This window comes from Pseudomonas sp. S3E17 (genome assembly GCF_024168685.1).
Lineage (GTDB): Bacteria > Pseudomonadota > Gammaproteobacteria > Pseudomonadales > Pseudomonadaceae > Aquipseudomonas > Aquipseudomonas marginalis.
The window spans coordinates 3,432,610-3,488,823 of sequence record NZ_JALJWE010000001.1; the positions used below are offsets into that span (position 1 = coordinate 3,432,610).

The window sequence follows — 56,214 nt, forward strand, 5'->3', positions numbered from 1 at the left end:
CTTTGGCCACATGGGCCGAGTAGGACAACTCACCCGTGCGCCACACCGCACCAATCCCCTGGGCGTAGGCCGCCAGCAGAATGCCGTGGGCCGCGCAGGCGGCAGCCAACAGTTGTTCAGACTTGGGCACCTTGAAGTGCTCCTGCAGGCGGGCAATCACCACCACCACCAGCGGCGCGCGCAAGGGGCCGTTCTGGGCCTTGTCGATGGCAGCTTGCGGGGCATCGGTGTCTTGCAGGCGAGCGGCTTCGGCCAACAGCGTGCCCATCTGCTCACGGGCAGCACCTTCCACGGTGAGGAAACGCCAAGGGCGCAGTTGGCCGTGGTCGGGCGCACGCATGGCTGCGGCGAACAGCACATCGCGCTGCTCCTGGGTCGGTGCCGGTTCCAGCAAACGCGGCACGGAAACACGGTTGAGCAAAGCGTCGAGAGCCTGCATTGGCCACCTCCAGAAAAAAATGTGCGGTCATTCTAGCGGGAATGAATCGGGATGCCACCAAACGATAATTGCTCTTATTCAATCCGCCCCGCCCTGTTAGACTTTGCGACCTTATTTTCAGCCTTGGTCCGGGAAACTCGATGTTTCGTTCGCTTTTTCGCCTGTGCGCAGCGTTGATGGCCTTGAGCCTGGCCGCCTGCGACGACGCCCCACGCTTCACCAAGGCCGAGCCGGGTGAAGCGCGAGCGGGCGGCGCGACGACGGTGAACAAGCGCGACCAGAATGCGTTTTCCCTGCCCTCGGCCAACCTGTCGCCCACGCGCCGCCTGGATTTCAGCGTGGGCAACAGCTTCTTTCGCAGCCCCTGGGTGATCGCGCCGTCCACCACCACCGCCCGCGATGGCCTGGGCCCGCTGTTCAATACCAACGCCTGCCAGAACTGCCATATCAAGGACGGCCGCGGCCACCCGCCGCTGCCCGACGCGGCCAATGCGGTGTCGATGCTGGTGCGCCTGTCGATTCCCCTGTCTATCCAGGACCAGCCGCCCTACGCCAAGCTCATCGAGCAAGTCGGGGTGGTACCCGAGCCCGTCTACGGCGGGCAACTGCAAGACATGGCGGTGCCCGGCGTGCCGCCGGAAGGCAAGGTGCGCGTCGACTACACGCCGGTCAACGTCACCTTCAAGGACGGCACCGTCGTCGAGCTGCGCAAGCCCGACCTGCAAATCACCCAGCTCGGCTATGGCCCGATGCACCCGGATACACGGTTTTCCGCGCGCATCGCCCCGCCGATGATCGGCCTGGGCCTGCTCGAAGCTATCAGCGACGCGGACATCCTGCGCAATACCGACCCGCAGACCGCCGACAAGGAAGCCCTCGTCGGCCGCGCGAATCGGGTCTGGGATGACGCCGAGCAAAAAACCGTACTCGGGCGTTTTGGCTGGAAAGCCGGGCAACCCAACCTCAATCAACAAAATGTTCACGCGTTCTCTGGTGATATGGGCCTCACCACCTCCCTGAGACCCTTCGATGACTGCACCGACGCCCAAGTCGCCTGCAAACAGGCACCCAACGGCAATGGCCCCGATGGCGAGCCGGAAGTCAGCGATAACATCCTGCGCCTGGTGCTGTTCTATACGCGCAACCTGGCAGTGCCCGTGCGCCGCGACGTCGACACGCCGCAGGTGCTGGCCGGGAAAAACCTGTTCTACCAGGCCGGTTGCCAGGGTTGCCATAAACCGACGTTCACCACCGCTGCAAATGCCGCCGAACCCGAGTTGGCCAACCAAGTGATTCGCCCCTACAGCGACCTGCTGTTGCACGACATGGGCCCAGGCCTGGCCGACAACCGCACGGAATTCAAGGCCGGTGGCCGCGACTGGCGCACGCCGCCGTTGTGGGGCATCGGCCTGACGCAGACCGTCAGTGGCCATACCCAGTTCCTGCATGACGGCCGCGCCCGCAACCTGCTCGAAGCCGTGCTGTGGCACGGCGGCGAAGCACAAGCGGCGCAGCAGCATGTGTTGTCCTTCAATGCCGAGCAGCGTGCTGCGTTGCTGGCGTTCCTGAATTCTTTATAAGCTTCGCCCCAATTACAGAAGGGAGCTCGACATGTTCCGTCCCAAGTTGTTGTTCACCAGCCTGGCCGCCCTCGCCCTGGGCGCCTGCTCGCCACAAGACCCGCAAGCCGTGACCTCGGCGGCGATCGCCAAGCAGGTGATCCTGCCGACCTACAGCCGCTGGGTCGAAGCCGACCGCCAGTTGGCCGTCAGCGCCCTGGCCTACTGCCAGGGCAAGGAAAGCCTGGACACTGCCCGCGCCGACTTCCTCCACGCGCAAAAAGCCTGGGCCGAGTTGCAACCGCTGCTGATCGGCCCGCTGGCCGAGGGCAACCGCTCGTGGCAGGTGCAGTTCTGGCCGGACAAGAAGAACCTGGTGGGCCGCCAGGTCGAGCAACTGGTCGCCGCCCAGCCGCAGATCGACGGCACCGCACTGGCCAAGTCCAGCGTGGTGGTGCAGGGCCTGTCGGCCTACGAATACATCCTCTACGACGCCAAGACCGACATCGCCGACGAGGCGCAGAAAGCCCGTTACTGCCCGCTGCTGGTGGCCATCGGTGAGCGCCAGAAAGCCCTGGCCGAAGAGATCCTGGCCAGCTGGAACAGCACCGACGGCATGCTCGCGCAGATGAGCAAGTTCCCGAACCAGCGCTACGCTGACTCCCACGAAGCCATCGCCGATCTGCTGCGCGTACAAGTGACCGCACTGGACACCCTGAAGAAAAAACTCGGCACGCCCATGGGCCGCCAGACCAAGGGTATCCCGCAGCCGTTCCAGGCCGATGCATGGCGCAGCCAGTCGTCCCTGCAAAGCCTGGAAGCCAGCCTCGCCGCCGCCCAGACCGTGTGGGTCGGCGTGGACAACAAGGGCCTGCGTGGTTTGCTGCCGGCGGACCAGAAGCCGCTGGCCGACAAGATCGACGCAGCCTATGCCGCCGCGCTGAAACTGTTCGCCAGCAACCAGCGCACCCTCAACGAACTGTTGAACGATGACGCCGGGCGCCAGCAGCTCAACGACATCTACGACAGCCTCAACGTCGTCCACCGCCTGCACGAAGGCGAGCTGGCCAAGGCGCTGGGGATCCAATTGGGCTTCAATGCCAACGACGGTGACTGATGATGCTCAGGCGACAGGCTTTGGCGATCGGCAGCGTGCTGCTCAGCGCACTCACGTTGGGTGGCTGGACGCTGTTCAAAGGGAAGGACAAGCGCCCGCTGCTGCTGTCGGCGCGCGATGATGCAGACGGCAAGCACTATGCCGTGGGCTTTCAGCTGGACGGCAAGCAGGTGTTCGCCACCCAGGTTGGCCAGCGCTGCCACGACATCATCAACCACCCGACGCTGCCGATTGCGCTGTTTGTTGCCCGCCGCCCGGGCACTGAGAGTTACCTGATCGACCTGCGTAATGGCGCACTGTTGCAAACCATCACCTCGAACGCCAACCGCCACTTCTATGGCCATGCGGTCATCCACAAGAGCGGCGATTGGCTGTACGCCACCGAGAACGATACGTCCGACCCCGGCCGTGGCCTGCTCGGTGTGTACAAGTTCGAAGGCGAGCGCCTGGTGCACAGCGGCGAGATCTCCACCCATGGCATCGGCCCACACCAGGTGTCGTGGATGCCCGACGGCGAAACCCTGGCGGTGGCCAACGGCGGCATTCGCACCGAAGCCGAAAGCCGCGTGGAGATGAACCTCAACGCCATGGAACCGAGCCTGGTGCTGATGCACCGTGACGGCACGCTGATCAGCAAGGAAACCCTCGGCCAGCAGATGAACAGCGTGCGCCATATGGGCATCGCCAGCGATGGCACCCTTCTCACCGGCCAGCAGTTCATGGGGCCGTCCCAGGAGCGCTCCGAGTTGCTGGCGATCAAGCGCCCGGGCCAGCCGTTCGTGGCGTTCCCTGTGGCCGATGAGCAGTTGCAGGCCATGGGGCATTACACCGCCAGCGTCGCCGTACACAGCGAATTGCGCCTGGTGGCGTTGACCGCACCCCGTGGCAACCGCTTCTTTATCTGGGACATGGACACTGCCGAGCTGCGCCTGGATGGACCGCTGCCCGACTGCGCAGGCGTCGGCGCAGTGGCGGACGGGTTTGTCGTCACCTCGGGCCAAGGCCGTTGCCGCTACTACGATTGCCGCCAGAAACAGTTGGTCGCCAAACCGTTGGAATTACCCGCAGGGCTCTGGGATAACCACCTGCATCTGATCTGAGCTGCGTAGATACCGTCTAGCCAACATCGCGCCCCCGTAGCAGACGCCTTGCGGATAAGGTTTGAAAGGCAAAAAAAAGGGCCTCGCATCGCAAGGCCCTTCTTCGGGGGTTTGAATCGTTTCAACTTTGCGGCCTCATCCCTTGAGACATCCCAAACATGAACAACAGCAACTCATGATCAGGCTTGACCGCCGCACTCGCCTTGGCGACGCGGGGCAACAGGCATTGCCCGCCGCCTTGCACCGCACTGAGTACCTGTGTGCGAGGTTGCTCCCATGCGGCCAGGGCCAGGGCCGCAATGCCCATCGCCCCGACCAGGAACAGACCTCGTGCTATTTCTAGCTTCATCTGGTTAAACCCTTGATAGCGCTGCCAAACGCCGCTTCATAAAAGTAGCTGAGTTTTTCCCAGTCGGTGCTGTTCCACGACGAATGGCGACGCAGCTGCAACATGTCATGGGAGGCTGCCCGATAAGCGGTCAAGCGCTGGCGGCATTTCTCGAAGTCCAGCAGCGCCACTTCCACCTGGGCCGAGTCGCCCTCGCCCGTCACCCGCACGAAAATATGCTTGATGTACAGGCAACCGTGCTGCCAGCGTCCCTTGTGCATGCGGGCCAGGGTAGCGGCCAACTCCTTGAGCAAGCGCTCGTGCACCTGCTCGCCATACTGTTCGCGACCACCGGCGGCGTACCAGTTTTCAATTTCGTCGAAGCCATCGAGCGCGGCGGTCACCAGCAGTGCCTTCCAGCGGTGCTCGGGGTCACGACGCGCCTCACAAAAGACCATTTCGGGCACGCGAACATCCAGCAGTCGCAGGCCCTTGAGGGCATCGCGCTCGCGCAATACGGTTGGGCGTCCAAACGGATGCAGCCAACTGCGGTAGATATGGCCCGTCTGACGCTTGCTGTAGAGCAAACGGCCATTGGCGCTGAGTACACGCTGTACACCACTTTCACCGCCACGCCGGCGATTGGGCTCTTCGACCCACTCGCCTTGCTGACGCCAGAAATAATCGAAGCGTTCTTCGGGAGCTACGTGACTGCCTGCTACGCACTCAACTGCCATCCTGTTACCTCTTGCGCAATACATACACCCGCCACATGGCGTAGAGCGGTATGAAGTCCAGGGAGTCCTGAACACGAAAACCGGCTTGCTCGAACTCTGATTCAACAGTAGCAGCCGGTAACACAAATCTGTTTTGGTAACCTTCCTGCTCACCTGTCTTGCGACGCTTTCCTTCCAGACGCTTGCGTTTCCAGGCTTTGAAATTGCCATCGACCCACAACGAAATGATCACGCTGTCGCGGGTAACCCGCTGAAACTCCCGCAGAATTGCCTGACGGTGCGCCGGGTCACCAATGTGGTGGAGCAGGCGCATACAGAAAATGCTGTCGACCGAGTTATCCGGCAAATCGATATCGAAGGCAGATGTCTGCAAGGGCCGTACCCGTTTCACCACTTCTGCGGGCTGGGCGGCCGTCGCTACCTTCAACATGGAGGCCGAGTTGTCGGCGCCGATGATCACACGGTTGGGTTTTTCCGCCAGCAGCGGCCAGAAACGCCCGGCGCCACACGGCAGGTCCAGCACCAGGCCTGGCTCGCCGGCCATCGCCAACGCGCCACGGGCCAGTTGCTCGTCGCGTTTGTGTGACAACCGGCGCGCCAGATTGTCCTGATGCTTGAGCAAATATTCGTGGGCGTGCTGGTCGTCGTACTTTTCGGAAAATTCGAGCTTGATCGGGGTAGGCATCAACGGATCTCCAGTTGCTGATGCCTACAACCTTAAGCAGCGTCCTGTGATCAACAGGTCAACCCCTTGTGAAAAACTTGTCCTGTCCAATCCCATACATTTCAAGACTTTACAGACACAAGCAATATCATGGGGCCATCTTCGCCGATTTACGGGGATCTCTGGCAGGATAACGGCAGAGGGACCGGTCAGGCGTTGACCTGACTCAACTGAACATGAAAGCGACAGCCATTGGGCTCCACGGTGCTGAGGGTAACGCTCCAGCCCTGGTTCTCGCAGATGCGCTGGACCAGTGACAACCCCAACCCCAGGCCCTCACCGCGCTTCTCACTGCCGCGGACGAACGGCTCGAACATCGCTTCGCGCTTGTCTTCGGGAATGCCGACGCCGCTGTCTTCCACCACAAACCCGGTCGGCTCCAGGGTCAGCCGGATGAAGCCGCTTTCGGTGTAATGCAGGGCATTGCGCAACAGGTTGCCCATCACGGCATGCAGGAAGGTCGCGTTGTAGCGCGTATCCAACGGGTTGCCCGGCTGGTAGATCAACTCCAGACCCTTGTGCTCGATGGGCTCGCGCCAGATGCCGAGCAGATCATCCGCCACCTGGGACAGATTGACCTTGGGTGACATGCTGCCGTCATCATGCTGAGCCCGGGCCAGCATCAGGAAGGTTTGCACCAGTTCGCGCATTTCTTCGCAGGCCCGGGCGATTCGCTCGACCTGGTTACGCCCACGCTGATCGATAGCCGGGTTTTCCAGCAACAATTCGCAGGAGCTGGCCAGCACCATCAAAGGCGTGCGCAGTTCGTGGCTGACATCGCTGGTGAACAACTGCTCGCGGGACAATGCCTGGCGCAGGCGCCCCAGCGTGGCGTCGAAGGCCACCGCCAGCTCACCCACTTCGTCGGCCGCGTAGTCCGGGGCCAGGGGCGGCGCCAGGCCCAGCAACTGGTCGCGATGCCGCACCTGGCGGGCCAGGCGCACCACCGGCGCCATCACTTTACGGGCCAGCACCCAGCCGAGGAATACCGCCAGCGCCAGGCTGAGCACGAAGCCCACCAGCACCACGGCAAACAGCACGCGCTCGCGCTCTTCGAAATCGCTTTGATCCTGCAGCAGCACATAGCGCCGACCGTCGACCACTTCGACCATGGCGTGGTACGACAGGGCCTCGCGAAACACCTCATGAAACCCTGGTTCCAGATGCCGCAGGTCCTTGGGCAATTCAAAATCCCCGGGGCCACCGCTGAAGTAAAACAGCTGGTCGGGCTCGGGGCGGTGCCGCCAGTCCTCGACGGTGTCCATCAGCAGCAGGCGCTGCAGGTCACCGCCCAAGCCTGCCGAGATCAATTTCTCTTCCACCAGGTGCACGGTGGCGACGATGCCCATGGCGAAGGCCCCCGCCACCAACGCACTCATCAAGGCAAAGGCGATGATGATGCGCTGGGCAAGGCTTTGCTTAAACTCCATCACGGCCCTCGGCCAGGCGGTAACCCACACCATGCACGGTTTGCAGCAACGGCTTGGCGAACGGCTTATCGATCACCTGGCGCAATTGGTGCACGTGGCTGCGCAGGCTGTCGCTGTCCGGGCAGTCATCGCCCCACAGCGCCTCTTCCAGCACTTCCCGACGCAGTACGTGGGGACTTTTCTGCATCAAGACCGCGAGCAGCTTGAGACCGACCGGGTTGAGCTTGAGCAGGCGCCCTTCGCGGGTCACTTCCAGGGTATCGAGGTCGTAATTCAGATCGGCCACTTGCAGGGCGCGGCGACCGCCACCTTGGGCACGGCGCAGCACCGCTTCGATGCGCGCGGCCAGTTCCGACAGGGCAAACGGTTTGAGCAAGTAATCGTCGGCACCGGACTTGAAGCCCTGCAGCCGGTCATCCAACTGGTCGCGGGCGGTGAGCATGATCACCGGCGTGTCGCGGCGGGCGTCTTCACGCAGGCGCTTGCACAAGGTGTAGCCATCGATGCCAGGCAGCATGATGTCGAGCACGATCAAGTCGTAATGCTCGGTGGCGGCCAGGTGCAGGCCCGACAAACCGTCCTGCGCACAGTCCACGGTGTAGCCTTTTAGCCCCAGGTAGTCGGCCAGGTTGGCCAGAATATCGCGGTTGTCTTCAACCAATAGAATTCGCATGGGCAGTGTCTCCGTACGCGGTAACGGCCGTGTTGGCTCGCGCAGCTTAAGGCCAAGTGTGGCTCAGGGATAGAGCGGAAAGGCGTGCCAATAAAGGTTTTCAACCGATTCGGCCTACCAACGAGTTTTTCACTATAGCTTCACAAACTGACTACAGTGTCAGGCAGAAGATCGCCCCCCATTGATATAAGGAACATGGACATGGGGTTGCTCAAGACGGCGCCAATGCGCTATTTGCTGTTGGTAACCGGTGCCTGGCTGGTTATTTTCCTGCTCACCCGCAGCGTGCTGCTCATCACCCATTTGGATGAAGTCGGCGGCAACCTGCTGCCGGTGTTTGGCGTGGGCCTGCTATACGACCTGGGCTTCCTGGCCTACGCGGCACTGCCGCTGGGCCTGTATTTGCTGCTGTGCCCGCCCGCGCTGTGGCGCCGGCGCGGTCACCGCTGGTTCCTGCAGGCCGTGCTCACCGTCAGCCTGTTTGCCATGCTGTTTACCTCGGTGGCCGAGTGGCTGTTCTGGGATGAGTTCGGCGTGCGCTTCAACTTCATTGCCGTCGATTACCTGGTGTACTCCGACGAGGTGTTGAACAACCTGCTCGAGTCCTACCCGATCGGCAAACTGCTGAGCCTGCTCGCCATGCTGGCGATTGTCTTGAGCCTGGCCTTGCGCAAACCGTTCAATGCAGCGATGAGCGCCCCACTGCCGCCGATGCGCGGTCGCCTGGTGAATGCCCTGGCCCTGTTGGTGATTGCTGGCCTCAGCCTGCAGCTGATCAGCCAGGACAGCCCGCGAGCCCAGGGTGGTAACGCCTACAAGAACGAACTGGCCAGCAATGGTCCGTATCAGTTTTTCGCCGCATTCCGTAACAACGAACTGGATTACCCACAGTTCTACAAAACCCTGCCGACTGAGGTTATCGCCACGCAACTGCGTGCAGAGCTGAGCGACCCCAACGCCCGCTTTATCGGCCAGGACCCGCTGGATATCCGCCGCGCCATCACCAACCCGGGCACGCCGCGCAAACCCAATATCGTACTGGTGACCATCGAAAGTTTCAGCGCCAAGTACATGGGCAGCAACGGCGACGAGCGCAACCTCACGCCTAACCTGGATGCGCTGCGTAAACAAAGCCTGTATTTCAATAATTTCTATGCCACCGGCACCCGCACCGACCGTGGCCTGGAGGCGATCACCCTGGCGATTCCACCCACGCCCGGGCGCTCGATCGTCAAGCGCATCGGTCGTGAAAGCGGCTTCGCCAGCCTGGGGCAACAGCTCACGGCCGTCGGTTACGACAGCGTGTTTGTGTACGGCGGGCGCGGGTACTTCGATAACATGAACGCGTTTTTCAGCGGCAATGGTTATCGCGTCGTGGACCAGAGCAGCGTGCCCGAGTCAGAAATCTCGTTCAAGAACGCCTGGGGCATGGCTGACGAGGACCTGTACAACCAAACCCTGAAACTGGCCGACACCGACTACGCCAAGCAGCAACCCTTTTTGCTGCAACTCATGACCACCTCCAACCACCGCCCCTACACCTACCCGGATGGGCGTATCGACATCAAATCCGGGAATGGCCGCGACGGCGCGGTGAAATACACCGACCACGCCATCGGCCAATTCCTGGAAGCCGCCCGCCAAAAACCCTGGTTCGATAACACGATCTTCATCTTCGTCGCCGACCACACCGCCGGCAGCGCAGGCAAGGAAGACCTGCCCATCACCAACTACCAGATTCCGCTGTTCATCTATGCACCCAAGCTGATCGACGCACGGGAAAGCGCACAACTGGCCAGCCAGATCGACCTGGCGCCCACGCTGCTGGGCCTGCTCAACCTGAGCTACGAATCCACCTTCTTTGGTCGCAACCTGCTGCAGGGCAACCCACTGCCACCTCGGGTCGTGATCGGCAACTACCAGCACCTGGGCCTGTTCGACGGCAAGGACCTGGCCATTCTCAGCCCACGCCTGGGCCTGCGCCGCCACGACCAGGCCCTGGGTGAGAGCCAGGAGTTGCGGGTCGGCAGCGATGACCCGTTGATCCAGCGGGCGATCACCTACTACCAGGCCGCCAGCTATGACTTCAAACAACAGTTACTGAGCTGGAGAGCGCCCAAGGAAGAGGCCCCGGCACTGAGCACGCGCTAACCAAAACGTCCCGTACAGGTCAGTACGGGACGTTTTTCACCAGGGTCCACCATGGGAACCACCCCCGCCGTCCCCGTCTCCAAACCTCTCAACCTAAGGCTCTGCCTGGGCATCCCCGGCGGCGCTGCGCTCCTATTGCTGTTGCTGGAACTGACCTCGCTGGACATGGACCTCGCCAAGCTGTTCTACAACGGCGCGGAGGGCGGTTTCATCGGGCGTTACAGTTTCTTCCTCGAAGACATCCTGCATGACCGTGCCAAACAGTTGGTCATCCTATTCTCGGTCCTGGCGATGCTGGGGTTTGCCGGCACGTTTATCCTCCGACGGCTCAAACCCTACCGTCGTGAACTGGGCTGCCTGGTGCTGTCACTCGGGCTGGCGACCGCGTTTGTCGCTCCGCTGAAAACCATCACCGGCGTCCAGTGCCCGTGGAGCGTCCAGGAATTCGGAGGTCAGGAAACCTACAGCAAACTGCTGAGCCCTCGCCCGCCCACCGATAAACCCGGGCGCTGCTGGCCCGGCGGTCATGCCGCCACCGGGTTCGCCTTGTTCGCCTTGTTTTTTGCACTGCGTGACCGGCAGCCGCGCATGTCGCGCTACGCATTCATCTTCGCCGTCGGCTTGGGCAGCGTGTTTTCCATCAGCCGTATGATGCAAGGCGCACACTTCTTTTCCCATAACGTGTGGACGGCAATTTTCTGCTGGCTGATCTGCCTGGGGCTGTATTGCCTGTTGCTGTACCGGCCCTCCACGCGCGCAACGCCCACCTGAAGCCAAGGCAGCGCCCACAAAAAAGCCCCGCCTGCATCACTGCAGGCGGGGCTTTTTCAGTACAGGGGTAAGGCTGGCTTACATCATGCCGCCCATGCCACCCATGCCGCCCATGTCTGGCATACCGCCGCCAGTCGAGCCTTCAGCCTTCGGCTTGTCAGCGATTGCAGCTTCGGTGGTCAGGATCAGACCACCGATGGAAGCTGCGGCCTGCAGCGCGGAACGAGTCACCTTGGTAGGGTCCAGGATGCCCATTTCGATCATGTCGCCGTAGACGCCAGTCGCAGCGTTGTAACCGTAGTTACCTTTGCCGTTCTTGACTTCGTTGACCACAACACTTGGCTCGTCGCCGGAGTTGGCAGCGATCTGACGCAGCGGTGCTTCAACCGCACGACGCAGCACAGCGATACCGACGTTCTGATCAGCGTTGTCGCCGGTCAGGTTGGTCAGGGCTTCCAGGGCACGGATCAGCGCAACGCCACCGCCAGGTACCACGCCTTCTTCGACGGCTGCGCGGGTTGCGTGCAGGGCGTCTTCAACGCGGGCTTTCTTCTCTTTCATTTCAACTTCGGAACCCGCGCCAACCTTGATCACTGCAACGCCGCCGGACAGCTTGGCCAGGCGCTCTTGCAGTTTTTCACGGTCGTAGTCCGAGGACGTCTCGGCAACCTGGGCACGGATCTGAGTGATGCGCGATTGGATGTCGCCGTCAACGCCAGCACCGTCAACGATGATGGTGTTTTCCTTGGAGATGGTCACGCGCTTGGCGCTACCCAGGTTTTCCAGGGTGGCGCTTTCCAGGCTCAGGCCGATCTCTTCGGAGATAACGGTACCGCCGGTCAGGACGGCGATGTCCTGCAGCATGGCCTTGCGACGGTCGCCGAAGCCTGGAGCCTTGACGGCTGCGACTTTAACGATGCCACGCATGTTGTTCACAACCAGGGTCGCCAGGGCTTCGCCTTCAACGTCTTCGGAAACGATCAGCAGTGGGCGGCCGGCTTTGGCAACGGCTTCCAGCACTGGCAGCATTTCGCGGATGTTGGAGATCTTCTTGTCGACCAGCAGGATCAGCGGGCTGTCCAGCTCGGCAACCATGGTTTCCGGCTTGTTGACGAAGTACGGGGACAGGTAGCCACGGTCGAACTGCATGCCTTCGACAACCGACAGTTCGTTTTCCAGGCCAGTGCCTTCTTCAACGGTGATCACGCCTTCTTTACCGACTTTTTCCATGGCTTCGGCAATGATGTCGCCGATGGAGCTGTCGGAGTTGGCGGAGATGGTGCCTACCTGGGCGATAGCCTTGGTGTCGGCGCAAGGCTTGGACAGGTTTTTCAGCTCAGCGACGATGGCGATGGTGGCCTTGTCGATGCCGCGCTTGAGGTCCATCGGGTTCATGCCGGCAGCAACGGCCTTGTAGCCTTCGTTGACGATGGCCTGAGCCAGAACGGTGGCGGTGGTAGTACCGTCGCCTGCGTCATCGTTGGCACGGGAGGCAACGTCTTTGACCAGCTGCGCGCCCATGTTTTCGAAACGGTCTTCCAGTTCGATTTCTTTGGCGACGGAAACGCCGTCCTTGGTGATGGTCGGAGCGCCGAAGCTCTTCTCGATGATCACGTTACGGCCTTTCGGGCCCAGGGTCGCTTTTACTGCGTCAGCCAGGATGTTGACACCGGTGAGCATTTTCTTACGGGCGGAATCGCCGAATTTAACTTCTTTAGCAGCCATGATCGATATTCCTTAAATACTTTGTAGTAACGGGAAAATGAGCGGGGAAATCAGTCTTCCAGAACGGCGAGAATCTCGTTCTCAGCCATAACCAGCAGGTCTTCGCCGTCGACTTTCACAGTGTTGCTGCCGGAGTAAGGGCCAAATACAACCTTGTCACCGACTTTAACGGCCAGCGCACGTACGTCACCGTTTTCCAGAGTCTTGCCTGGGCCTGCAGCGACGATCACACCGTGGTTGGCTTTTTCAGCAGCCGAACCTGGCAGAACGATACCGCCAGCGGTTTTCTTTTCTTCTTCGCTGCGACGGATTACGACGCGGTCGTGCAGAGGACGAAGCTTGCTCATTGTCGATCTCTCCTAATTGTGTTTTTCATCGGCCGGTATCGATACCGGCGGGTTGTATTCCGGCAGTGCCGGTCGCGGTTCGCTGGGCGAAACACGGAAGTCTGTCCGGTGTCGCCACCAGAAACCTTGCGGTGACCGTTACATAAGGGCGCATAAGCTTATTACAAGGGGCCGGCGATGATTTTTTTTGCGTCTGCCAGCCTATAAAAGCAACACGGCACCCGAAGGTGCCGTGCCAGTGAAGCGGTTATTTGCTGTCGCGGTGTTCGAACTCGCCTTCGATCACGTCGCCTTCTCGCCCCAACGGTTGGCGCGGAGCCGGGCCGCCACGGGGTTGCAGGTCGTCGGCGAACGCACGTTGGCGAATCGCGGCCTCTTCGGCGCGCTGGCGCATCTTGCCCGCGAGCAATTTGCGGGTGAACGGCAGCAGCATCACCAGTCCCACTACGTCGCTGATAAAGCCCGGCAGGATCAACAGGCCGCCCGCCAACGCCATCATCAGGCCTTCGAGCATGGTCTGGGCCGGCAGTTCGCCGCGGTTCAGGCTCTCACGGGCACGCAGCGCCGTAGCCAGGCCGGCGACGCGCAGCACCAGGACGCCGAGCATCGAGCCGAGAATGATCAGCAACAGGGCCGGGAAAAACCCGATCGCACCGCTGACTTGAACGAATACGAACAGCTCCAACACCGGGAACAGCAGAAAGAGCAATAAAAAAGGGCGCATCAAAAGGTTCCTCAACGCAAGAATGCCTTGCCAGTCCACCTTAGATGACGTCGCCATTTCGTGAATTCAAGCTTCAGCGGCGGCTTTTTTCGGCCAGACCTCGGCGTGGGCCAATGAAACCAGGGCTTCGCGTACTTGTGTCGGCGTGTTGCAAGACGCCGCAAACGGCAGCCAGTGCAAAGCCTGGCCGATGCGCAGATGCAGGCCTTCGCTGTCGATGCCGGCCAATTGCGCAGGTTCGAAAGCAGGCAAGCCGGCCAACTCGACGTAATGGGCAATGGCCTTGGTGTGGTCACTGTTCATGTGCTCGACCATGCTGCGCTCGGCCTTGCCCGCGAAGGGGTTGGCCAGGGTCAATTGGTCGATCCAGTGAATCGCGCCAAACCCGCCGATATAACGGTGGCGCACCGGCTTGAGCACCCAGAAATCGAAATCGTGGGCCTGGTGGTAGTTGGCCGAATCGGGGAAGTAACGGTAATAGCGCTCGGCCGCCGCTTCGATGGCGGCAGGGTCGTCGAGTTTCTCGGCTTCGGCCAGGTAGGTCAGGCGCCCCACGGCCTGCACGTCATCCGCTTCGCGCTCGCCGACCAGCAGCGAGCACTTGGGATCTTTTTGCAGGTTATGGGTGTGCTGGGCGATACGGCTGATCAGGATCAGCGGGCGGCCCTGCTCGTCGAGGCAATACGGCACGACCGAGCCGAACGGAAAGCCGGGCATGGCCTTGGACAGTGTGGAGAGAGCCCCACGGTATTCCTTGAGCAACAGCTCTCGGGCGTTCTTGGCAACCTGCGCGCTCAACGTATGACTCCTCGGGTATTCAGCCGCCCATAGCGTATGGGAATGGATCTCAACACAAGGTAATCAATCTACGCGCCGGTTGCCAGGGCTCGATTACCAGGCGACGCCGAAGCCTGCGGTATAGCGGGTCTTGCTCAGGCTGCTTTCCGAATCGCCGCTGATCACGTCGCGCTCGGCCTTGAGGTTGAGCGATGCCCACTCGGTCACCTTGTAGCGCAGGCCCATTTCCGCATCCAGGGAGTACTCGGCGGGGCCGTCGATAGGCTTGCCTACCTCGCCATTGGTGAAGAACTCAACGGTCTTGCCCACCAGGTAGCGGTTGTAGTTCCACTTCATGGCCAGGGAATAGAAGTTGTCCTTGCCGCCATCGGCGTACTCGTAATCGGTGCGGTTGACCAGCGAGCCGAGGGAGAACGCCCCCAGCTCGTCGTCCCAGAACTGGTAGCCCGGGCCGGTACCGACGGTACGTTGACGCGCCAGGTCTTCAACCTTGTCGCGCTTGTAGGTCAGGCGCCCCTGCCAGAACCAGTGCTCGGTGATGAAGCGGTCCAGGTCATACTCCAGCGCCCAGTTGTCGGTGGTGGTGACGTCGTCCTGGAACTCGCGGTTGTATTCGCCCTGCCCGGTATGGCGCCATTGGCCATGGCGCGCGGTGGTCTTGAAGTCGATGTCGTAGTCGTTGGTGTCTTTTTCGGCGCGCTTGTAGTCCAGCGCCATGTCGACATTGCCCTTCCACACCAGGTCTTCGATCACCGGCTTGGGCTTGATGATCTGCTGGATACTTGCCAGCTCGACAGTCTTGGGCGCCTCGCCATTGGCCAGCACCACCTTGCCATCGTCCGCCGCCTGCAGGGACTTGGCCTTCTCGCCGGTGTAGGCGTCCTGCTTGACCAGCAGTTCCTGGTCGCTCTCCAGGGTTTTCACCTGTTTCCAGTCCACCGGAATGGCGCCGGCGTAGTCGGTCTGGATCAGCAGCTTGCCACCGTCGAAGACCTTGATCTTGCCAGTCAGGCGGTCACCGTTTTTTAACCAGACGGTATCGGCCAGCAGGGGCGTGGAGGCACTGAAGACAGCGAGGCACAGCAGGGTTCTGGACAACATAAGCGGATAGGGAGCTCAAGGTTGGCGAAAAGGGGCGATTATCGTGTTAGATAGCTAGGACTGACTCAAGGATTTGTGTTGAGTTCAATTCTCAACAGCATACTTACAGACGTTTCTTACAAAAGACCGACAATCCCAACGGATATGCCCACAGTGAATCAGCCTGCCGATGCCCCACAACCCCCCGCCGAAAGGCGCCGCACCGCGCTGTACCTGACCCTGGCGCAAGTCCCCGCCGGTTGCGTGGTGAGTTACGGCGAGCTGGCGCAACTGGCCGGGCTGGGACGCGCCGCGCGCTGGGTGGGTCGCACCTTGAGCCAACTTCCCGAGGGCACCACATTGCCCTGGCATCGCGTGCTGGGTGCCGGTGGTCGGATAAGTCTGCCGGTGGGCAGCGCCTCGGGCGACGAGCAACGGGCCCGCTTGCGCGATGAGGGCGTCACGGTGCGCAACAATCGCGTGGATATTCAGCGCCATGGCTGGCGCCCGGTAGAGCACAGCGGTTAGAGTGCGCGCTTTGTTTCCGTGAATCTGAGGCAGACTCCAGCCCATGCCCCGTAAAACCTGGCGCGCCGCGCTCGCCGCCTATGCCAGCCCCTCGACGTTAGTGCTGTTGTTGCTCGGCTTTGCCGCCGGCTTGCCTTACATGTTGGTGTTCTCGACGCTTTCGGTGTGGCTGCGTGAGGCCGGTGTGGCCCGCGAGACCATCGGCTATGCGAGCCTGATCGGTTTGGCGTATGCCTTCAAATGGGTCTGGTCGCCGCTGCTCGACCAATGGCGCCTGCCACTGCTCGGTAAACTCGGACGTCGTCGCTCCTGGCTGGTGCTTGCACAGTCGCTGGTGATCCTCGGATTGATCGGCATGGGGTTCTGCGACCCGCAGAAACACCTGTCCTGGCTGATCGCCATTGCCGTCGTGGTGGCCTTTGCTTCCGCCACCCAGGACATCGCGGTCGACGCCTATCGCCTGGAAATCGCCGACGACAGCCGCCAGGCCGCCCTGGCCGCCAGCTATATGTCCGGCTACCGCATCGCCGCCCTGCTGGCCACGGCCGGTGCGCTGTTCTTTGCCGAAGGCTTCGGCTCCACCGGCTTCAACTATAAGCACTCGGCCTGGACCGGTACCTATGTGCTGTTCGGCGTGCTGATGATCCCGGCGCTGCTGACCACGCTGTTCATGCGCGAACCGAATGTACCGCTGCGCACCCAGTTGCAGGCCGGGCGCTACAGCTTCGTGCATCAACTGGTGTCGGTGTTTGTGCTGATCGTGTTGCTGGTGTCCGTACCGGCGATGTTCACCCAGCTGTTCAACACCGACTTCGCCAGCGTGCTGTTCCAGGGCGTCAGCCTGTGGGACTTGTTGATGGACGACCGTGCGTTCCTGCGCGCCATTCTCTATATCATTCTCACCACACTGTGCCTTTCGGCCATGGGCCGACGGGGCCTGGCGCCGGTGCTCACGCCGGTCAACGACTTTATCCTGCGCTACCGCTGGCAGGCATTGCTGCTACTGGGGCTGATCGCCACCTATCGTATGTCCGACACGGTGATGGGCGTGATGGCCAACGTGTTCTATATCGACCAGGGCTTTACCAAGGATCAGATCGCCGGGGTCAGCAAGATCTTCGGCCTGATCATGACCCTGCTCGGCGCCGGCATGGGCGGCCTGCTGATCGTGCGCTTCGGCATCCTGCCGATCCTGTTTATAGGCGGCGTGGCGTCGGCGGGGACCAACCTGCTGTTCGTGATGCTCGCCGACATGGGCCCCGACCTGCAGATGCTGATCTTTACCATCTCCCTGGATAACTTCAGCTCGGGCCTGGCCACGTCGGCATTCGTGGCGTACCTGTCGAGCCTGACCAACCTCAAGTTTTCCGCCACCCAATATGCGCTGCTCAGCTCGATCATGCTGTTGCTGCCGCGCCTGATCGGCGGCTACTCGGGGGTGATGGTGGAGAAATTCGGGTACCACAATTTCTTCCTGATCACCTGCATGCTGGGCGTGCCGACACTGCTACTGATTGCGTTGCACTGGTATCAGGAGAATCGGCGGATGCGGTTGAATCCGCCGGTAGAGGACTGATTCTGGGGGCCCTTTAAAAGCCAGACCGCGGCGCCCCCATCGCAAGCAAGCTCTGCGCCTACAGACAGCCCTGCATTCTGATGCCTGTACGGCGGCAGTTTGCGCCCGTACAATCCCAAGTCATTTCAAGTTCAAGCAACCGACAACGGCCTACCATGCGTACCAGTCAATATTTGCTCGCCACACAGAAAGAAACGCCTTCCGATGCGGTCGTGATCAGCCACCAGCTGATGCTGCGCGCCGGCATGATTCGCAAACTGGCCTCGGGCCTGTACACCTGGCTGCCCATGGGCTTGAAGGTGATGCGCAAGGTCGAAGCCATCGTTCGCGAAGAAATGAACGCTGCCGGCTCTCTCGAAGTGTTGATGCCGAGCACGCAACCGGCCGAGCTGTGGCAGGAATCCGGACGCTGGGAAGAGTACGGCCCTGAGTTGCTGCGCTTCAAGGACCGTCATGGCCGCGACTTCTGCGCCGGCCCGACCCATGAAGAAGTGATCACCGACCTGATGCGCAACGAGTTGAGCAGCTATAAACAGTTGCCTCTGAACCTGTATCAGATCCAGACCAAATTCCGCGATGAAATCCGCCCACGCTTCGGTTTGATGCGCGGCCGCGAATTCATCATGAAGGACGCCTATTCGTTTCACGCCGACCAGGCATCGCTGCAGGTCACCTATGACCGCATGCACCAGGCCTACTGCAACGTGTTCACACGCCTGGGCCTGAAGTTCCGGGCAGTTGAAGCGGACAATGGCTCCATCGGCGGTGCCGGCTCCCACGAATTCCACGTGTTGGCCGAGTCCGGCGAAGACGATATCGCGTTCAGCAACGGTTCCGACTACGCGGCGAACATCGAGAAAGCCGAAGCCGTGCCACGGGAAACCTCCCGTCCAGCCCCGACTGAAGAACTGCGCCTGGTGGATACGCCAGAAACCAAGACCATCGCGGCCCTGGTGGAGAAATTCAATCTGCCGATTGAAAAGACCATCAAGACCCTGATCGTGCATGCCGAAGAAGAAGGCAAGCTGATCGCCCTGGTGATCCGTGGCGACCACGAACTCAACGAAATCAAGGCCGCCCAGCAACCTGGCGTGGCCAGCCCGCTGGTCATGGCCAGCGATGCCGAACTGCGCGACGCCATCGGCGCCGGTGCCGGTTCCCTCGGCCCGCTGAACCTGCCGCTGCCGATCATCATCGACCGTTCGGTCGAGCTGATGAGCGACTTCGGTATCGGCGCGAACATCGACGACAAGCACTACTTCGGTGTGAACTGGGAGCGTGACCTGCCGGTGCCGACCGTGGCCGACCTGCGCAACGTCGTTGCTGGCGACCCAAGCCCGGACGGCAAGGGCACCCTGGAAATCAAGCGCGGCATCGAAGTCGGGCACATCTTCCAGCTGGGCAACAAGTACAGCAAGGCGATGAAGTGCGAAGTGCTGGGCGAGAACGGCAAGCCGATCACCCTCGACATGGGCTGCTACGGCATTGGCGTTTCCCGTGTGGTTGCCGCTGCCATCGAGCAGAACAACGACGAGAAAGGCATTATCTGGAGTGACGCCCTCGCGCCTTTCCAGGTGGCCCTGGTACCGCTGCGTTACGAAACCGAGCAAGTACGCGAAGCCACCGACAAGCTGTATGCCGAACTCACGGCCGCTGGTTTTGAAGTGCTGCTGGATGACCGCGACAAGAAAACCAGCCCGGGCATCAAGTTCGCCGACATGGAGCTGATTGGCATCCCGCACCGGATCGTGGTCAGTGACCGCGGCCTGGCCGATGGCAATCTGGAATACAAGAGCCGGACCGAAGCCGAAGCCCAACCGTTGCCGGTGGCTGACGTGCTGTCTTTCCTCCAGGCGCGTATTCGTCGCTGAAAACCAGATCAAGAGACGTCATGTTCAAGCGAAACACCAGAGCCCTGGGGGGCGCCGCCTTATGCGGCGCCCTGCTGGTCAGCGGCTGCGCCAATCAGATGTCGCAACGCAGTGAGCACGAGGAGCGGGTCGAGCGTAAGTTGCTCGACCACAGCCTGCAGATCGATGTAGGCGAACCCAAAGTGCTGGAACTGCCGCAACGCCGGGTTCGTATTCACGAGCAAAAGACCTTTGAGGTCACCGAATTCGAAGTCACCCGTCGTTACGACCGCTACACGCCTTACCAACCCTGGCGCAAACTCTATGAGATGCCCCTGGGTGCAGTGGCTTTGGTCGCGGGTGCGGGCGCCAACGTGGCGAACATCTTCGCCCTCGGCAACCTGCCGACCAGCATGACCCACGACTGGCTGACCTACGGCGTGGACGGTCTCAACCCGTTCATGAACGTGCAATCCCATGGGCGCGCGCAACAGAACCTGGCGGGTATCGATGAAGTCCAGCGCGACAAACGCGTGGAGTATTCGAGCCTGCCCTGGAGCGAACGCCCGGTCCAGGTCACCGCCGGCAAACAGACCCATGAGCTGACCACCGACCGCAACGGCGTGCTGCGCCTGAACCTGTTGGACAGCCCGTTTGCCGAGCAGGACCTGAACCGCGTCACGGCCTTGAAGATCAGCGTGGAAGATGGCCAGGACGACGTGCACTCGGACTCGACCCTGGCGATCAGCAGCACCCTGCGCGGCAAGTTGCTGGAAGCCCACGGCCTGATCTACGACGACCTGGAAGACGATGAAGTCAGCCAGTGGGTGCACCGGGTCAAGCGCCTGTCGGAGCTGGGCCTGGAGGAAGAAGCCAGCGAACTGGAACAAAGCCTGATCGAACTGACCCGCAATGATCCCGAGTTGCAGCAGGAATTCCTGCAGGCGTTGACCAAGGATGCGGGGCGGTTGGTGGCGGATCCCGGAGCACGCTGAGGCTTCGAAAACGCTACAGGTCCAAATGTGGGAGGGGGCTCCCTCCCACATTTGTTTCCGGTTTCTACCAGGAGAACTCTAACTGTTCGTTCCCGCCACTCAGGTCCAGCAACCGCACCCCAATCCCCAACAACCGCACCGGTTTCCCGCCGCGATTGAACGCCTGGGTCATCAACTGTTGATAACTCTCCAGATCCCGCGCCGCGCCCGCCTGTTCCAGCGTCGTCTGGGTAAAGTCATGAAACTTCACCTTAACGAACGGCTTGCCCGCCTTGTAGCTGCTGTCGATACGCGCCATACGCCCGGCCAGGGTTTCCATCAACTCTGGAAGTTTCGCCAGGCAGCTTGAGAGATCCGGCAAATCCACATCGTAGGTATTTTCCACACTGATGGACTGCCGCCGGCTGTCGTTCTGCACCACACGTTCATCTATCCCACGGGCCAGGCTCCACAAGCGCTCGCCAAAGCTGCCGAACTCACGCACCAGCGCCAGCTTGTTCCATTCGCGCAATTGCAGGCAGTCTTCGATGCCCAGGCGCGCCAGCTTGTCTGCCGTCACCTTGCCCACGCCGTGCAACTTGCTTACCCGCAGTTGGGAGACAAAGTCCTCGACCTGATCCGGGGTAATGACAAACAGGCCATTGGGCTTTTTCCAATCGCTGGCGATCTTGGCCAAAAACTTGTTCGGTGCCACGCCGGCGGACACGGTGATGTGCAACTGGTTGGAGACCCGGCGCCGAATGTCCTGGGCGATGCGCGTGGCGCTGCCGCCAAAGTGCGGGCTGTCGGAGACATCCAGGTAGGCCTCGTCCAGCGACAGGGGCTCGATCAGGTCGGTGTAGTCGCGGAAGATCGTCTGGATTTCCTTCGACGCTTCCTTATAGGCATCCATGCGCGGCTTGACGATGGTCAGGTCCGGGCAGAGCTTCAGGGCATGGCGCGACGACATGGCTGAACGCACCCCATACGCCCGCGCTTCGTAATTGCATGTAGCGATCACGCCCCTTCGATCTGCCGATCCACCTACTGCCAGGGGCTTTTGCGCCAGGCTCGGGTCATCGCGCATCTCAATGGCGGCGTAGAAGCAATCACAGTCGACGTGGATGATTTTGCGCTGCGTCATAAATAGAAAGGGGTGTAATCCAACGGATGGGCAGTATCGCATCCACCCCTGTATATAGCACCAGTAGTTTGAATCTTCCGTCTGAGCGGTAGGAAATTTCCCAGATGAATTTATTTTCTCAATCGAAATTAGCGCCCCAATAGAGCTGAAACCCTTGGCCCTTCTGGCCCGAACCCCTCAAACGGCTCTGCATGGAGAGCTAACCGATTGAACCACAAGCGCTTTTCTTCGATTCACCGGTTGACACACTGGTGATCCTCTGTAGAATGCCGACACACAGACGCGGGATGGAGCAGTCTGGTAGCTCGTCGGGCTCATAACCCGAAGGTCGTCGGTTCAAATCCGGCTCCCGCAACCAAACATCAAAAAAGGCTACTCGAAAGAGTGGCCTTTTTTGTTTTAGCGAGCGGGCTTGCCCCGCGCCGGGCCGCGAAGCAGCCCCACACAAGATAGTGTGCACTTCACCACGGACTGCTCCGCAGCCCGGCGCGGGACAAGCCCGCTCACTACAAAAAGCGTTTTCAATCGCGAACTTAGGTTGCATCTCAGCTATTTCACACTTATTTGACCCATCGGCTCATTAACGGTTGACACCTCGCCATCTGGCTGTAGAATGCCGCCCACAGACGCGGGATGGAGCAGTCTGGTAGCTCGTCGGGCTCATAACCCGAAGGTCGTCGGTTCAAATCCGGCTCCCGCAACCAAACATCAAAAAAGGCTACTCGAAAGAGTGGCCTTTTTTGTATCCGATGAAAAAGTTCTTCTGAAACAATGGCATGGCATCTTTCATGAAACCGTACACGGTTTGTAGAGTCCATCTCATTGCACGCTATGCTTACGCCTCTACGACCAATGGCCGCAGTCGCCGCCCCCGGTGATCCGCGTTAATATTTGTAATTATTTTGTCCATAGGGATTGGTAACTTGGCTGGATACCTCCATCCTGTCGCGCACAATCCACGAGGTGATTGATGCGCGCCAACTCGTCTGAACCACAAGACACCGTCACAGCAGAACAACCTATCGCCCCCACCCGCTTGCGCTGGCTGGATCTGTTGAGCAAATACCGGCAACCCATCGGGCTGGCCGTGACCTTGTTGCTGTTCGCAATCGCCCTGATCGCCTGTCGGCACCTGCTATTGGAGCTGGACCTCTACGCCCTCCACGACTCGATCCTGGAAGTGCCCAAACCCGCGTTGCTCGGTGCGTTCGCCGCCGCCGTCGCGGGGTTCGTCATTCTGCTGGGCTATGAGTTTTCCGGCGCACGCTATGCCGGGGTGAACCTGCCGGCCAAGACCTTGGCCCTTGGCGGCTTTACTGCCTTTGCGATCGGCAATGCCATTGGCCTGTCGATGCTCTCGGGCGGCTCGGTACGCTACCGTTTATATGCACGCCATGGCATCGGGGCTTCGGAAGTCGCCCACATGACCGTGTTCGCCAGCCTGGCACTGGGCTGCGCCCTGCCCCCGCTGGCTGCATTGGCCACGCTGAGCAACTTGCCGGCAGCGTCGACCTACCTGCATTTGCCACAAACGGTGCTCGGCGGCGTTGCCGGCGCAGTGCTGTTGCTGTCGGCCATGTTGTGCATCGGCATCTACCGCCGCCGCCTGCCGGAACAACCCTACCCGGACAACCTGCTGGTAAAAGCCGGGCGTCGGACCCTGCGTCTGCCCGGTCGCCGCCTGACATTCCTGCAACTGATCATCACCGCACTGGACGTTGCCGCTGCCGCCACCGTCCTTTATCTGCTGCTGCCGGAAGCACCGCCTTTCGGCCCGTTCCTGCTCGTGTACCTGCTGGCGCTGGCCGCTGGTGTGCTCAGCCATGTGCCAGGGGGCGTGGGCGTATTTGAAGCCATCCTGCTCGCCGCATTCGCCGACAAGCTCGGTGCCGCGCCATTGGCTGCGGCCCTGCTGCTGTACCGCATGATCTACGTGGTCCTGCCGCTGCTGATCGCCTGCGTATTCCTGCTGGTCAACGAAGCGCAGCGTCTGTTCCAGACTCAGCAAAGCCTGCGGGTAGCCTCGGGTTTGGCAGCGCCGGTGCTGGCCGTACTGGTTTTTTTGTCCGGCGTGGTCCTGCTGTTTTCCGGCGCCACGCCAGAAATCGACTCACGCCTGGAAAACATCGGTTTCCTGATCCCCCACCGCCTGATTGACGCCTCGCACTTCGGTGCCAGCCTGATCGGCGTGCTGTGCCTGTTGCTGGCCCAGGGCCTGCGTCGACGCCTATCGGCTGCGTGGATGCTGACCATGGTGCTGCTGCTGGTGGGCGCCCTGCTCTCGCTGCTCAAGGGCTTCGATTGGGAAGAAGCCAGCCTGATGACCATGACGGCGATACTGCTGGCGATCTTCCGCCGCTCGTTCTATCGCGCCAGCCGCCTGACCGAGCTGCCTTTCTCACCGCTGTACCTGGTGGCCAGCGTCTGTGTGCTGGGGGCTTCTATCTGGCTGCTGCTGTTCGCGTATCAAGATGTACCGTACAGCCATCAACTGTGGTGGCAGTTCACCCTCGATGCCAACGCCCCGCGCGGCCTGCGTTCGCTGCTGGGCGCCGCCGTGCTGCTGGTCATCGTCTCGTTGACCTGGCTGCTGCGCACCGCACGCCCGGTGATCCACCTGCCGACACCCGAGGAGCTGGAACGCGCCAGCAAGATCCTGATGGCATCGTCGCAACCCGACGGCGGCCTGGCGCTGACCGGCGACAAAGCATTGCTGTTCCATCCGAATGACGAAGCGTTCCTGATGTATGCCCGTCGCGGCCGCAGCCTGGTGGCCTTGTATGACCCGATCGGTCCGACCCAGCCCCGTGCCGAAATGATCTGGCAGTTCCGCGACCTGTGCGACATTCATCATGCGCGCCCGGTGTTCTATCAGGTACGCGCCGAGAACCTGCCCTATTACATGGACATCGGCCTCACCGCGATCAAGCTGGGCGAGGAAGCCCGCGTCGACCTGAAACGCTTTGACCTGGAAGCCAAGGGCAAAGAGATGAAGGACCTGCGCTACACCTGGAACCGCGGCACCCGGGATGGCCTGTCCCTGGAGATCTTTGAACCCGGCACGGCACCGATGGATGAATTAAAAGTCATCTCGGACGCCTGGCTTACCGGTAAGAATGTGCGGGAAAAAGGCTTTTCCCTCGGACGCTTCAGCGACGACTACCTCAAGCACTTTCGTATCGCGATCATTCGCTTCGAAGGCCGCCCGGTGGCCTTCGCCAACCTGCTCGAGACCTACAACCACGACCTGGCCAGCCTCGACCTGATGCGCGCCCACCCGGATGCGCCCAAGCTGACCATGGAATTCATGATGGTCGGCCTGATTCAACACTATAAGAGTCATGGCTACGCCCGCTTCAGCCTCGGCATGGTGCCGTTGTCGGGCCTGCAACCGCGACGCGGCGCGCCACTGACCCAGCGCCTGGGCTCGATGGTGTTCCGTCGCGGCGAGCAACTGTATAACTTCCAAGGCTTGCGCCGCTTCAAAGACAAGTTCCAGCCTGACTGGGAACCCCGTTACATGGCTGTGCCCGCGGGACTTGACCCGCTGGTGGCACTGGCCGATACCGCCGCCCTGATCGCGGGCGGCTTGACTGGATTGGTGAAACGCTGATGATTCGACGCTCCTGGCGGTATGTATTGGCCTTTGTAGTGCTGCTCGCCCTGGTCCTGGGTGGCGGCTTTTGGTTCTGGAACCGCCCTGCCCCGCAGCCGACCCTGGAGCAACTGCCCCAGGCCGACGGCTCGGTGATGACCCGCGTGACCCCGGCCGGCACCCCGAAAGCCCGCGTCGCGGTGGCGGTGATGGCTGACGAAACCCTGACCGATAGCCAGCTGATTACCCTGAGCCAGGGCGGCAAGGCGCAGATCGTCCAGGTGATCCTGCCAAAGGATGACTGCAAGCTGCAGGAACAAGCGCTGCAAAGCGCCCTGGGCCAGCTCAAGGGCCCCGCGACCCTGGTCAGCGGCATCGGCCCTGGCGCCGCCCTCGCCTGGCGCTGGCTGGCCACTCAGAGCGACGACAAGGCCAACGCCATCTCCGTCGGCTTCACATTGGTACAGGAAGGGTGCAAGGACCCACTGCCGAAAACCGCCGCGCATGGTAATTGGCTGGTGGCCTGGAACGACAACCCTGACGATGAAAGCGCCAGTTTCGTACGTGACACCCCGCGTGCCACCACCAGCATCAGCGACTACGACATTCACTATCCGCAAGTGCTGAACAACGAACTGCGCAAGCAACTGGTGGGTTCGGACAACGGCGGCCTGGCGATTCCCGTGGTGGAAGTGCCGGCTGGCCAGGCCAAGGACACCGTGACGCTGTTCCTTTCCGGTGATGGCGGCTGGCGTGACCTCGACCGCGACGTGGCCGGCGAAATGGCCAAGATCGGCTACCCGGTGGTCGGCATCGACACCCTGCGCTACTACTGGCAGCACAAGACCCCGGAACAAAGCGCTAAAGACCTCACCGAACTGATGCAGCACTACCGGCAGAAGTGGGGCACCAAGCGCTTCGTGCTGACCGGTTACTCCTTCGGCGCGGACGTCCTGCCGGCGATCTACAACCGCCTGCCGGAAAACGAGCAGCAGCGTGTGGACGTCATCATCCTGCTGGCCTTCGCCCGCACCGGCAGCTTTGAAATCGAAGTGGAAGGCTGGCTGGGCAACGCCGGCAAAGAAGCCGCGACCGGCCCGGAAATGGCCAAGCTGCCGGCTGACAAGGTGGTGTGCATCTACGGTGCCGAAGAAGTCGACGAGAGTGGCTGCACCGACAAGACCGCCGTGGGCGAGGCGGTGAAACTGCCGGGCGGGCATCACTTCGATGAGAACTACCCGGCACTGGCCAAGCGGTTGGTGGATATCATCGTGAAGCACCAGGCCAAAACCGAATAAACCCGAGCCTTACACAAATCAAACTGTGGGAGGGGGCTTGCCCCCGATAGCTGAGCATCAGTCAACAATGCTGTGACTGACCCAACGCTATCGGGAGCAAGCCCCCTCCCACAGTTTTTTGCGGCGTGGGTAAGATCTAGCGCGGTTCGATGTGGGCAATCATCAGTTGCACGGTTTCATTGCCACGAAACTCGTTCACATCCAGCTTGTAGGCCAACTCCACCCAACGTACGGTCGGGTTCGGCCAGACTTCCCGGTCGACGCCGAAGGCAATGCCATCGAGCTTCACCGACCCGCATTCGCTCTTGAGCACCACTTTCAGGTGCCGCTCCCCCACCACCCGCTGCTCGACCAGCTGGAACACGCCATGGAACAACGGCTCGGGAAAGTGCTGGCCCCACGGCCCGGCGTGGCGCAGTGCGCGCGCCAGTTCCAGGTGAAACTCTTCCACCGCCAGGGTGCCGTCGGACAGCAGGCGCCCGGTGAGGTCTTCTTCACGCAGCTGCCGACGCACTTCGGCGTCAAAGGCCTCGGCAAACAGTGGGAAATTTTCCTCGGGCAAGGTCAACCCCGCCGCCATGGCGTGGCCGCCATATTTGCTGATCAGGTTGGGATGCTGGCTCGCAACCACCGCCAGGGCATCGCGGATGTGAAAGCCTTGCACAGAGCGCCCTGAGCCCTTGAGCAGGCCATCGCCGGCATCGGCGAAGGCAATGGTGGGGCGGAAATAGCGCTCCTTCATGCGCGACGCAAGAATGCCGATCACACCTTGGTGCCAGTCCGGATCAAACAGGCACAAGCCGTAGGGCATTGAGTCCACCGGCAAGTCCTTGAGCTGAGCCAGGGCCTCGCGCTGCATGCCCTGCTCGATGGATTTGCGGTCCTGGTTCATGCCGTCCAGTTGCGCAGCCATTTCCCGTGCGGCGGCGAAATCCGTGGTGAGCAGGCATTCGATGCCCAGGCTCATATCGTCCAGGCGCCCGGCGGCGTTCAAGCGTGGCCCGAGGATAAAGCCGAGGTCGGTGGAGGTGATGCGCGCCGCATCCCGCTTGGCCACTTCGAGGATCGCCTTGATCCCCGGCCGTGCGCGACCGGCACGAATACGCTCCAGGCCCTGATGCACGAGGATGCGGTTATTGGCGTCCAGGGGCACCACGTCGGCGACGCTGCCCAGGGCGACCAGGTCGAGCAGCTCGCCGATGTTGGGTTGAGGCTTGTTTTCATACCAGCCCAAACTGCGCAAACGCGCGCGCAGGGCCATCAGTACATAGAAGATCACGCCCACGCCGGCCAGGGCCTTACTCGGGAACTCACAGCCCGGCTGGTTCGGGTTGACGATGGCATCCGCCGCCGGCAGCTCATCACCAGGCAAGTGGTGATCGGTCACCAATACCTGCAACCCCGCCGCTTTCGCCGCCGCCACGCCTTCGACACTGGAGATGCCATTGTCCACGGTGATCAGCAACTGCGGCTCGCGCTGCAGGGCCACCGCGACGATTTCCGGGGTCAGGCCATAGCCGTATTCGAAGCGGTTGGGCACCAGGTAATCGACATGGGCCGCACCGAGCAAACGCAGGCCCAGGGTGCCTACGGTGCTGGCGGTGGCACCATCGGCGTCGAAGTCACCGACGATGAGGATCCGCTGGCGCTGCTCCAATGCCGTCACCAGCAAGTCCACCGCCGCGTCGATGCCCTTGAGCTGCTGATAGGGAATCAACCGCGCCAGGCTCTTGTCCAGCTCGGCCTCGGACTGCACGCCACGTGCGGCGTAGAGACGGGTCAACAGCGGTGGCAATTCCCCCAGGAAGGGCAGGACGGCGGGCAACGGGCGGGGATCGATACGCATGGGTGACGGGAGCTTCTCTTGAATACAACGGTTAAACGACAACTCTGAAGGGAACACAGATCAAATGTGGGAGGGGGCTTGCCCCCGATAGCGGTGCATCAGCCAGCTTATATATAGCTGACACACCGCAATCGGGGGCAAGCCCCCTCCCACATTTTCAACCGCGTTCGCCGACCAGCCATTGCAGTTGCACTTCGTGCTGGCCACGGTCGTCGGTGACGAAGATCGTGCCTTCACTGATCATCACGTCCCACTTGATCACGCGGGGCATGTCCTTGGCCAGAACCTCCAGAATCTCCTGGGGCACTGCTGCGATGTGGACATTCTTCAGGGTGTTCGCCACCGGCACCACTTTGCCCTCCCAAACACGCAAGCTGCCGTATGCCAGCAGGCTGGTGCGCTCAGTGCGACGCGAGCACCAGGTCAGGCGGTCGGCATCCGGCTGGCCGACTTCGATCCAATGCAAAACCCGATCATCCAGGCTTTTTTCCCACAGGGCTGGCTCGTCTACATCTGACAGGCCACGGCCGAACGCCAACTGTTCGTTGTAAAAAAGGGCGTAGGCCAGCAGACGCACGGTCATGCGCTCTTCAGTTTCCGAGGGGTGGCGAGCGATGGTCTGCTTGACGCTCTCGTACACCGAACGGTCGAGGTCGGTGAGGTTGAGTTCGAATTTGTAGGTCGTGGACGGCTGGGCCATGAACGGGCTTCTAGAGACAGGGAAAGACGGCCAGTCTAACCGATGGCGAGGTCATTCAACGAATCCTGCGCTGCATCATCCTTATCTCTGGGTTGCTCGCCTATGTTAAAAGGCTTCACATCACCGTTCCGCGTAGACAAGGATCCCCATGTCGTTTAATGCCAAACCGCTTGCCGGCCTGAAAGTCATCGAACTCGGCACTCTGATCGCCGGCCCCTTCGCCTCACGCATTTGTGCTGAATTCGGCGCCGAGGTGGTCAAGGTCGAATCCCCGGACGGCGGCGACCCGTTGCGCAAATGGCGCAAGCTGTACGAAGGCACCTCGTTGTGGTGGTTTGTGCAGGCGCGCAACAAAAAGTCCCTGACGTTGAACCTCAAGCACCCGGACGGGCTGGCGATTCTCAAGCAACTGCTGGCAGACGCCGACATCCTGATCGAAAACTTCCGCCCCGGCGTACTGGAGAAGCTTGGCCTGAGCTGGGAAACCCTGCATGGGCTGAACCCGAAACTGGTGATGGTGCGCCTATCGGGTTTTGGCCAGACCGGGCCGATGAAAGACCAGCCCGGGTTTGGCGCAGTGGGCGAGTCCATGGGCGGGCTGCGTTATATCACCGGTTTCGAAGATCGCCCGCCGGTGCGCACCGGAATCTCCATTGGCGACTCCATCGCCGCGCTGTGGGCGGTCATCGGTGCCTTGATGGCGCTGCGTCATCGCGAGGTCAACGGCGGTGTGGGCCAGGTGGTGGATGTGGCGCTGTATGAAGCCATCTTCGCCATGATGGAAAGCATGATCCCCGAGTTCGACGTATTCGGGTTTATTCGCGAGCGCACCGGCAACATCATGCCCGGCATCACGCCATCGTCGATCCACACCAGCGCGGACGGCAAGCACGTACAGATCGGTGCCAACGGCGATGCCATCTTCAAACGTTTCATGAGTGCCATCGGCCGTGACGACCTGGCGAACGATCCACAACTGGCCAGCAATGACGGGCGCGACAGCCGTCGCGATGAACTCTATGGCGTGATTGATCGCTGGGTGAACTCGCTGCCGCTGGAGCAGGTGGTGGAGCAACTCAACAAGGCTGAAGTGCCCGCCAGCCGTATCTACAGCGCCGAGGACATGCTGGGCGACCCGCAATTCCTCGCGCGCGAGATGTTCCTCGAGGCCCGGCTTCCCGGCGGCAAGGACTTCAAGATGCCGGGCATCGTGCCCAAGCTGTCGGACACACCGGGCAGTTGCGAATGGGTGGGGCCGCAACTGGGTGAACACAACGGCGTGGTGCTGGGCGAGTTGGGATACGACGCCGCCGCCATTGTCCGCCTGCGTGAGCAAGGCGCCATCTGATGCCCCACGGTTGCAGGCACTGGTTCAGTGCGCTGTCCCTGGCCGTCATGCTGGCCGGCGGCTGGCCCGTGCCGGCGAGTGCCGAGGGTACGTTGATCTGGTTGCTGCGCGACTTGCCGCCGCTGACCATCTTCGAAGGGCCAGGCAAAGGCCAGGGCGCCCTGGACCAGTTGCTGCCGATACTGATCGAGCACTTGCCGGAATATCGCCACCAGGTAATGCACGTCAATCGCGCGCGCGGCATGCAGATGCTGCGCGAGCCCACGCTCACCTGCGATCCATCCTTGCTGTGGACGGCCGAGCGGGCCAGGTACATCGTATTTTCCAGGCAGGCGTTTGTGGTCGCCAGTAATGGCGTCACGATCCGACGCAGCCAGCAGGGCGCCCTGGCGGCGTTTATCGCAGACGGCCAGTTTGACCTGCAGGCCTTCTTCGACGCCCATGAGGCAAGGGTCGGCGCGATCGCGGAACGCAGCTACGGCGCGGTTATCGATGAGCGACTGAAACAGGCCGACACACACAAACTGGCACTGCACTACGGCAACGATGCCCTTGGCAGCTTGCTGCAGATGCAGCGCCTGGGCCGGCTGGAGGCGGTGCTGGGCTATTGGCCGGAAATCCGCTACCACGCGATGCAACAGGGGATCGCCGCCGAAGACCTCAGCTTCTACCCCATCAAGGGCACAGCACCTTACCAGCGCACGCATATCGGCTGCTCGGATACACCTGAGGGGCGCGAGGCCATGGAACGGATCAACCAGGTTCTGCTCAGCCTCCCGCTGGAACACGTACAGCAGTCCTACGCCGCCTGGCTGGACCCTGCCATGCGTGAACACTACCTGCGAGACAACCCGAGCTTTTTCCAGGACTCGCCAGCGCCGTGACAAATCTCAGGCAAAAAGAAACCCCGAAGAGTGGGGAGACACTTCGGGGTTAAACGTGGCCTACAAAGACCAGTACAACAAGGCACAAACACCGGAGCACAATGTTTGCTCTTGCTGTTACAAAATCTGACCGGCCATGACGTGGGAAGTTTCCATCTATAAACAATTCTTCATGCAACGGCAGCGCTGCGGGTCTGGGCGGCGTTGCGCAAGGCCGCGATGACCGAGGGTTCCAGGCGTCCTTCAGCGATCTTGAGGTCACGCAGCAGGCAATCCACCACATCCACCAATAGGCGCTTATCGAGCAATTGCGCCCGGTCGACTTCACGCTCGACCATGATCGCACCGGCGGGGTTCTTCACGGTTACCAGGCACTCTTCCTGCACACCTGCGGTGGTCAACGTCACCTGATAAGGGCTCAGTGCTTCTTCGAGCAATAGGCTGATACTTTCCATCTCGATCACCACTCAATAGTTCGCAAACATTCTTGTAAACGGGAGCTGCATCTATCCTAAGTGACTGGTTGTGACGTAGGAAAGTTCGCTTTTTCGTTTATGCGGGGTTGTCGGGGGATGACGTTTCCAGCATGCGCTTGCAACATGACAGGTAAAAAACGGCGGCACATAAATGCTTACGCAATGGGCGGCTGTTTTGGGCATCTCCGGCCGCGCAGGCCATGGGTGAATCCTATACTCGATGAGCGCTGATCACAGTGCCACGTGGGTAAAGCGTATGCCAAAGGCCCTTATTGCGAAGGAGGAATGCGATGGTGGAAAACGATGAGCGACTGGCGACGATGGAGAGAATGCATGCCGATGTAAGGCGCATCTACGCAGAAATATCACGCATGCAGGCTGAGCAAGACAAGCTCAAATCGGAATCCCTGAAAATAAACTGTGAAACTTTCTGGTACCCCATGGGCGTAGCAATGGCCGTGGTCGCAACGATTGCTTCGATTACTGGAGTAGCGATTAAGTTGCTCTTGTAACCGGCACGCCGTCGGGCCTGCCAGAAACAAAAAACGCCGCTGACCCAAGGAAGGGAAAGCGGCGTTTTTATCTGGGTGACCTGCCTTACAAAGGCTTGCCACGATTGCCATGCTGGCTGACAAACGCCTGCATCGCCTTCAAGTCATTCGGCAGCACCGTGCAACGCTCTTCACGCTCGAACAGGTCGGTCAGGTGCACCGGCAGCTCCAGCGCCTTGCCGACACCCGCCTTCTCCACCGCTTCCGGGAATTTCACTGGATGGGCGGTGCCGAGGATCACCATCGGGATATCCAGGCTGCGACGGCATTCGCGGGCGGCCTTGACCCCAATGGCGGTGTGCGGGTCGAGCAACTCGCCGGTCTGGGCGTAGACCTCGGCGATGGTTTCGCAGGTCTGCGCGTCGTCCACGGCCAGGGAGTCGAACAGCTTGCGGGTTTCGGTCCAGCGCTCTTCATCAACGCTGAAACCGCCGCCGCTCTTGAAGGTGTCCATCAAGCCGGCAATGGCTGCGCCGTTGCGACCGTGCATGTCGAACAGCAGGCGTTCGAAGTTCGACGACACCATGATGTCCATGGACGGCGACAGGGTGGCGTGCAGGGTTTCCTTGACGTACTGGTTGCCGCTCATGAAGCGGTGCAGGATGTCATTGCGGTTGGTGGCGACGATCAACTGGTTGATCGGCAGGCCCATGTTACGGGCCAGGTAGCCGGCGAAGATGTCGCCGAAATTGCCGGTCGGCACCGAGAACGACACCGAGCGCGCCGGGCCACCCAACTGCAGCGAGGCGTGGAAGTAGTAGACGATCTGGGCCATGATCCGCGCCCAGTTGATCGAGTTCACCGCCACCAGGCGTGTGCCTTTGAGGAAGCCCTGGTCGGCGAAGCTGTTCTTGACCATTTCCTGGCAGTCATCGAAGTTGCCTTCGATGGCGATGTTATGGATGTTCTCGCCGAAGATGGTGGTCATCTGGCGGCGCTGTACTTCCGAGACACGCTTGTGCGGGTGCAGGATGAAGATGTCGACGTTTTCGCAGTGCTTGCAGCCTTCGATGGCGGCCGAACCGGTATCACCCGAGGTGGCGCCGATGATCACCACGCGCTCGCCGCGCTTCTCCAGCACGTAGTCCAGCAGACGACCCAGCAGTTGCAGGGCGAAGTCCTTGAACGCCAGGGTCGGGCCATGGAACAGCTCGAGCACCCATTCGTTGCCGTTGAGCTGGCGCAGAGGCGCGATGGCGCTGTGGGAAAACACGCCGTAGGTCTCTTCCAGAATCTTTTTGAAATCCGCATCGGGGATGCTGCCGGTGACGAATGGGCGCATCACCCGGAACGCCAGCTCGTGGTACGGCAGGCCGGCCCACGAAGCGATTTCTTCCTGGGTAAAGCGTGGCAGGTTTTCCGGCACGTACAGGCCGCCGTCAGTGGCAAGGCCTGCCAGCAAGACGTCTTCGAAATTCAGGGCCGGTGCCTGGCCGCGGGTGCTGATGTAACGCATGACTGGCTCCTCTAAAACATTCTCGAACAGAGGCCGCCGCACACACGGGGCCTCTGGAACAGATTGGTTAGTTCAGGTGTTCGACCCGAATCCGCACCACCGGGCCCACGACGCCTTGCAAGGCTTCCAGCGCGGTGATGGCATCGTTGATGTGCTGCTCGAGCACCCGGTGGGTCAGCAGGATCATCGGCACCTGGCCGTTCTGCTCCTCGACTTCCTTCTGCATGATCGACTCGATGTTGATACCGCGCTCCGACAGGATGCTGGCGACCTGGGCCAACACGCCCGGGTGATCCTTGGCCTGGATGCGCAGGTAGTAGGCGCTTTCGCAGGCCTCGATCGGCAGGATCGGGTGGGCCGACAGCGAATCCGGCTGGAAGGCCAGGTGCGGCACGCGGTTTTCCGGGTCGCTGGTCATGGCGCGAACCACGTCCACCAGGTCGGCGATCACCGACGAAGCGGTCGGCTCCATGCCGGCACCGGCGCCGTAGAACAGGGTGGACCCGGCAGCGTCACCGTTGACCATCACGGCGTTCATCACGCCATTGACGTTGGCGATCAGGCGGTCGGCCGGGATCAGCGTCGGGTGCACACGCAACTCGATACCCGCCGGAGTGCTGCGCGCGACACCGAGGTGCTTGATGCGGTAGCCCAGGGCTTCGGCGTAGTTCACGTCGGCAGTGGTCAGCCGGGTGATGCCTTCGGTGTAGGCCTTGTCGAACTGCAGCGGGATACCAAAGGCGATGGACGCCAGGATGGTCAGCTTGTGCGCCGCGTCGATGCCTTCCACGTCGAATGTCGGGTCGGCTTCGGCATACCCCAGGGCCTGGGCTTCGGCCAGTACGTCTTCGAAGGTACGGCCCTTCTCGCGCATTTCGGTGAGGATGAAGTTACCGGTGCCGTTGATGATGCCGGCCACCCAGTTGATGCGGTTGGCGGACAGGCCTTCACGGATCGCCTTGATCACCGGGATACCGCCGGCAACCGCGGCCTCGAACGCCACGATCACGCCCTTCTCGCGGGCCTTGGCGAAGATCTCGTTGCCGTGTACAGCGATCAGCGCCTTGTTGGCGGTGACCACGTGCTTGCCGTTTTCGATCGCCTTGAGCACCAGCTCGCGAGCCACGGTGTAACCGCCCACCAGCTCGATGACGATATCGATTTCAGGGTTGGTGGCCACGGCGAAGACATCGTTGGTAATCGCAATACCGGTCGTTTGGAACTGAGGCTTTGGCGAACGCGTGGCAATTTGCGCCACTTCAATCCCACGCCCTGCACGGCGGGAAATTTCTTCAGCATTACGCTGAAGTACGTTGAAGGTGCCGCCACCGACGGTCCCTAACCCACAGATGCCTACTTTGACCGGTTTCACTGAAGAACTCCCCATGAAACGGCCGACGCTAGGTCGGCCGTGAAAAACAGCCGCACAACTGCGGCTTTCAATTAATGACCCGTCGACTTATCCACAGGCCATGATCGCCAAAGGTTCGACGATGCTGGTTTATTTGGCACCCAGCGCCAGTTTGGCAACTTGTGGTGCCGGCTGGTAGCCCGGAATCACCTGGCCGTCAGCCAAAACGATGGCCGGTGTACCGTTGACGCCGATGGACTGGCCCAGGGCAAATTGCTTCGACACCGGGTTGGCGCACTTGGCGGCCTTGATTTCCTTGCCATCGACCATCTTGTCCATGGCCGCTTTCTTGTCGGCCGAGCACCATACGGCCTGCAACTGCTCGTCGCCTGGCGAACCCAGGCCCTGGCGCGGGAACGCTACGTAGCGGACTTCCACACCCAGCTTGTTCAGCGCAGGCACTTCGGCATGCAACTTATGGCAGTACGGGCACGTGGTGTCGGTAAACACGGTGATATGGGTCTTGGTCTCGCCGATGGCCGGGTAAACCACGGTTTCAGCCACCGGGATGCCGTTGATCAGCTTGGACACGCCCAGGCGCTCGGCTTTTTCGGTCAGGTTGACCGGCTTGCCGTCCGTGAGCTGGAACAGGTAGCCCTGGACGATGTACTGACCGTCTGCACTGGCGTACAGCACGCGGCTGCCCTTGAGCTTGACTTCATACAGGCCGGCCATCGGGCTGGCGCTGATGCTTTCGATCGGGGTATCGAGTTGCAGGTTGGCCAGGCTCTTGCGGATGGTCTGCTCGGCCGCGTCATCGGCGACGGCAAAGGTGGAAACCAACGCAATGGCTGCGGCGGCAATAATCTGGGTCAAGCGCATGGAAACTCCTGAAGGCAGATGCAGGGACGGGTGCAGGTACGCCAATACGGAAACACGGGTGCGGGCCGTCCCCTTTGCTAACCGGCAAAGCCTACCACAGTTGGGCCGCAGGGCAGCCCGTGGCGGCATAAATTGGCGCTTTTCAGCCTCGCGGGTGGTGCTTGGCATGCATATCCTGCAAGCGCGCACGCGCCACATGGGTGTAGATCTGGGTGGTGGATAAGTCGCTGTGCCCGAGCAGCATTTGCACCACGCGCAAATCCGCACCGTGGTTGAGCAAATGGGTGGCGAATGCATGGCGCAAGGTGTGGGGCGACAGGCTCTTGCCGATCCCCGCGACCTTGGCCTGGTGTTTGATGCGATGCCAGAACGTCTGGCGGGTCATCTGTTCGCCACGCTGGCTGGGAAACAGCACATCGCTGGGCCGCCCACCAAGCAGCTCGCTACGGGCATCGCGCATGTAGCGCTCGACCCACACAATCGCTTCCTCCCCCATCGGCACCAGCCGCTCCTTGCTGCCCTTGCCCATTACCCGCAGCACACCCTGGCGCAGATTGACTTGCTCCAGGGTCAGGCTGATCAGCTCCGTGACCCGCAGGCCACAGGCATACAACACTTCCAGCATGGCTCGGTCACGCTGGCCGATGGGTTCGCTGAGGTCGGGCGCAGCGAGCAAGGCATCGACGTCGGCTTCCGACAGGGATTTGGGTAAAGGCCTACCCAGTTGCGGCATATCGATTTGCAGGGTCGGATCGAGGGCGATCAGTTTTTCCCTGAGCAAATAACGATAAAACCCACGTACACCGGAGAGAAATCGTGCAGTGGAACGGGGCTTGTAATTCTGTTCCAGGCGCCAGGCCAGGTGATCGAGGATCAGCTCGCGGCCGGCATTGATCAGTTCCAGGTGTTTCTCCTGCAGCCAACCGTTGAACAGCGCCAGGTCGCTGCGGTAGGCCTGGCGGGTGTTATCTGACAGGCCTTTTTCCAGCCATAGGGCATCGAGGAAACGGTCGATCAGGGGATGGTCGATGGCAGGCATAGGGACTCGAACAGAAAAGTGGCGGAATCAGGTAGATCCTATCCCGGACCTCAAATCGCGGGCACAAAAAAGCAGCCCGTAGGCTGCTTTTTTCTGCATCGGGAAGCTGGACTTAAGCCAGTTTTTCCTTGATGCGAGCTGCTTTACCGGACAGGTCACGCAGGTAGTACAGCTTGGCTTTACGTACGTCACCGCGACGCTTGACGGCCATGCTGTCGATTTGCGGGCTGTAGGTCTGGAAAGTACGCTCTACGCCAACACCGTTGGAGATTTTACGAACAGTGAAAGCACTGTTCACACCACGGTTACGCTTGGCGATTACCACGCCTTCGAACGCTTGCAGACGCGAACGGTCGCCTTCCTTCACTTTCACCTGAACGACAATGGTGTCGCCCGGGGCAAAGGTAGGGATCTCTTTGGTCATCTGCTCTGCTTCGAGTGCAAGGATGATTTTGTTAGTCATGCTGTGCTCCTAAGGTAAGTCAATGGACCTACCATCGATACGTTGTTAACTATCGTCCCGCGCGAGGATGTATTCCTCGAGCAGCTTCTTCTCTTCTCCAGAAAGCGAGCGGCTTTCCAGAAGATCGGCGCGTCGTTCATAGGTCCGACCAAGGGACTGCTGTAAACGCCAACGCCGGATGTGTGCGTGATTGCCACTTAGCAATACGTCGGGAACACGCTGATCCGCATACACCTCCGGTCGGGTGTAGTGCGGGCAATCCAGCAAACCGTCCGTGAAGGAATCTTCCTCCGCGGAGTCCGCATGCCCTAAAGCTCCAGGCAGCAGTCGTGTAACCGCATCTATCAGGACCATCGCCGGCAGCTCGCCGCCAGACAGGACATAGTCCCCAATCGACCACTCTTCATCGACATGAGCTTCAATAAACCGCTCGTCAATGCCTTCATAGCGACCGGCAATCAGGATCAGTGCTTCCTCATTCGCCAGTTCGCGGACCCCAGCCTGCTTCAGCTGACGGCCTTGAGGGGACAGGTAAATTACCTTCGCCTTCTCCCCGGCGGCTGCCTTGGCCTGAACCAACGCATCTTCCAGGGGCTTGATCTTCATCACCATGCCCGGGCCACCGCCAAATGGGCGATCGTCCACAGTGTGATGTCGATCCGTCGTGTAGTCTCGCGGGTTCCAACAGGTGAGCTGCAACAGCCCCTGTTTCACCGCCCGACTGGTGATGCCGTACTCGCTGATGGCGGAAAACATCTCGGGAAACAAACTGATCACTTCAATGCGCAAATTAGCCACGCTTAGAAGTCCGCGTCCCATTCCACCTTCATCTCGCCCGCCGCCAGGTCGACAGCCAACACGCATTGCTCGGTATAGGGCAACAGGCGTTCGCGATCATCCAGGCTGCCAGCGCAAGGCTTGACCACCATTACATCATTGGCGCCGGTTTCCAGAAGATGATCGATTTTCCCGAACAATTGCCCGAGTTGATCAATAACCTTCAGACCTTCCAGCTGGTACCAGTAGTACTCGCCGTCGGTCAATTCAGGGAACAGGTTGCGCGGCACGCAGATCTCATAACCGGCCAGAAGACGAGCTTCTTCACGATCATCAAGACCCTTGAGCTTCGCGACCAGGAACTTATCGCTCCCGCGTCCACTGACCAGCTCGACCTGTTTCACACTACCTTCGCGCTTGAGCGTCCAGGTCTTGTACTGCAACAGGTTTTCAGTCGGATCAGTAAAGGAATACACCTTCACTTCGCCGCGAACGCCATGAACAGAATAAATCTTGCCGATAACGATCAAATCATCAGCAACAGTTGGCGTCGCGTTCATATTGCTCAGGCTGCGGCCTTAGCCGAGTCCTTCAACAACTTGGCAACACGCTCAGACGGTTGTGCACCAACGCTCAGCCAGTAGGCTACGCGCTCTTGGTTCACGGACAGGCGGACTTCTTGACCACGAGCGATCGGGTTGAAGAAACCTACTTGTTCCTTGTGAGAGCCGTCACGTGGGTTGCGGCTGTCAGTTACGGTCAAGTGGTAAAACGGGCGCTTTTTGGAGCCGCCAAGGGCAAGACGGATTGTTAGCATGTGAACATCGTTCCTGTAGTCGGTGCTGCAAATCTAAATGCACAGCGGGCATAGGTGCCCGAAAGGCCGCATATTCTAAGGAATATCCGGACTTTTGCAAATGTCTTTTTCTGGCGCCTATCAGCGTGCCATTCAGATCTGCTAGAGAGCCGTCGGTTAAAACGGCAGGTCAGCCCCCGCCAACGGCGGGTTTGCTGGAGATCCCACATCCCTGTGGGTCGGAGCAGGAGTGAACTCCCGCTCGAATACTTTACATTTTCGGCATGCCGCCGCCGGGCAACATACCGCCCATGCCGCGCATCATCTTGGCCATTCCGCCCTTGGCGGAGAATTTCTTCATCATCTTCTGCATCTGCTTGTGCTGCTTGATCAAGCGCCCGATGTCCTGCACCTGGGTGCCGGAACCCATGGCGATCCGACGCTTGCGCGAACCGCTGATCAGCTCAGGGTCGCGGCGCTCGGCCGGGGTCATGGAGTTGATGATGGCTTCCATCTGCTTGAATTGCTTCTCTGCCGCGCCCTGGGCATTGCCCATTTGCGCCAGGTTCACGCCGCCGATGTTCGGCAGCTTGTCCATCAGGCCGCCCAGGCCGCCCATGTTCTTCATTTGTTGCAGTTGGTCGCGGAAGTCTTCGAGGTCGAAGCCCTTGCCCTTCTTCAACTTTTTAGCAAGCTTATCGGCTTTGTCCTTGTCGAGCGTCGCTTCGGCCTGCTCGATCAGGCTGAGCACGTCACCCATGCCGAGGATACGCGAGGCGATACGCTCAGGATGGAACGGCTCGAGCGCTTCGCTCTTCTCGCCCATACCGATGAACTTGATCGGCTTGCCGGTGATGGCACGCACCGACAGCGCGGCACCGCCACGGGCGTCGCCGTCGACCTTGGTGAGGATCACGCCGGTCAGCGGCAGCGCGTCGCCGAAGGCCTTGGCGGTGTTGGCCGCATCCTGACCGGTCATGGCGTCGACCACGAACAGCGTCTCGACCGGGTTGATCGCGGCATGCAGCGCCTTGATCTCGCCCATCATCTCTTCATCGATGTGCAGGCGACCGGCGGTATCGACGATGACCACGTCGATGAACTTGAGCCTTGCTTCTTTAATAGCAGCGTTGGCGATGTCGACCGGCTTCTGGCTCAGGTCGGACGGGAAGAAGGTCACGCCCACTTCGCCCGCGAGCATTTCCAGCTGCTTGATGGCCGCCGGACGGTACACGTCGGCCGACACCACCATCACGGACTTCTTCTTGCGCTCTTTAAGGAAGCGCGCCAGCTTGCCGGCGGTGGTGGTCTTGCCCGCACCTTGCAGGCCGGCCATCAGCACCACGGCCGGTGGCACGGCACTGAGGTTCAGGTCTTCGTTGGCCGCGCCCATCAGGCTTTCGAGTTCGGCCTGGACGATCTTCACAAAGGCCTGGCCCGGGGTCAGGCTGCGGGACACTTCAGTGCCGACCGCGCGCTCCTTGACCGAGTTGACGAAGTCCTTGACCACAGGCAAGGCGACGTCGGCTTCCAGCAACGCCATGCGCACTTCGCGCAGGGTGTCTTTAATATTGTCCTCGGTCAGCTTGGCCTTGCCGGTTACATGGCGCAGCGTCTGCGAGAGACGGTCAGTCAGGTTTTCAAACATGCGCGATCCTTTCAGGCCCTATTCATCGAAATGCATTGGTAGACCGAGGTAATGGCGGCCCAGGCTGTGGTAAATCGCTATTAAACACAGCGCTCGGCGAGCCTGCGGCGTGGGCAGGTCGCGGATTATAGCGAAGACTGCGCCCATGCACACCCGCTGTCTGGCCCTGGAGTCTTTCGTGGAACGCAGGTGTATGCCAAACTCAGCGCCTTTCGGGCTTGCCTATCAGGATTTATGCTCCCCTTGTCACCCAGTTTGCTACCCAGCCTCGCCGCCGCCATCTTGTATGCCGCTGCGACCCTCTATCAGGGCTCTCGTCTGGCCAAAGGCGCCAAGGCGGACAAACGCCTGCTGGTCGGCCTGGGCGTCCTCGCCCTGCTGGCCCATGCCGCGAGCCTGTTCACCCACCTGATGACGCCGGTTGGCCTGGGCCTGGACTTCTTCAGCGCCGCCAGCCTGATCGCCGCGGCGGTGATTGCGCTGACGCTGATGGCCTGCTATCGGATTCCTGTCGAGAACCTGCTGGTCCTGCTCTTCCCATTGGGCGTGCTGACGGTGCTGCTCGCGCAGTTCGCCCCCACCGGCACGGTGCAGGTGATCGATGAAGAGCCAGGCATCCTCGCCCATATCCTGCTGTCGATCCTGGCCTACGGCATGTTCACCATCGCGGTGTTCCAGGCCTTGCTCCTGCTGTTGCAGGACCACCAGCTCAAGCACAAGCACCCTTCCGGACTGATCAAGAACTTCCCGCCGCTGCAAACCATGGAAAGCCTGCTGTTCGGTTTCCTGTGGGCCGGCTGGACGCTGCTGTCGCTGTCGCTGATTTCCGGTTGGCTGTTCGTCGAAAACCTGTTTGCCCAGCACCTGGTGCACAAGACCCTGCTGGCGTGCCTGGCCTGGGTAGTGTTCAGCGTATTGCTGTGGGGCCGTAACCGCCTTGGCTGGCGCGGGCACAAAGCGATTCGCTGGACCCTGGCCGGTTTCTGCCTGCTGATGCTGGCCTATTTCGGCAGCAAGCTGGTTCGCGAATACATCCTGCATATCTGACGGGCAGCCAAAATGGACAACTTGCCCCTGGGGCCGATGCTCGCGGTAATCGCCCTGCTGGTGTTATGGGCGGCGCTGTTTACCGCCATCGAAGCCGCACAACAACACCTACTGGCCCTGCGCCCCGGTACACGCCAGGGCGACAAGGCTGCCGCCCGCCTGAGCTTCCCGCGCCACAGCCTGATCCTGTGCAACAGCCTGTGCCGTGCGGCCGTGGTCATCCTCTGCACCCTGCTGGCGATTTATGCCTGGGCACAGAACGGCCCGTGGCTCGGCTGGCTGATCTCCTGCGCCGTCCTGCTGATCCTGGCCGACTACCTGCCCCGCGCCCTGGCAACCCGGCATCCGCACGCGGTGCTGGGCTTTGGCAACACATTGCTGGGCGTGCCGTTGAAAATCCTCTACCCCGCCGCCTGGCTGCTCAATGGGATCAGCCTGTTGCTGCTGCGCCCATTTGCCCGAAAGGCCGGCGTGGTGAAAAACAGCGACGAGCCACTGCCCGACCACGACGATGAACCGCAGCCCGAGGCCGACGACCGCCGCACCCCAGGCATGCCGGGCATCCACGCCCTGGACAACATCACCGTCAATGACATCCTGGTGCCCCGCAGCGAAGTGGACGGTATCAACCTGGATGACTCGATCGAAGAAATCATCGAGCAACTGCGCACCTCCCCGCGCACTCGCCTGCCGGTGTTCCACAGTGACATCAACCAGGTCGAAGCCGTACTGAACACCCGGCTGATCCAGCATCTGCTGCCGGACGCCAGCCTGACCAAGGAAGCCTTGCTCGCGGCCTCCTACGAACCCTACTTCGTCCCGGAAAGCACGCCCCTGCAACTGCAATTGCTGAACTTCCACAAGCAGCAGCGCCGCCTGGGCATGGTGGTGGATGAATACGGCGAAGTCCTGGGTATCGTCACCCTGGAAGATATTCTCGAAGAAATCGTCGGCGAATTCGAAAACGAGCAAAGTGCGGACAACCCGCATATCGAAGCGCAGCCCGATGGCCGCTATATCATCGACGGCGCCGCGTCGATCCGCGAATTGAACAAGAGCCTGGGCTGGCACCTGCCCAGCGATGGCCCCAAGACCCTCAACGGCCTGGTCACCGAGGCCCTGGAAACCATTCCGGATTGCGCGGTGTGCCTGAAGATCGGCCGCTACCGCCTGGAAATCCTCGAGACCGAGGACAACCGCGTCAGCAAGGTGCTGATCTGGCATACCAGCCACATGCCTGTGGCCGCATAGCTTTCTGATAATCCCGTGTGGGAAGGGGTAAGCCCCGCCCACATTTTGATTTGCGGCACGCCAGTCACTTGTTGTAATTCCAAACCCCTTCCTATAATCCCTGCGGCTTACCCAAGCCCCCGCCCGACCGCGTGCTACCCGCACTCAGCGTGTCCAGGCACCGCTTTACCATGTCCGACCGGTGTTCGCTCCCATCCCGAGCCGCCCCGCGCACAACCCTGATCCAAGGGTGTTCGACCCAATAATAATCCGCGTCCAAACGCGCAATGACCGTCAGGGATACCGCCATGAGCACCACCTATAACGAGGCCGCGACCGCCGCCCCGACCAACTCGACCGCACGTGTCGCCACCGCGAGCATCGTCGGCACCGCCATCGAGTTCTACGACTTCTATATCTATGCCACGGCTGCCGCGCTGGTGATCGGGCCGGTGTTCTTTCCGCAGACCTCCGGTACCGCGCAGATGCTGGCGTCGTTCCTGACCTTCGGTATCGCCTTTATCGCGCGCCCGCTGGGCTCGGCGCTGTTCGGCCACTTCGGCGACCGCATCGGCCGCAAATCGACCCTGGTGGCCTCGCTGCTGCTGATGGGTGTGTGCACCACGCTGATCGGCTTGCTGCCCGGTTATGACAGCATCGGTGCCTGGGCACCTATCCTGTTGTGTGTGCTGCGCTTCGGCCAAGGCCTGGGGCTTGGCGGGGAATGGGGCGGTGCAGCGTTGCTGGCCACCGAGAACGCACCGAAAGGCAAGCGCGCCTGGTTCGGCATGTTCCCGCAACTGGGCCCATCGATCGGATTCCTGGCGGCCAACGGTTTGTTCCTGATCCTGACGATGAGCCTGAATGACGAGCAGTTCCGCAGTTGGGGCTGGCGCATCCCGTTCATCCTCAGCGCAGCCTTGGTGATGGTCGGCCTGTATGCGCGCCTGAAGCTGCATGAAACCCCGGTGTTCGCCAATGCCGTGGCGAAGGAAGCCCCGGTGAAAGTACCGTTGGTGGAGCTGTTCAGCCAGCATTGGTTGCCGGTCCTGCTGGGCGCCGCCTCGATGGTGGTGTGCTACGCGCTGTTCTACATCACCACGGCTTTTTCCCTGAGCTACGGCGTTTCGACACTGGGCTACAGCCGCGAGACGTTCCTGGGGTTGCTGTGCTTTGCAGTGCTGTTCATGGGCCTGGCCACACCGTTGGCGGCCTTGGCCAGTGATCGCTACGGGCGCAAGCCGGTGCTGATCGTCGGCGCGATCCTGGCGATTCTGTCGGGCTTCACCATGGAGCCATTGCTGACCCACGGCTCTACCTGGGCCGTGGCGCTGTTTTTGGCCCTGGAGCTGTTCCTGATGGGCGTGACCTTCGCGCCGATGGGTGCGCTGTTGCCGGAATTGTTCCCGACCCGCGTGCGTTATACCGGGGCTTCGGCGGCGTATAACCTGGGTGGGATCGTGGGCGCTTCGGCCGCACCGTTCTTCGCGACCAAGCTGGTGGCGATGGGTGGGCTGAGTTATGTCGGCGGGTATGTGTCGGCGGCGGCGTTGCTCAGCTTGATTGCGGTGCTGTGCCTGAAAGAGACGCGAGATAATGATTTGAACAGGGTTGCCTGATAAACAGCTATCGGGGGCAAGCCCTAATGCCAGTCAGTTAAGGCTTTTTGTAGGAGCGAGCTTACTCGCGAAAAACTCACAGGCGCCGCGTTCATTCAGGAAGCACGCGTTATCGTTGACGTTTTTCGCGAGCAAGCTCGCTCCTACAAGAGGCGATGTACGCTTAACTGACCGGCATCAGGGCAAGCCCCCGATGCTTTTAGAGCTCTACAACAACCGCTTGGGAAGCACGGGTCGCCTTGGCCCGCGCAGCCTCGATCGACTCATCCCGCGCCAACGCCACGCCCATGCGGCGCTGGCCATTCACTTCTGGCTTGCCAAACAGACGCAACGCCGTGTCCGGCTCGCTCAAGGCCGCGCCGAGGTTGGCGAATGCGGTCTGGGTCGACTGCCCTTCCACCAGAATCACCGCCGAAGCCGAAGGCCCGAACTGACGGATCAACGGGATCGGCAGGCCGAGGATGGCGCGCGCATGCAGGGCAAACTGTGACAGGTCCTGGGAAATCAGGGTCACCAGGCCGGTGTCATGGGGGCGCGGCGACACTTCGCTGAACCACACCTGATCGCCTTTGATGAACAGCTCCACGCCAAACAGGCCACGACCGCCCAACGCCTCGGTCACTGCCTTGGCTACACGCTCGGACTCGGCCAGGGCAATCGGGCTCATGGCTTGCGGCTGCCAGGATTCCTGGTAGTCGCCCTTCTCCTGACGGTGGCCGACCGGCGCGCAGAACGTGGTGCCGCCGATGTGACGCACGGTCAGCAGGGTGATTTCGTAGTCGAAGTCGATAAAACCTTCGATGATCACCCGGCCTTTACCGGCACGCCCGCCTTCCTGGGCGTAGTCCCAGGCTTTCTGCACGTCGTCGACGCTGCGCAGCAGGCTCTGGCCCTTGCCCGACGAGCTCATCACCGGCTTGACCACGCAGGGGAAGCCCAGATCCTGGACGGCCTTGCTGTAGTCTTCGAAAGTGTCTGCGAAGTGGTACGGCGAGGTCGGCAGGTCCAGCTCTTCGGCGGCCAGGCGACGGATGCCCTCACGGTTCATGGTCAGCGACGTGGCGCGGGCGGTCGGGATCACGGTGAAGCCTTCGGCCTCCAGCTCCACCAGGGTCGCGGTGGCGATGGCTTCGATTTCCGGCACGATGAAGTGCGGTTTTTCCGCTTCGATCACCGCACGCAGGGCGGCACCGTCGAGCATGTTGATCACATGGCTGCGATGGGCAACCTGCATGGCCGGCGCGTTGGCGTAGCGATCCACGGCAATCACTTCAACGCCCAGGCGTTGCAGTTCAATCACCACTTCCTTGCCCAGCTCACCGCAGCCACACAGCAAAACGCGGGTCGCGGTTGGCGACAATGGAGTTCCGATTCGGGTCATCTCAGGTCCTCAGGGGAGCGGATCATGGGGAGAAAGGCCGGCATTTTACATGAACTGTAAAAATTGGCCTCAGTTGGCGACGGCCCGCTTGCGCATGCGCCAGGCCATGATCAGCCACACCGCCGTGACCCCGGCGAACTTCGACGCCAAGGCGGTGCCCACCACGGCAGGGGTGAGCGCACCGATCAGGCCGAAGAAGATAAAGGTATCAAGGGGAATGCTCAGCGCCGAACTTATCCACAGGCGGTCGTGGAGCGGGCGCTTGGTGATGCTGAACACCAGCCAGTCGATGCATTCCGACACCGCGAATGCCGTGGCGCTGGCCAGGGCGATGGAGGGGTCGGAGGTGATATACGACAACACCAGCGCCGCCAGCATGGCGATGATCGCCCCATGGCCGAAGCGGGTCTGCACCATGTCGCGCAGGATAAACACCAGGCCGCCCCAGGCCGACCAGATGACATCCAGGTGCGGGGCGGTGGAGAAGGCGAAGTTGATCAGCACGACACTGCTGATGTAGGCGATCAGGAAGAGCATGGGGCGAAGGACCTGTGAACAAGGGGCACAGGGTACTTCACATTTGGAAATATGTCGTCTGGGCGGACCTCATCGGGGGCAAGCCCCCTCCCACACTTAATCGCGTTTAGTCTGTAGGAATGCGGTCAAAATGTGGGAGGGGGCTTGCTCCCGATGGCGATCCATCAGGCGCCGGATTTACCAGAAGCCATAAACACCAACCCACCCGCCACCGCCCGCTCATGACACAAGCCCAACACCACCCGCCGCTCGGCGTTGTCCATGCGGCTCCAACGCGTAATCTCATCCACTGTGCGCTGGCAGCCGGTGCAGATATCGTCATCATCCAGCGCACAAATACTCACGCAGGGCGAGGCAACAGGTCGTTCAACTGCACTCATTCTTCCTGCTCTGCCAGATCCCGCGCGTAACGCTGGGCGTTATGCACATAGTGCGCAGCGCTGGCTTCCAGCATCCGCTTCTGTGCGTCGGTCAATTCACGCACGACTTTGCCCGGCGAGCCCATCACCAGGGAGCCATCGGGAATTTCCTTGCCTTCACCGATCAGCGAGTTGGCGCCGATGATGCAGTGCTTGCCGATCTTGGCGCCGTTGAGGATCACCGCATTGATACCGATCAGGCTGTAATCGTCGACCGTGCAGCCGTGCAGCATGGCGTTATGACCGATGGTCACGCCGGTGCCCAGGGTCAGCGGGTAGCCCATGTCGGTGTGCATCACGCTGCCGTCCTGGACGTTGCTGTTCTTGCCGATCAGGATCAGCTCGTTGTCGCCACGCAGCACTGCGTTGAACCAGACATTGGCGCCCTCCTCCAGCTTGACCTTGCCCACCAGCGTGGCATTCGGCGCCACCCAGCTGTGTGGATGGGTCTCGACGCGGGCGTCGCCCAGGCGGTATTTCATGGTTTTCCCTCACGGCTGGCCGTTCAAACGACGGCTTAGGTATTGATGAAGCTCTTGGGCGGCTGGTGCAGGCTGATCTGGGCGTCGTCATAAAGCAGGTTGATCAACTCGACGATCATGATTGCCGTCAGGCCCCAGATCTTGTATTCGCCGAAGCGATAACTGGGCACGTACCAACTGCGGCCCTGGTAATCGATGCGGTGGGTATGTTCGCGCGGGTCCTGTCGGAAAAAATCCAAAGGCACGCTGAAGACAGCGGCAATCTCGGCATCGTTGGCCAGGTATTCGACGTAGTCGGGGATCACCCCCACATAGGGCGTGACCCGGATGCCGTGCAGGGAGATCAACGGGCTCAGCGGGCCGATGACTTCCACCAGGCCGGGGGGCAGGCCGATTTCTTCTTCGGCTTCACGCAGGGCGGTGAAGATCAGGTCCGGGTCTTCGGGGTCGCGGCGCCCGCCGGGAAAGGCCACTTCGCCACCATGGGTCGACAGGCCGCTGGCGCGCAGGGTCAGGATCAGCTCAGGTTCGTCACTGCGGGTAATCGGCACCAGCACCGCGGCCTCGGGGAAACGCCCGTCGGTTTCCAGCGTGTGGGGGGTGTGATTGCTTACCCGGCGAAGTAGCTCGTCCAGCATGAGTCATCTCGGTCTGTTGGCTACCTTGCATCATGCACCAAAGCCGCCGGGCGCCCAACCCCAAAACCCGGAGCATGTCGCTAAACGACAACTTGCAGGGCCCTGCCAGCCAAGCCAAGATAGACGCACTTTCCAGGAACCCCCAGCATGAATTTCTGCAGCCAGTGCGGTAAACCGGTTACCCAGCGCATTCCCGAAGGCGACGCCCACCTGCGTTTCGTGTGTGATCACTGCTCGACCATTCACTATCAGAACCCCAATATCGTCGCCGGCACCCTGCCGGTATGGGGCGATAAAGTGCTGCTCTGCCGCCGCGCCATCGAGCCGCGCCTGGGTTACTGGACCCTGCCCGCAGGCTTCATGGAGAACGGCGAGACTGTCGAACAAGCCGCCGTGCGCGAAACCCTGGAAGAAGCCTGCGCCCGGGTGCGCAACCTGAGCATCTACACCCTGATCGATGTGCCGCATATCAGCCAGGTGCATATCTTCTACCGTGCCGAACTGGTCGACCTGGACTTCGCCGCAGGCCCCGAAAGCCTCGAAGTGCAGCTGTTCGACGAGGCGGACATCCCTTGGTCCGAGCTGGCTTTCCGCACGGTCGGGCGTACCCTAGAATACTTTTTCGCTGACCGCCGCCAGCAATCATTCCCGGTGCGCAGCGAAGCCGTGCCACCTCTTTCTTCAAAGCCCGCCCAATAACCATTCGGCAGCTCGTCGCCACAGGGATACCGTTTTAATGCGTTGGTTGCTTGCTCTGATCTGCCTGTCGTTCGCCACGCTTTCGCCGGCCTCTACCGTGGAAACCCTGGGCGGCAAGACGGTCGAAAAAGTCCTGGTGCTCAAGTCCGCCCACCAATTGCAGTTGATCAACGACGGCAAGCCCCTCAAGACCTATCGTATTTCCCTGGGCAAGAACCCCAAGGGCCACAAGCTGATCGAGGGCGACCGCCGCACGCCGGAAGGCCTGTACTGGATCGACTGGCGCAAGACCAGTGACCGCTACTACCTGTCCATGCACATCTCCTACCCGAATATCAGCGATGCCGCCCGCGCCCGCCGCGAAGGGGTGAAGCCCGGCAGCATGATCATGATCCACGGCACGCCCGACACCGAAGAGTACCCGGAGCAGTGGTTTCACACCCTGGACTGGACCGACGGCTGCATTGGCATGCGCAACGTCGACATGCGCGAAGTCTGGAACCTGGTCAAGGACGGCACGCTGATCGAGATCCGCCCGTAAATCTTCGACCGTTCGTAATTTAATTAAAAAATCTTTCCCTCCTCCGCCCAGGCCTGCCGGTGAATACCAGTTCATCGCGCGGGCTGCGCACTTCTGCGCGCGATAAAGACCTCTCTAATACCACTTGATACCAGGCACCATTAAGGCGCCCTGAAACCGGTACTCGCACCGTTTTGGCAGCATTGACATGGTATTTAAGTGGTATTAGCTTCCGGCCAATACCGGGCGACAACACTCCAATAACCGCATCGGAAACCTCATAGATGAACCCCATCCTGACGCTGCGTCCCGACGACAAGCAATCCACGCCGCTGTACCTGCAATTGGCCCGCAACCTGGAAGCGGCGATCCATGCCGGCCAGTGGAAATCCGAACAGGCCCTGCCCTCGGAGCGCGCCCTCAGCGAACAGCTGAGCATTTCGCGGGTGACCGCCCGTAAAGCGCTGGAAGTGTTGTTCGCCCAAGGCCTGATCCGCCGCAGCCAGGGCTCCGGCACCTTTATCACGCCACGCCTGGAACAGCCGCTGTCGCGCTTGTCGGGGTTCAGCGAGATGTTGCGTCTCAAGGGCTTTGTGCCCAGCTCCCAATGGCTGGAGCGCGAGATCACCCCGCCGACCCATGAAGAACTGATCCGCCTGGGCCTGTCGCCGACCGACAAGGTCGCGCGTCTCAAACGCCTGCGTAAGGCCGATGACACCGTGATGGCCATCGAGATGACCGCCATGCCCGCCTCGGTACTGCCGCAGCCGCAAGCCATCGGCCATTCGCTGTACGAATACCTGGAAGGCATCGGCAAACCCATCGTTCGCGCCCTGCAACACATCCAGGCGATCAACGCCTCGGACGAATTCGCCAGGCTGGTGGGCATCGCCCCCGGCACCGCCATGCTGCTGATGACCCGGGTCGGCTACACCGCCGACAACACGCCGATCGAAATCACCGACACCTACTGCCGCAACGACTACTACGACTTTGTCGCAGAGCTTCGCCGTTATGACTTTGCCGCCGAGTTGCGGCCTTAGAGAACTGCCCATGTCCGAAGACAATATCCTCACGCCCCACGGCTGGATGCGCGGCCGCCTGGTGCACCAGCACGGCAAGGTCATCGCCATCGAGGGCGAACCTTGCGACCCGGCTGAAAACGACTTGCCCTACCTGCTGCCGGGTTTTATCGACCTGCACGTCCACGGCGGCGGCGGTAAAGACATCATGGAAGGCGCCGACGCTTTCGAGACCATCACCCGCACCCATGTGCGTTTTGGTACGACGTCGCTGTTGGCTACCACCATGACCGCGCCGGTGGATGAAATCTCCAGCGTGCTCGGCCAACTCGGCCGCTTCTGCGAGCAGCGTCCTACGGGCAGCGCCCGGGTACTCGGCGTGCACCTGGAAGGCCCCTACATCAACCCGGGAAAACTCGGCGCGCAGCCCAACTTCGCCCACACCGCCTTGATGGCCGAAGTCGAAGCCTACCTGCGCCTGGCGCCGATCCGGGTGATCACCATCGCCCCGGAAATCGCCGGCCACGACGCCCTGATCCGCGCCCTCAGCGAGCGCGGCGTGCGCATGCAGATCGGCCACACCCTGGGCAGCTATGAAGAAGGCGTCGCCGCCCTCGCCGCCGGCGCCACCAGCTTCACCCATTTGTACAACGCCATGAGCCCGTTGCATCACCGCGAACCGGGCATCGTCGGCGCAGCACTGGCCCACGCCAAGTACGCCGAGCTGATCCCGGATCTGCTCCACGTGCACCCCGGCGCCATGCGCGTGGCCCTGCGCGCGATCCCGTGCCTGTACTGCGTCACCGACTCCACCGCCGCCGCCGGCATGCCCGACGGCGAGTACAAGCTGGGCAGCCACACCGTGACCAAATGCCTGGGCGGCGTGCGCCTGGCCGACGGCACCCTGGCCGGCAGCACCCTGACCATGGATCAGGCGCTGCGCAACCTGGTGAAAATCGGTCTGCCCATCAGCGAAGCCTCACAACGCCTGTCGCAATTTCCGGCGGACTACCTGGGCCTGGAACAACGCGGCCGCCTGCAACCCGGCAGCTTTGCCGACTGCGTGCGCCTGGACCGCTTCCTGCACCTCACCGACGTCATGGTCGAAGGAGAAACCATTGTCTTCAAAAATGCTTGAAGAGGCCTTGGCCTCCGGTGACGCCGTCGCGGCGCAACTGCAACGCCTGGGCCCGCTGCTGGAAGAAGTCGCCGGCCGCCTGCGCCGCCAGCCGCCGCAAGTGGCGATGACCATTGCGCGGGGCAGCTCGGACCACGCCGCCAGCTACTTCGCCTACCTGGCCATGCAGCATGTTGGCATCCCGGTGGCGTCGTTGCCGATGTCGGTGGTGACCTTATTGCAAGCACCCATGAAAGTCAGCGGTCAGGTGGCGTTCGGTTTCTCCCAGTCGGGGCAAAGCCCGGACCTGGTCAACAGCCTGCGCCTGCTGCGCAAGCGTGGCGCCTTGAGCATCTCGCTGGTCAACGCCGAAGACTCGCCGCTGGAAGCCGCCTGCGAATTCCATGTGCCTCTGTGCGCCGGGCCGGAACTCAGCGTGGCCGCGACCAAGAGCTTTATTGCCACCCTCAGCGCCAGCGCGCTGTTGATCGGCCACTGGAACCAGGAGCCCGACTTGCTGCAGGCCTGCCAGGCCCTGCCCGAAGGCCTGCGCGAAGCCGCCGGGCAGGACTGGACGCCCGCCATCGAGGCGCTGCGCGGTTGCCAGCAACTGATGGTGATCGGCCGTGGCGCCGGTTTTGCCATCGCCCAGGAAGCGGCGCTCAAGCTCAAGGAAACCTCGGCGATCCAGGCCGAAGCCTTCAGCAGCGCCGAGGTACGCCACGGGCCGATGGCCTTGATCGGCGCGGACTACCCGCTGCTGGTCTTCGCACCACGGGGTGCCGAGCAAGCCGGCTTGTTGAGCCTGGCCGCCGATATGCGCCAACGCGGTGCCCGCGTGCTGCTCGCAGCACCGGACGATATCGCCGAACGCGACTTGACCCTGAGCCGCGCCGAACACCCGAGCCTGGACCCGATCCTGGCGATCCAGAGTTTCTATGTCATGGCGGCCGGCCTGTCCGTCGCCCGAGGCCTGGACCCGGACCAGCCGCGCCACCTGAGCAAAGTTACCCGCACTCACTGAGTCGCGCTTTCCTGATGAGTACCGTGCCCATGCCCAACAACAATAATGAACTGACCCTCAACGCCCCCCTCAGCGGGCCGTTACTGGCCCTGGGCAACGTGCCTGACGACGTGTTCGCCAGCGGCGCCCTGGGCGACGGCATGGCTATCGACCCGCTCAACGATTGCCTGCATGCGCCGTGCGATGGTGTGGTCATCCATGTCGCCCGCACCGGCCACGCCTTGACGATACGCGCCGACAACGGCGCCGAAGTGTTGCTGCACATCGGCATCGACACGGTCGAATTGAACGGCGAAGGGTTTGCCCTGCTGGTCAAGGACGGCGCACGGGTCAGCAATGGCCAGGCGCTGGTGCGCTTTGACCTGGACCGTATCGCCCGCCAGTGCAAAAGCCTGGTCAGCCTGATCATTCTCACCAATGGCGAACACTTTGAACTGCGCCCGCTGGCCGCGAAATCCGTCAGGCTGGGCGATCCCCTGGTGCAGGTTGTGCCGCGTGCGAACGCAGCGCAGCAAACGGCGGTGGATAACGCCGTCGCCGAAGCCAGCGCCAGCGTGCGCGTGACTCACCGTGGCGGCCTGCACGCACGGCCGGCGGCGTTGATTCGCAAGACCGCCCAGGGTTTCAGCAGCCAGGCGCTGGTGCACTTCGGCGCCAGGTCGGCCGCCTGCGACAGCCTGATCGGCCTGATGGGGCTGGGCATTGGCGAAGGCGACGAGGTGCGCGTGAGCTGTCGCGGCAAGGACGCCGAGGCCGCGCTGCAGGCGCTGGTCGCGGCCTTGTCCGCCGCCGTCAAGGCTGAACCCCACGCACCGGTCGTCGCCATGCCACGCCGGACAACCACGGAAGTTGATGTGTTGCAGGGCGTGTGCGCGGCACCGGGCCTGGTCTGCGGGCCGTTGTTTCGGCTGGCCGGTATCGAGTTGCCGTCAGACCCCGGCCATCACGTCACTGACGAACAACTGCAACGCCTGGACGCAGCCCTGGAGCAGGTGCGCGGTGAAATCCGCAGCACCCTGGACCAGGCGCGCCAACGCAAGGCCGTCGAAGAAGAAGAGATTTTCGCCGCCCACCTGGCCCTGCTTGAAGACCCCGCCCTGCTGGACGCCGCCACCCACGCCATCGAACACGGCAGCGCCGCCACCCACGCCTGGCGCGATGCGATCCAGGCGCAGTGCGCGGTATTGCTGGCCCTGGGCAAGCCGCTGTTCGCCGAACGCGCCAACGACCTGCGCGACCTGCAGCAACGGGTCCTGCGCGCATTGTTGGGTGAAGCCTGGCATTTCGACTTGCCTGCCGGGGCGATTGTCAGTGCCCATGAACTGACCCCTTCGGATTTGCTGCACCTGAGTGCGCAACAGGCTGCCGGGATCTGCATGGCCGAAGGTGGCGCCACGTCCCACGTCGCCATCCTGGCGCGGGGCAAAGGCTTGCCGTGTGTCGTCGCGTTGGGCGCTGAGGTACTCGATGTGCCGCACGGCCAGCGCGTGGTACTCGACGCCGGCAACGGCCGCCTGGAACTGGCCCCCAGCGCGGCGCGTCATGCCGAAGTCCACCGGATCCGCGACGCGCAGACACTGCGTCGTCGGCAGCAACAGGCCCAGGCCCAACAACCGGCGCAAACCCGCGATGGCGTGAACATCGAAGTGGCCGCCAATGTCGCCTCCAGCGCCGAGGCCCAGGTGGCCTTTGAAAACGGCGCTGATGGCGTCGGCCTGCTGCGCACCGAGTTCCTCTTCGTCGACCGCCGCACCGCGCCGGATGAACAGGAACAATGCCACGCTTATCAAGCCGTGCTGGACGCCATGGGCGACAAGTCGGTGATCATCCGCACCATCGACGTCGGTGGCGACAAGCAGCTCGACTACCTGCCGCTGCCCGTCGAAGCCAACCCGGTGCTGGGCCTGCGCGGTATTCGCATGGCCCAGGTGCGCCCTGAACTGCTCGATCAGCAATTGCGCGCCCTCCTGCAAGTCAGCCCCTTGCAACGCTGCCGCATCCTGCTGCCGATGGTCAGCGAAGTCGACGAACTGCTGCAGATTCGCCAGCGCCTGGATGAGTTGTGTGCAGAGCTGGAACTGAGCCAACGCCCCGAGCTGGGGGTGATGGTCGAAGTGCCCGCTGCGGCGCTGATGGCCGAACAATTGGCCGAGCACGCGGACTTCCTGTCCATCGGCACCAATGACCTGTCCCAGTACACCCTGGCCATGGACCGCGACCATGCCGGCCTCGCCGCGCGTGTCGATGCGCTGCACCCGGCGCTGTTGCGGCTGATCGCCCAGACCTGCGCCGGTGCGGCGAAACACAAACGGTGGGTCGGCGTGTGCGGCGCCCTGGCGTCCGACCCACTGGCCACGCCGGTGCTGGTCGGCCTGGGGGTCAGCGAACTGTCCGTCAGCCCGCCGCAAATCGCAGAAATCAAGGATCGCGTCCGCCACCTGGACGCGGCGCAATGCCGGCAACTGAGCCTTGACCTGCTCGACCTGAGCAGCGCCAAGGCGGTTCGCCAAGCCTGTCAACACCACTGGCCGCTGAGCTGACAACAACAAGAAAAAGGAGACCCGCCATGTACCCATTATTTATCGAAGGCCTGCAACGCCTGGGACGCGCGCTGATGCTGCCCATCGCCATCCTGCCGATTGCCGGCCTGCTGCTGCGATTGGGTGACACCGACCTGTTGAACATCGCGGTGATGCACGATGCCGGGCAGGCGATTTTCGCCAACCTGGCGCTGATCTTCGCCATCGGCATCGCCGTGGGCTTTGCCCGTGACAATAACGGCACGGCGGGACTGGCCGGGGCGATTGGCTACCTGGTGATGATCTCCACCCTCAAGGTGATGGACAGCAGCATCAACATGGGCATGCTCGCCGGTATCGCCAGCGGCCTGATGGCCGGTGCGCTGTATAACCGCTTCAAGGACATCAAGCTGCCGGAGTACCTGGCGTTCTTCGGCGGGCGGCGGTTTGTGCCGATTGTCACCGGGTTCTCGGCGGTGGCGCTGGGGGTGATCTTCGGCCTGATCTGGCCGCCGATCCAGCACGGCATCAACAGCTTCGGCGTATTGCTGATGGAGAGCGGCAGCTTCGGCGCGTTCGTATTTGGCGTGTTCAACCGCCTGCTGATCGTCACCGGCCTGCATCATATCCTCAACAATATGGCGTGGTTTGTGTTCGGGACCTTCACCGACCCCGTCACCGGTGCCGTCGTCACCGGCGACCTGACCCGCTATTTTGCCGGCGACCCCAAAGGTGGCCAGTTCATGACCGGCATGTTCCCGGTGATGCTGTTCGGCCTGCCCGCCGCGTGCCTGGCGATGTACCGCAACGCCCTGCCGGAGCGGCGCAAGGTGATGGGCGGGATCTTCCTGTCCATGGCCTTGACGTCGTTCCTCACCGGGGTGACCGAGCCGATTGAATTCGCCTTCATGTTCCTCGCGCCGTTCCTGTACCTGATCCATGCACTGCTCACCGGCCTGTCGATGGCGGTGACCAATATGCTGAATATCCACCTGGGCTTTACCTTCTCCGGTGGGTTTATCGACATGGTGCTGGGCTGGGGCAAATCCACCAATGGCTGGCTGGTGATCCCGGT

Annotated in this window: 53 protein-coding genes and 2 tRNA genes (2 of these 55 cut by a window edge); 26 read left to right on the plus strand and 29 right to left on the minus strand. The window is 61.5% G+C overall.

Going from position 1 to position 56,214, the window contains the following annotated elements; genetic code table 11:
- On the minus strand, positions 1-439 hold the 5' portion of the coding sequence (locus J3D60_RS15310; RefSeq protein WP_253491901.1) for an NAD(P)H nitroreductase. 125 nt of this gene lie to the left of the window's left edge; the window shows 439 of its 564 coding nt (coding positions 1-439); the start codon lies at positions 437-439; its stop codon lies beyond the left edge, outside the window.
- A gap of 140 nt (positions 440-579) precedes the next feature.
- On the opposite strand from J3D60_RS15310, the gene J3D60_RS15315 reads away from it, so the two are divergent.
- The 3 genes from J3D60_RS15315 to J3D60_RS15325 are packed head-to-tail and all read left to right on the plus strand — an operon-like array spanning position 580 to position 4,215.
- Entirely contained in the window at positions 580-2,019 is a 1,440-nt protein-coding gene (locus J3D60_RS15315) for a di-heme oxidoredictase family protein (RefSeq protein ID WP_253491903.1), read from the plus strand.
- 31 nt (positions 2,020-2,050) lie between these two features.
- The gene (locus tag J3D60_RS15320; protein WP_065939200.1) at positions 2,051-3,115 is read left to right on the plus strand and encodes an imelysin family protein; all 1,065 of its coding nucleotides are present in this window, start codon (positions 2,051-2,053) and stop codon (positions 3,113-3,115) included.
- Between the two features lie 2 nt (positions 3,116-3,117).
- A complete protein-coding gene (locus J3D60_RS15325; protein ID WP_065939261.1) occupies positions 3,118-4,215 on the plus strand; it encodes a DUF1513 domain-containing protein in 1,098 nt (365 codons plus the stop codon).
- Positions 4,216-4,336: 121 nt separating this feature from the next.
- Here J3D60_RS15325 and J3D60_RS15330 read toward each other — a convergent pair whose 3' ends face one another.
- The 5 genes from J3D60_RS15330 to colR form a co-directional block, all read right to left on the minus strand.
- Positions 4,337-4,564: a hypothetical protein gene (locus tag J3D60_RS15330; protein WP_027605486.1), complete on the minus strand. Its 228-nt coding sequence runs from the start codon at positions 4,562-4,564 to the stop codon at positions 4,337-4,339.
- Complete coding sequence (locus J3D60_RS15335; protein WP_065939201.1) at positions 4,561-5,280, minus strand: lipopolysaccharide kinase InaA family protein; 720 nt, start codon at positions 5,278-5,280, stop codon at positions 4,561-4,563. The genes J3D60_RS15330 and J3D60_RS15335 overlap by 4 nt, the downstream gene beginning before the upstream one ends.
- 4 nt (positions 5,281-5,284) lie before the next feature.
- Positions 5,285-5,965 (minus strand): class I SAM-dependent methyltransferase, encoded by a 681-nt coding sequence (locus tag J3D60_RS15340; protein ID WP_065939202.1) that lies wholly within the window; start codon positions 5,963-5,965, stop codon positions 5,285-5,287.
- A 188-nt stretch (positions 5,966-6,153) separates the two neighbouring features.
- Positions 6,154-7,434, minus strand: a complete 1,281-nt coding sequence (locus J3D60_RS15345) for a HAMP domain-containing sensor histidine kinase (protein ID WP_065939203.1) — start codon at positions 7,432-7,434, stop codon at positions 6,154-6,156.
- The gene (colR, locus tag J3D60_RS15350) at positions 7,424-8,107 is read right to left on the minus strand and encodes a two-component system response regulator ColR (RefSeq protein ID WP_027605482.1); all 684 of its coding nucleotides are present in this window, start codon (positions 8,105-8,107) and stop codon (positions 7,424-7,426) included. Before colR ends, J3D60_RS15345 begins: the two co-directional genes overlap by 11 nt.
- Positions 8,108-8,308: 201 nt before the next feature.
- Here colR and J3D60_RS15355 point away from each other — a divergent pair, with 201 nt between their 5' ends.
- Together J3D60_RS15355 and J3D60_RS15360 are read left to right on the plus strand one after the other, a co-directional pair.
- Positions 8,309-10,258, plus strand: a complete 1,950-nt coding sequence (locus J3D60_RS15355; protein WP_253491905.1) for an LTA synthase family protein — start codon at positions 8,309-8,311, stop codon at positions 10,256-10,258.
- A 51-nt stretch (positions 10,259-10,309) separates the two neighbouring features.
- Positions 10,310-11,029, plus strand: coding sequence for a phosphatase PAP2 family protein (locus J3D60_RS15360; RefSeq protein ID WP_253491907.1), 720 nt, complete (start codon positions 10,310-10,312; stop codon positions 11,027-11,029).
- A 78-nt stretch (positions 11,030-11,107) separates the two neighbouring features.
- On the opposite strand, the gene groL is transcribed toward J3D60_RS15360, so the two are convergent.
- From groL to J3D60_RS15385, 5 genes are all read right to left on the minus strand, one after another.
- Positions 11,108-12,754, minus strand: a complete 1,647-nt coding sequence (gene groL, locus J3D60_RS15365) for a chaperonin GroEL (protein WP_065939206.1) — start codon at positions 12,752-12,754, stop codon at positions 11,108-11,110.
- A gap of 50 nt (positions 12,755-12,804) precedes the next feature.
- Positions 12,805-13,101: a co-chaperone GroES gene (gene groES / locus J3D60_RS15370; RefSeq protein WP_003175874.1), complete on the minus strand. Its 297-nt coding sequence runs from the start codon at positions 13,099-13,101 to the stop codon at positions 12,805-12,807.
- A 247-nt stretch (positions 13,102-13,348) separates the two neighbouring features.
- Positions 13,349-13,825 carry an FxsA family protein gene (locus J3D60_RS15375; protein WP_024077215.1) on the minus strand — a complete coding sequence of 159 codons (477 nt, stop codon included), beginning with the start codon at positions 13,823-13,825 and terminating at the stop codon, positions 13,349-13,351.
- Positions 13,826-13,891: 66 nt separating this feature from the next.
- Complete coding sequence (locus J3D60_RS15380) at positions 13,892-14,623, minus strand: HugZ family protein (protein ID WP_065939207.1); 732 nt, start codon at positions 14,621-14,623, stop codon at positions 13,892-13,894.
- Positions 14,624-14,716: 93 nt separating this feature from the next.
- Positions 14,717-15,724, minus strand: a complete 1,008-nt coding sequence (locus J3D60_RS15385; protein WP_027605476.1) for a DUF481 domain-containing protein — start codon at positions 15,722-15,724, stop codon at positions 14,717-14,719.
- Between the two features lie 144 nt (positions 15,725-15,868).
- Between J3D60_RS15385 and J3D60_RS15390 the strand changes: the two genes are divergently transcribed.
- The 4 genes from J3D60_RS15390 to J3D60_RS15405 all read left to right on the plus strand — a co-directional run bounded on the left by J3D60_RS15390 (position 15,869) and on the right by J3D60_RS15405 (position 20,652).
- Positions 15,869-16,231 carry an MGMT family protein gene (locus J3D60_RS15390; protein ID WP_253491909.1) on the plus strand — a complete coding sequence of 121 codons (363 nt, stop codon included), beginning with the start codon at positions 15,869-15,871 and terminating at the stop codon, positions 16,229-16,231.
- 43 nt (positions 16,232-16,274) lie between these two features.
- On the plus strand, positions 16,275-17,807 hold the full coding sequence (locus J3D60_RS15395; RefSeq protein ID WP_065939210.1) for an AmpG family muropeptide MFS transporter: 1,533 nt from the start codon (positions 16,275-16,277) through the stop codon (positions 17,805-17,807).
- Positions 17,808-17,962: 155 nt separating this feature from the next.
- Positions 17,963-19,678: a proline--tRNA ligase gene (locus J3D60_RS15400; RefSeq protein WP_253491911.1), complete on the plus strand. Its 1,716-nt coding sequence runs from the start codon at positions 17,963-17,965 to the stop codon at positions 19,676-19,678.
- 20 nt (positions 19,679-19,698) lie between these two features.
- Complete coding sequence (locus tag J3D60_RS15405) at positions 19,699-20,652, plus strand: hypothetical protein (protein WP_253491913.1); 954 nt, start codon at positions 19,699-19,701, stop codon at positions 20,650-20,652.
- Between the two features lie 64 nt (positions 20,653-20,716).
- Here the strand turns inward: J3D60_RS15405 and dinB are convergent, their stop codons facing one another.
- Positions 20,717-21,775, minus strand: a complete 1,059-nt coding sequence (gene dinB / locus J3D60_RS15410; protein ID WP_027605471.1) for a DNA polymerase IV — start codon at positions 21,773-21,775, stop codon at positions 20,717-20,719.
- Between the two features lie 281 nt (positions 21,776-22,056).
- On the opposite strand from dinB, the gene J3D60_RS15415 reads away from it, so the two are divergent.
- From J3D60_RS15415 to J3D60_RS15430, 4 genes are all read left to right on the plus strand, one after another.
- Positions 22,057-22,133, plus strand: a tRNA-Met gene (locus J3D60_RS15415).
- A 269-nt stretch (positions 22,134-22,402) separates the two neighbouring features.
- Positions 22,403-22,479 (plus strand) — tRNA-Met (locus J3D60_RS15420).
- 266 nt (positions 22,480-22,745) lie between these two features.
- Positions 22,746-25,388, plus strand: a complete 2,643-nt coding sequence (gene mprF / locus J3D60_RS15425) for a bifunctional lysylphosphatidylglycerol flippase/synthetase MprF (RefSeq protein WP_065939213.1) — start codon at positions 22,746-22,748, stop codon at positions 25,386-25,388.
- The gene (locus J3D60_RS15430) at positions 25,388-26,668 is read left to right on the plus strand and encodes a virulence factor family protein (protein WP_253491915.1); all 1,281 of its coding nucleotides are present in this window, start codon (positions 25,388-25,390) and stop codon (positions 26,666-26,668) included. The genes mprF and J3D60_RS15430 overlap by 1 nt, the downstream gene beginning before the upstream one ends.
- 136 nt (positions 26,669-26,804) lie before the next feature.
- Here the strand turns inward: J3D60_RS15430 and recJ are convergent, their stop codons facing one another.
- Entirely contained in the window at positions 26,805-28,514 is a 1,710-nt protein-coding gene (gene recJ / locus J3D60_RS15435; protein ID WP_065924825.1) for a single-stranded-DNA-specific exonuclease RecJ, read from the minus strand.
- 157 nt (positions 28,515-28,671) lie between these two features.
- The gene (locus tag J3D60_RS15440) at positions 28,672-29,214 is read right to left on the minus strand and encodes a YaeQ family protein (protein ID WP_027605467.1); all 543 of its coding nucleotides are present in this window, start codon (positions 29,212-29,214) and stop codon (positions 28,672-28,674) included.
- 148 nt (positions 29,215-29,362) lie between these two features.
- Here J3D60_RS15440 and J3D60_RS15445 point away from each other — a divergent pair, with 148 nt between their 5' ends.
- Together J3D60_RS15445 and J3D60_RS15450 are read left to right on the plus strand one after the other, a co-directional pair.
- The gene (locus J3D60_RS15445) at positions 29,363-30,562 is read left to right on the plus strand and encodes a CaiB/BaiF CoA-transferase family protein (RefSeq protein ID WP_253491917.1); all 1,200 of its coding nucleotides are present in this window, start codon (positions 29,363-29,365) and stop codon (positions 30,560-30,562) included.
- 47 nt (positions 30,563-30,609) lie between these two features.
- Positions 30,610-31,446, plus strand: coding sequence for a TIGR02285 family protein (locus J3D60_RS15450; protein ID WP_065939262.1), 837 nt, complete (start codon positions 30,610-30,612; stop codon positions 31,444-31,446).
- Between the two features lie 170 nt (positions 31,447-31,616).
- On the opposite strand, the gene J3D60_RS15455 is transcribed toward J3D60_RS15450, so the two are convergent.
- On the minus strand, positions 31,617-31,901 hold the full coding sequence (locus J3D60_RS15455) for a DUF3509 domain-containing protein (RefSeq protein ID WP_065924827.1): 285 nt from the start codon (positions 31,899-31,901) through the stop codon (positions 31,617-31,619).
- A gap of 311 nt (positions 31,902-32,212) precedes the next feature.
- Here J3D60_RS15455 and J3D60_RS15460 point away from each other — a divergent pair, with 311 nt between their 5' ends.
- The gene (locus tag J3D60_RS15460; RefSeq protein WP_141155928.1) at positions 32,213-32,434 is read left to right on the plus strand and encodes a hypothetical protein; all 222 of its coding nucleotides are present in this window, start codon (positions 32,213-32,215) and stop codon (positions 32,432-32,434) included.
- 85 nt (positions 32,435-32,519) lie between these two features.
- Here the strand turns inward: J3D60_RS15460 and thrC are convergent, their stop codons facing one another.
- The 9 genes from thrC to ffh all read right to left on the minus strand — a co-directional run bounded on the left by thrC (position 32,520) and on the right by ffh (position 40,885).
- Complete coding sequence (gene thrC, locus J3D60_RS15465) at positions 32,520-33,929, minus strand: threonine synthase (protein WP_027605462.1); 1,410 nt, start codon at positions 33,927-33,929, stop codon at positions 32,520-32,522.
- Between the two features lie 67 nt (positions 33,930-33,996).
- On the minus strand, positions 33,997-35,301 hold the full coding sequence (locus tag J3D60_RS15470; RefSeq protein WP_065939217.1) for a homoserine dehydrogenase: 1,305 nt from the start codon (positions 35,299-35,301) through the stop codon (positions 33,997-33,999).
- Positions 35,302-35,430: 129 nt separating this feature from the next.
- Complete coding sequence (locus J3D60_RS15475; RefSeq protein WP_253491918.1) at positions 35,431-36,162, minus strand: thioredoxin fold domain-containing protein; 732 nt, start codon at positions 36,160-36,162, stop codon at positions 35,431-35,433.
- 142 nt (positions 36,163-36,304) lie between these two features.
- On the minus strand, positions 36,305-37,201 hold the full coding sequence (xerD, locus tag J3D60_RS15480) for a site-specific tyrosine recombinase XerD (RefSeq protein WP_065939218.1): 897 nt from the start codon (positions 37,199-37,201) through the stop codon (positions 36,305-36,307).
- A 112-nt stretch (positions 37,202-37,313) separates the two neighbouring features.
- Positions 37,314-37,664 carry a 50S ribosomal protein L19 gene (rplS, locus tag J3D60_RS15485; protein WP_003175895.1) on the minus strand — a complete coding sequence of 117 codons (351 nt, stop codon included), beginning with the start codon at positions 37,662-37,664 and terminating at the stop codon, positions 37,314-37,316.
- Positions 37,665-37,709: 45 nt separating this feature from the next.
- Positions 37,710-38,483 (minus strand): tRNA (guanosine(37)-N1)-methyltransferase TrmD, encoded by a 774-nt coding sequence (gene trmD, locus J3D60_RS15490; protein WP_016977714.1) that lies wholly within the window; start codon positions 38,481-38,483, stop codon positions 37,710-37,712.
- Complete coding sequence (rimM, locus tag J3D60_RS15495) at positions 38,465-39,001, minus strand: ribosome maturation factor RimM (protein WP_027605457.1); 537 nt, start codon at positions 38,999-39,001, stop codon at positions 38,465-38,467. Before rimM ends, trmD begins: the two co-directional genes overlap by 19 nt.
- 5 nt (positions 39,002-39,006) lie before the next feature.
- A complete protein-coding gene (rpsP, locus tag J3D60_RS15500; protein ID WP_003238923.1) occupies positions 39,007-39,258 on the minus strand; it encodes a 30S ribosomal protein S16 in 252 nt (83 codons plus the stop codon).
- Positions 39,259-39,508: 250 nt separating this feature from the next.
- Positions 39,509-40,885 (minus strand): signal recognition particle protein, encoded by a 1,377-nt coding sequence (ffh, locus tag J3D60_RS15505; protein WP_003175900.1) that lies wholly within the window; start codon positions 40,883-40,885, stop codon positions 39,509-39,511.
- A gap of 243 nt (positions 40,886-41,128) precedes the next feature.
- Here ffh and J3D60_RS15510 point away from each other — a divergent pair, with 243 nt between their 5' ends.
- The 3 genes from J3D60_RS15510 to J3D60_RS15520 all read left to right on the plus strand — a co-directional run bounded on the left by J3D60_RS15510 (position 41,129) and on the right by J3D60_RS15520 (position 44,781).
- Complete coding sequence (locus J3D60_RS15510) at positions 41,129-41,932, plus strand: inner membrane protein YpjD (RefSeq protein WP_253491920.1); 804 nt, start codon at positions 41,129-41,131, stop codon at positions 41,930-41,932.
- Positions 41,933-41,944: 12 nt separating this feature from the next.
- Positions 41,945-43,183, plus strand: a complete 1,239-nt coding sequence (locus tag J3D60_RS15515; RefSeq protein WP_253491922.1) for a transporter associated domain-containing protein — start codon at positions 41,945-41,947, stop codon at positions 43,181-43,183.
- Between the two features lie 287 nt (positions 43,184-43,470).
- On the plus strand, positions 43,471-44,781 hold the full coding sequence (locus J3D60_RS15520; protein ID WP_253491923.1) for an MFS transporter: 1,311 nt from the start codon (positions 43,471-43,473) through the stop codon (positions 44,779-44,781).
- Between the two features lie 199 nt (positions 44,782-44,980).
- Here the strand turns inward: J3D60_RS15520 and purT are convergent, their stop codons facing one another.
- The 5 genes from purT to J3D60_RS15545 all read right to left on the minus strand — a co-directional run bounded on the left by purT (position 44,981) and on the right by J3D60_RS15545 (position 48,238).
- The gene (gene purT / locus J3D60_RS15525) at positions 44,981-46,162 is read right to left on the minus strand and encodes a formate-dependent phosphoribosylglycinamide formyltransferase (protein ID WP_065939222.1); all 1,182 of its coding nucleotides are present in this window, start codon (positions 46,160-46,162) and stop codon (positions 44,981-44,983) included.
- A gap of 69 nt (positions 46,163-46,231) precedes the next feature.
- The gene (locus J3D60_RS15530; protein ID WP_092489930.1) at positions 46,232-46,699 is read right to left on the minus strand and encodes a VUT family protein; all 468 of its coding nucleotides are present in this window, start codon (positions 46,697-46,699) and stop codon (positions 46,232-46,234) included.
- Positions 46,700-46,863: 164 nt separating this feature from the next.
- Complete coding sequence (locus J3D60_RS15535; protein WP_027605451.1) at positions 46,864-47,079, minus strand: DUF1289 domain-containing protein; 216 nt, start codon at positions 47,077-47,079, stop codon at positions 46,864-46,866.
- Complete coding sequence (locus J3D60_RS15540; protein ID WP_027605450.1) at positions 47,076-47,600, minus strand: gamma carbonic anhydrase family protein; 525 nt, start codon at positions 47,598-47,600, stop codon at positions 47,076-47,078. Before J3D60_RS15540 ends, J3D60_RS15535 begins: the two co-directional genes overlap by 4 nt.
- Positions 47,601-47,635: 35 nt before the next feature.
- On the minus strand, positions 47,636-48,238 hold the full coding sequence (locus J3D60_RS15545; RefSeq protein WP_015885706.1) for a CoA pyrophosphatase: 603 nt from the start codon (positions 48,236-48,238) through the stop codon (positions 47,636-47,638).
- A gap of 147 nt (positions 48,239-48,385) precedes the next feature.
- On the opposite strand from J3D60_RS15545, the gene J3D60_RS15550 reads away from it, so the two are divergent.
- The 7 genes from J3D60_RS15550 to nagE form a co-directional block, all read left to right on the plus strand.
- Complete coding sequence (locus tag J3D60_RS15550) at positions 48,386-48,937, plus strand: NUDIX hydrolase (RefSeq protein WP_253491924.1); 552 nt, start codon at positions 48,386-48,388, stop codon at positions 48,935-48,937.
- 37 nt (positions 48,938-48,974) lie between these two features.
- Positions 48,975-49,478 carry a murein L,D-transpeptidase family protein gene (locus J3D60_RS15555; RefSeq protein WP_027605448.1) on the plus strand — a complete coding sequence of 168 codons (504 nt, stop codon included), beginning with the start codon at positions 48,975-48,977 and terminating at the stop codon, positions 49,476-49,478.
- Positions 49,479-49,741: 263 nt separating this feature from the next.
- Positions 49,742-50,500 (plus strand): GntR family transcriptional regulator, encoded by a 759-nt coding sequence (locus J3D60_RS15560; protein WP_065939225.1) that lies wholly within the window; start codon positions 49,742-49,744, stop codon positions 50,498-50,500.
- A 10-nt stretch (positions 50,501-50,510) separates the two neighbouring features.
- Positions 50,511-51,617 (plus strand): N-acetylglucosamine-6-phosphate deacetylase, encoded by a 1,107-nt coding sequence (gene nagA / locus J3D60_RS15565; RefSeq protein ID WP_253491925.1) that lies wholly within the window; start codon positions 50,511-50,513, stop codon positions 51,615-51,617.
- Positions 51,610-52,620 (plus strand): SIS domain-containing protein, encoded by a 1,011-nt coding sequence (locus J3D60_RS15570; protein ID WP_065939227.1) that lies wholly within the window; start codon positions 51,610-51,612, stop codon positions 52,618-52,620. The genes nagA and J3D60_RS15570 overlap by 8 nt, the downstream gene beginning before the upstream one ends.
- 29 nt (positions 52,621-52,649) lie before the next feature.
- Complete coding sequence (gene ptsP, locus J3D60_RS15575; protein ID WP_253491926.1) at positions 52,650-55,160, plus strand: phosphoenolpyruvate--protein phosphotransferase; 2,511 nt, start codon at positions 52,650-52,652, stop codon at positions 55,158-55,160.
- Between the two features lie 26 nt (positions 55,161-55,186).
- Positions 55,187-56,214: the 5' portion of an N-acetylglucosamine-specific PTS transporter subunit IIBC gene (gene nagE, locus J3D60_RS15580; RefSeq protein WP_253491927.1), read on the plus strand. 679 nt of this gene lie beyond the right edge of the window; the window shows 1,028 of its 1,707 coding nt (coding positions 1-1,028); the start codon lies at positions 55,187-55,189; the stop codon falls past the right edge of the window.

Excerpts from the sequence above, each read along its gene's own strand:
- J3D60_RS15315 (WP_253491903.1), top strand. The coding sequence starts at position 580 with ATGTTTCGTTCGCTTTTTCGCCTGTGCGCAGCGTTGATGGCCTTGAGC.
- J3D60_RS15320 (WP_065939200.1), top strand. The coding sequence starts at position 2,051 with ATGTTCCGTCCCAAGTTGTTGTTCACCAGCCTGGCCGCCCTCGCCCTG.
- J3D60_RS15325 (WP_065939261.1), top strand. The coding sequence starts at position 3,118 with ATGCTCAGGCGACAGGCTTTGGCGATCGGCAGCGTGCTGCTCAGCGCA.
- J3D60_RS15330 (WP_027605486.1), bottom strand. The coding sequence starts at position 4,564 with ATGAAGCTAGAAATAGCACGAGGTCTGTTCCTGGTCGGGGCGATGGGC.
- J3D60_RS15335 (WP_065939201.1), bottom strand. The coding sequence starts at position 5,280 with ATGGCAGTTGAGTGCGTAGCAGGCAGTCACGTAGCTCCCGAAGAACGC.
- J3D60_RS15340 (WP_065939202.1), bottom strand. The coding sequence starts at position 5,965 with ATGCCTACCCCGATCAAGCTCGAATTTTCCGAAAAGTACGACGACCAG.
- J3D60_RS15345 (WP_065939203.1), bottom strand. The coding sequence starts at position 7,434 with ATGGAGTTTAAGCAAAGCCTTGCCCAGCGCATCATCATCGCCTTTGCC.
- colR (WP_027605482.1), bottom strand. The coding sequence starts at position 8,107 with ATGCGAATTCTATTGGTTGAAGACAACCGCGATATTCTGGCCAACCTG.
- J3D60_RS15355 (WP_253491905.1), top strand. The coding sequence starts at position 8,309 with ATGGGGTTGCTCAAGACGGCGCCAATGCGCTATTTGCTGTTGGTAACC.
- J3D60_RS15360 (WP_253491907.1), top strand. The coding sequence starts at position 10,310 with ATGGGAACCACCCCCGCCGTCCCCGTCTCCAAACCTCTCAACCTAAGG.
- groL (WP_065939206.1), bottom strand. The coding sequence starts at position 12,754 with ATGGCTGCTAAAGAAGTTAAATTCGGCGATTCCGCCCGTAAGAAAATG.
- groES (WP_003175874.1), bottom strand. The coding sequence starts at position 13,101 with ATGAGCAAGCTTCGTCCTCTGCACGACCGCGTCGTAATCCGTCGCAGC.
- J3D60_RS15375 (WP_024077215.1), bottom strand. The coding sequence starts at position 13,825 with ATGCGCCCTTTTTTATTGCTCTTTCTGCTGTTCCCGGTGTTGGAGCTG.
- J3D60_RS15385 (WP_027605476.1), bottom strand. The coding sequence starts at position 15,724 with ATGTTGTCCAGAACCCTGCTGTGCCTCGCTGTCTTCAGTGCCTCCACG.
- J3D60_RS15390 (WP_253491909.1), top strand. The coding sequence starts at position 15,869 with ATGCCCACAGTGAATCAGCCTGCCGATGCCCCACAACCCCCCGCCGAA.
- J3D60_RS15395 (WP_065939210.1), top strand. The coding sequence starts at position 16,275 with ATGCCCCGTAAAACCTGGCGCGCCGCGCTCGCCGCCTATGCCAGCCCC.
- J3D60_RS15400 (WP_253491911.1), top strand. The coding sequence starts at position 17,963 with ATGCGTACCAGTCAATATTTGCTCGCCACACAGAAAGAAACGCCTTCC.
- J3D60_RS15405 (WP_253491913.1), top strand. The coding sequence starts at position 19,699 with ATGTTCAAGCGAAACACCAGAGCCCTGGGGGGCGCCGCCTTATGCGGC.
- dinB (WP_027605471.1), bottom strand. The coding sequence starts at position 21,775 with ATGACGCAGCGCAAAATCATCCACGTCGACTGTGATTGCTTCTACGCC.
- mprF (WP_065939213.1), top strand. The coding sequence starts at position 22,746 with ATGCGCGCCAACTCGTCTGAACCACAAGACACCGTCACAGCAGAACAA.
- J3D60_RS15430 (WP_253491915.1), top strand. The coding sequence starts at position 25,388 with ATGATTCGACGCTCCTGGCGGTATGTATTGGCCTTTGTAGTGCTGCTC.
- recJ (WP_065924825.1), bottom strand. The coding sequence starts at position 28,514 with ATGCGTATCGATCCCCGCCCGTTGCCCGCCGTCCTGCCCTTCCTGGGG.
- J3D60_RS15440 (WP_027605467.1), bottom strand. The coding sequence starts at position 29,214 with ATGGCCCAGCCGTCCACGACCTACAAATTCGAACTCAACCTCACCGAC.
- J3D60_RS15445 (WP_253491917.1), top strand. The coding sequence starts at position 29,363 with ATGTCGTTTAATGCCAAACCGCTTGCCGGCCTGAAAGTCATCGAACTC.
- J3D60_RS15450 (WP_065939262.1), top strand. The coding sequence starts at position 30,610 with ATGCTGGCCGGCGGCTGGCCCGTGCCGGCGAGTGCCGAGGGTACGTTG.
- J3D60_RS15455 (WP_065924827.1), bottom strand. The coding sequence starts at position 31,901 with ATGGAAAGTATCAGCCTATTGCTCGAAGAAGCACTGAGCCCTTATCAG.
- J3D60_RS15460 (WP_141155928.1), top strand. The coding sequence starts at position 32,213 with ATGGTGGAAAACGATGAGCGACTGGCGACGATGGAGAGAATGCATGCC.
- thrC (WP_027605462.1), bottom strand. The coding sequence starts at position 33,929 with ATGCGTTACATCAGCACCCGCGGCCAGGCACCGGCCCTGAATTTCGAA.
- J3D60_RS15475 (WP_253491918.1), bottom strand. The coding sequence starts at position 36,162 with ATGCGCTTGACCCAGATTATTGCCGCCGCAGCCATTGCGTTGGTTTCC.
- xerD (WP_065939218.1), bottom strand. The coding sequence starts at position 37,201 with ATGCCTGCCATCGACCATCCCCTGATCGACCGTTTCCTCGATGCCCTA.
- rplS (WP_003175895.1), bottom strand. The coding sequence starts at position 37,664 with ATGACTAACAAAATCATCCTTGCACTCGAAGCAGAGCAGATGACCAAA.
- trmD (WP_016977714.1), bottom strand. The coding sequence starts at position 38,483 with ATGGGACGCGGACTTCTAAGCGTGGCTAATTTGCGCATTGAAGTGATC.
- rimM (WP_027605457.1), bottom strand. The coding sequence starts at position 39,001 with ATGAACGCGACGCCAACTGTTGCTGATGATTTGATCGTTATCGGCAAG.
- rpsP (WP_003238923.1), bottom strand. The coding sequence starts at position 39,258 with ATGCTAACAATCCGTCTTGCCCTTGGCGGCTCCAAAAAGCGCCCGTTT.
- ffh (WP_003175900.1), bottom strand. The coding sequence starts at position 40,885 with ATGTTTGAAAACCTGACTGACCGTCTCTCGCAGACGCTGCGCCATGTA.
- J3D60_RS15515 (WP_253491922.1), top strand. The coding sequence starts at position 41,945 with ATGGACAACTTGCCCCTGGGGCCGATGCTCGCGGTAATCGCCCTGCTG.
- J3D60_RS15520 (WP_253491923.1), top strand. The coding sequence starts at position 43,471 with ATGAGCACCACCTATAACGAGGCCGCGACCGCCGCCCCGACCAACTCG.
- purT (WP_065939222.1), bottom strand. The coding sequence starts at position 46,162 with ATGACCCGAATCGGAACTCCATTGTCGCCAACCGCGACCCGCGTTTTG.
- J3D60_RS15530 (WP_092489930.1), bottom strand. The coding sequence starts at position 46,699 with ATGCTCTTCCTGATCGCCTACATCAGCAGTGTCGTGCTGATCAACTTC.
- J3D60_RS15535 (WP_027605451.1), bottom strand. The coding sequence starts at position 47,079 with ATGAGTGCAGTTGAACGACCTGTTGCCTCGCCCTGCGTGAGTATTTGT.
- J3D60_RS15540 (WP_027605450.1), bottom strand. The coding sequence starts at position 47,600 with ATGAAATACCGCCTGGGCGACGCCCGCGTCGAGACCCATCCACACAGC.
- J3D60_RS15545 (WP_015885706.1), bottom strand. The coding sequence starts at position 48,238 with ATGCTGGACGAGCTACTTCGCCGGGTAAGCAATCACACCCCCCACACG.
- J3D60_RS15550 (WP_253491924.1), top strand. The coding sequence starts at position 48,386 with ATGAATTTCTGCAGCCAGTGCGGTAAACCGGTTACCCAGCGCATTCCC.
- J3D60_RS15555 (WP_027605448.1), top strand. The coding sequence starts at position 48,975 with ATGCGTTGGTTGCTTGCTCTGATCTGCCTGTCGTTCGCCACGCTTTCG.
- J3D60_RS15560 (WP_065939225.1), top strand. The coding sequence starts at position 49,742 with ATGAACCCCATCCTGACGCTGCGTCCCGACGACAAGCAATCCACGCCG.
- nagA (WP_253491925.1), top strand. The coding sequence starts at position 50,511 with ATGTCCGAAGACAATATCCTCACGCCCCACGGCTGGATGCGCGGCCGC.
- J3D60_RS15570 (WP_065939227.1), top strand. The coding sequence starts at position 51,610 with ATGCTTGAAGAGGCCTTGGCCTCCGGTGACGCCGTCGCGGCGCAACTG.
- ptsP (WP_253491926.1), top strand. The coding sequence starts at position 52,650 with ATGCCCAACAACAATAATGAACTGACCCTCAACGCCCCCCTCAGCGGG.